At 72.5% G+C, this 57,671-nt stretch carries 37 protein-coding genes (2 of these 37 running past the window's edge); 19 read left to right on the top strand and 18 right to left on the bottom strand.

All coding sequences use genetic code 11. The features are described 5' to 3' along the window. A protein-coding gene (locus ABZ464_RS09400) for an SAV_2336 N-terminal domain-related protein (RefSeq protein WP_359273271.1) crosses the window boundary here: on the top strand, positions 1-2,020 show its 3' portion. The gene continues 950 nt to the left of window position 1, outside the view; the window shows 2,020 of its 2,970 coding nt (coding positions 951-2,970); its start codon lies beyond the left edge, outside the window; it ends in the stop codon at positions 2,018-2,020. Continuing rightward, the gene (locus ABZ464_RS09395; protein ID WP_359273268.1) at positions 2,017-6,612 is read left to right on the top strand and encodes an AAA family ATPase; all 4,596 of its coding nucleotides are present in this window, start codon (positions 2,017-2,019) and stop codon (positions 6,610-6,612) included. The genes ABZ464_RS09400 and ABZ464_RS09395 overlap by 4 nt, the downstream gene beginning before the upstream one ends. Before the next feature lie 6 nt (positions 6,613-6,618). On the opposite strand, the gene ABZ464_RS09390 is transcribed toward ABZ464_RS09395, so the two are convergent. From ABZ464_RS09390 to ABZ464_RS09380, 3 genes are all read right to left on the bottom strand, one after another. Then, positions 6,619-7,443, bottom strand: coding sequence for a hypothetical protein (locus tag ABZ464_RS09390; RefSeq protein ID WP_359273265.1), 825 nt, complete (start codon positions 7,441-7,443; stop codon positions 6,619-6,621). A 43-nt stretch (positions 7,444-7,486) separates the two neighbouring features. Next, entirely contained in the window at positions 7,487-8,011 is a 525-nt protein-coding gene (locus ABZ464_RS09385) for a MarR family winged helix-turn-helix transcriptional regulator (RefSeq protein ID WP_359273263.1), read from the bottom strand. Between the two features lie 149 nt (positions 8,012-8,160). Further along, positions 8,161-9,108, bottom strand: coding sequence for a methionyl-tRNA formyltransferase (locus ABZ464_RS09380; RefSeq protein WP_359273261.1), 948 nt, complete (start codon positions 9,106-9,108; stop codon positions 8,161-8,163). A 263-nt stretch (positions 9,109-9,371) separates the two neighbouring features. Here ABZ464_RS09380 and ABZ464_RS09375 point away from each other — a divergent pair, with 263 nt between their 5' ends. The 8 genes from ABZ464_RS09375 to ABZ464_RS09340 all read left to right on the top strand — a co-directional run bounded on the left by ABZ464_RS09375 (position 9,372) and on the right by ABZ464_RS09340 (position 29,405). Continuing rightward, positions 9,372-10,721, top strand: coding sequence for a lysine N(6)-hydroxylase/L-ornithine N(5)-oxygenase family protein (locus tag ABZ464_RS09375; RefSeq protein ID WP_359273258.1), 1,350 nt, complete (start codon positions 9,372-9,374; stop codon positions 10,719-10,721). A 37-nt stretch (positions 10,722-10,758) separates the two neighbouring features. Further along, complete coding sequence (locus ABZ464_RS09370; RefSeq protein ID WP_359273255.1) at positions 10,759-11,817, top strand: iron ABC transporter permease; 1,059 nt, start codon at positions 10,759-10,761, stop codon at positions 11,815-11,817. Continuing rightward, positions 11,814-12,875 carry an iron chelate uptake ABC transporter family permease subunit gene (locus tag ABZ464_RS09365; RefSeq protein ID WP_359273252.1) on the top strand — a complete coding sequence of 354 codons (1,062 nt, stop codon included), beginning with the start codon at positions 11,814-11,816 and terminating at the stop codon, positions 12,873-12,875. The genes ABZ464_RS09370 and ABZ464_RS09365 overlap by 4 nt, the downstream gene beginning before the upstream one ends. A 38-nt stretch (positions 12,876-12,913) precedes the next feature. Next, the gene (locus ABZ464_RS09360; protein WP_359273249.1) at positions 12,914-13,753 is read left to right on the top strand and encodes an ABC transporter ATP-binding protein; all 840 of its coding nucleotides are present in this window, start codon (positions 12,914-12,916) and stop codon (positions 13,751-13,753) included. A gap of 113 nt (positions 13,754-13,866) precedes the next feature. Next, positions 13,867-14,934, top strand: a complete 1,068-nt coding sequence (locus tag ABZ464_RS09355; RefSeq protein WP_359273246.1) for an iron-siderophore ABC transporter substrate-binding protein — start codon at positions 13,867-13,869, stop codon at positions 14,932-14,934. After that, the gene (locus tag ABZ464_RS09350; protein WP_359273243.1) at positions 14,935-16,719 is read left to right on the top strand and encodes an ABC transporter ATP-binding protein; all 1,785 of its coding nucleotides are present in this window, start codon (positions 14,935-14,937) and stop codon (positions 16,717-16,719) included. A gap of 70 nt (positions 16,720-16,789) precedes the next feature. Further along, positions 16,790-27,718 carry an amino acid adenylation domain-containing protein gene (locus ABZ464_RS09345; RefSeq protein ID WP_359273240.1) on the top strand — a complete coding sequence of 3,643 codons (10,929 nt, stop codon included), beginning with the start codon at positions 16,790-16,792 and terminating at the stop codon, positions 27,716-27,718. After that, a complete protein-coding gene (locus ABZ464_RS09340) occupies positions 27,705-29,405 on the top strand; it encodes an ABC transporter ATP-binding protein (protein WP_359273237.1) in 1,701 nt (566 codons plus the stop codon). Before ABZ464_RS09345 ends, ABZ464_RS09340 begins: the two co-directional genes overlap by 14 nt. Before the next feature lie 43 nt (positions 29,406-29,448). On the opposite strand, the gene ABZ464_RS09335 is transcribed toward ABZ464_RS09340, so the two are convergent. Continuing rightward, a complete protein-coding gene (locus ABZ464_RS09335) occupies positions 29,449-30,546 on the bottom strand; it encodes an alpha/beta hydrolase-fold protein (RefSeq protein WP_359273234.1) in 1,098 nt (365 codons plus the stop codon). A 94-nt stretch (positions 30,547-30,640) separates the two neighbouring features. Between ABZ464_RS09335 and ABZ464_RS09330 the strand changes: the two genes are divergently transcribed. Then, positions 30,641-30,853, top strand: coding sequence for an MbtH family protein (locus ABZ464_RS09330; protein ID WP_359273231.1), 213 nt, complete (start codon positions 30,641-30,643; stop codon positions 30,851-30,853). A gap of 55 nt (positions 30,854-30,908) precedes the next feature. After that, entirely contained in the window at positions 30,909-31,421 is a 513-nt protein-coding gene (locus tag ABZ464_RS09325; protein ID WP_359273660.1) for a GNAT family N-acetyltransferase, read from the top strand. A gap of 43 nt (positions 31,422-31,464) precedes the next feature. Here ABZ464_RS09325 and argB read toward each other — a convergent pair whose 3' ends face one another. From argB to ABZ464_RS09310, 3 genes are all read right to left on the bottom strand, one after another. Further along, positions 31,465-32,370: an acetylglutamate kinase gene (gene argB / locus ABZ464_RS09320; RefSeq protein WP_359273228.1), complete on the bottom strand. Its 906-nt coding sequence runs from the start codon at positions 32,368-32,370 to the stop codon at positions 31,465-31,467. Between the two features lie 52 nt (positions 32,371-32,422). Then, a complete protein-coding gene (locus tag ABZ464_RS09315; RefSeq protein WP_359273225.1) occupies positions 32,423-33,079 on the bottom strand; it encodes an isochorismatase family protein in 657 nt (218 codons plus the stop codon). 114 nt (positions 33,080-33,193) lie between these two features. After that, a complete protein-coding gene (locus tag ABZ464_RS09310) occupies positions 33,194-34,534 on the bottom strand; it encodes a jacalin-like lectin (protein ID WP_359273222.1) in 1,341 nt (446 codons plus the stop codon). 223 nt (positions 34,535-34,757) lie between these two features. On the opposite strand from ABZ464_RS09310, the gene ABZ464_RS09305 reads away from it, so the two are divergent. The 5 genes from ABZ464_RS09305 (at position 34,758) to ABZ464_RS09285 (ending at position 42,278) form a co-directional block, all read left to right on the top strand. Then, on the top strand, positions 34,758-36,458 hold the full coding sequence (locus ABZ464_RS09305; protein ID WP_359273219.1) for a serine protease: 1,701 nt from the start codon (positions 34,758-34,760) through the stop codon (positions 36,456-36,458). A 4-nt stretch (positions 36,459-36,462) separates the two neighbouring features. Then, a complete protein-coding gene (locus tag ABZ464_RS09300) occupies positions 36,463-38,598 on the top strand; it encodes a tetratricopeptide repeat protein (protein ID WP_359273216.1) in 2,136 nt (711 codons plus the stop codon). A 79-nt stretch (positions 38,599-38,677) separates the two neighbouring features. Next, positions 38,678-40,093, top strand: coding sequence for a vWA domain-containing protein (locus ABZ464_RS09295; protein WP_359273213.1), 1,416 nt, complete (start codon positions 38,678-38,680; stop codon positions 40,091-40,093). Next, complete coding sequence (locus ABZ464_RS09290) at positions 40,090-41,052, top strand: hypothetical protein (protein WP_359273210.1); 963 nt, start codon at positions 40,090-40,092, stop codon at positions 41,050-41,052. The genes ABZ464_RS09295 and ABZ464_RS09290 overlap by 4 nt, the downstream gene beginning before the upstream one ends. Next, entirely contained in the window at positions 41,049-42,278 is a 1,230-nt protein-coding gene (locus tag ABZ464_RS09285) for an extracellular solute-binding protein (RefSeq protein ID WP_359273207.1), read from the top strand. The genes ABZ464_RS09290 and ABZ464_RS09285 overlap by 4 nt, the downstream gene beginning before the upstream one ends. Before the next feature lie 209 nt (positions 42,279-42,487). Here ABZ464_RS09285 and ABZ464_RS09280 read toward each other — a convergent pair whose 3' ends face one another. From ABZ464_RS09280 to ABZ464_RS09230, 11 genes are all read right to left on the bottom strand, one after another. Then, complete coding sequence (locus tag ABZ464_RS09280) at positions 42,488-43,237, bottom strand: ferritin-like domain-containing protein (protein ID WP_359273204.1); 750 nt, start codon at positions 43,235-43,237, stop codon at positions 42,488-42,490. A gap of 261 nt (positions 43,238-43,498) precedes the next feature. Continuing rightward, positions 43,499-44,200, bottom strand: a complete 702-nt coding sequence (locus tag ABZ464_RS09275) for an SMI1/KNR4 family protein (RefSeq protein ID WP_359273201.1) — start codon at positions 44,198-44,200, stop codon at positions 43,499-43,501. 32 nt (positions 44,201-44,232) lie between these two features. After that, complete coding sequence (locus tag ABZ464_RS09270; protein WP_359273198.1) at positions 44,233-44,919, bottom strand: hypothetical protein; 687 nt, start codon at positions 44,917-44,919, stop codon at positions 44,233-44,235. Between the two features lie 74 nt (positions 44,920-44,993). Beyond that, a complete protein-coding gene (locus ABZ464_RS09265) occupies positions 44,994-45,263 on the bottom strand; it encodes a hypothetical protein (protein ID WP_359273195.1) in 270 nt (89 codons plus the stop codon). A 90-nt stretch (positions 45,264-45,353) separates the two neighbouring features. After that, positions 45,354-46,445, bottom strand: coding sequence for a GNAT family N-acetyltransferase (locus ABZ464_RS09260; RefSeq protein ID WP_359273191.1), 1,092 nt, complete (start codon positions 46,443-46,445; stop codon positions 45,354-45,356). Positions 46,446-46,566: 121 nt separating this feature from the next. Beyond that, on the bottom strand, positions 46,567-47,373 hold the full coding sequence (locus tag ABZ464_RS09255; protein ID WP_359273188.1) for an alpha/beta hydrolase: 807 nt from the start codon (positions 47,371-47,373) through the stop codon (positions 46,567-46,569). Next, the gene (locus ABZ464_RS09250; RefSeq protein ID WP_359273658.1) at positions 47,370-48,968 is read right to left on the bottom strand and encodes a glycoside hydrolase family 43 protein; all 1,599 of its coding nucleotides are present in this window, start codon (positions 48,966-48,968) and stop codon (positions 47,370-47,372) included. Before ABZ464_RS09250 ends, ABZ464_RS09255 begins: the two co-directional genes overlap by 4 nt. 97 nt (positions 48,969-49,065) lie before the next feature. Then, on the bottom strand, positions 49,066-52,497 hold the full coding sequence (locus ABZ464_RS09245) for a Tat pathway signal sequence domain protein (RefSeq protein ID WP_359273185.1): 3,432 nt from the start codon (positions 52,495-52,497) through the stop codon (positions 49,066-49,068). Between the two features lie 10 nt (positions 52,498-52,507). Beyond that, positions 52,508-53,374 (bottom strand): carbohydrate ABC transporter permease, encoded by an 867-nt coding sequence (locus ABZ464_RS09240; protein ID WP_359273182.1) that lies wholly within the window; start codon positions 53,372-53,374, stop codon positions 52,508-52,510. Continuing rightward, positions 53,371-54,324: a sugar ABC transporter permease gene (locus tag ABZ464_RS09235; RefSeq protein WP_359273179.1), complete on the bottom strand. Its 954-nt coding sequence runs from the start codon at positions 54,322-54,324 to the stop codon at positions 53,371-53,373. Before ABZ464_RS09235 ends, ABZ464_RS09240 begins: the two co-directional genes overlap by 4 nt. A 35-nt stretch (positions 54,325-54,359) precedes the next feature. Then, the gene (locus ABZ464_RS09230) at positions 54,360-55,691 is read right to left on the bottom strand and encodes an extracellular solute-binding protein (RefSeq protein WP_359273175.1); all 1,332 of its coding nucleotides are present in this window, start codon (positions 55,689-55,691) and stop codon (positions 54,360-54,362) included. A 343-nt stretch (positions 55,692-56,034) separates the two neighbouring features. On the opposite strand from ABZ464_RS09230, the gene ABZ464_RS09225 reads away from it, so the two are divergent. After that, positions 56,035-57,048 carry a hydroxyacid dehydrogenase gene (locus tag ABZ464_RS09225; RefSeq protein WP_359273171.1) on the top strand — a complete coding sequence of 338 codons (1,014 nt, stop codon included), beginning with the start codon at positions 56,035-56,037 and terminating at the stop codon, positions 57,046-57,048. A gap of 197 nt (positions 57,049-57,245) precedes the next feature. Then, positions 57,246-57,671, top strand: partial view of a LacI family DNA-binding transcriptional regulator gene (locus ABZ464_RS09220; RefSeq protein WP_359273655.1) — the 5' portion only. The gene runs 627 nt beyond the window's last position; only the first 426 of its 1,053 coding nucleotides appear in the window; the start codon lies at positions 57,246-57,248; the stop codon falls past the right edge of the window.

Here is a 57,671-nt window from a genome sequence, read left to right as displayed (position 1 = left end):
GACGACCTCCCGCCTCGGCCCCGATGCCCCCGTCACCGGGATGCCCGTCCCGCTGCTGATGCTGGATCCCCGTTCGCTCGGCCCGTGGGCCTCGTTGACGAGCGGGGAGTCGCCGGACTTCGACGCCCTGGTGACCATGGTCGGCGGGGCCGCGGCGACCGCGCTCGCGGAGGCCCCGCCGACGCGGGAGCTCTCCGCGACCGAACGGGTGCAGGAGTTCAAGGCCTCCGCCAGCGACGACGCCTACAAGCTGCTCGTGCACCTGTCCGCCGTGCCGCTGAGCCCCCCGGTCATGCGCATCGTGCAACGCGCGATCCTCAAGACCCCGCATCCGTCCCCGCTCGCCGAGATCCAGCTCAGCGGTCTTCTCGTGCGGACCGAGGACAACGTCGGGGCGCGGGGCGACGCCATCGTGTTCGACTTCCTTCCCGGGGTGCGCGAGGCACTCCTCGGCGGACTCGGCCGGACGCCCGCCCGGCACATCCTGAAGCTCGTCTCGCAGTACGTCAGCGACCACTACCACGCCCCGGTCCACTTCCCCGCGCTGCTGCGGGGCGACGACACGGCCGTGGCGAACCTGCGGGAGCAGCGGCCGTTCGCCGTGGTGTCCGCCCAGGTGCTGCGGCGGCTCAGCCCGAACTACGAGACGATCGCCCAGAACCTGGAACACGTTCCCACCGCGGCCACGCCGGCGGACCCGACCGTGGACGCCGGCATGCTCAGGGGCACCCTGCCCCCGCGGGCACCCGAACTCCTCGACCGGGAGCCGCTGCTGACGGAGCTGCACCGGGCCCTCACCAGCGGTGACGGAACGCCCCAGGTCCTGAGCGCGCCGGAGGGCGGCGGCGCCACGGCCGTCGCGGTGGAGTACGCGCACACCCACGGCTCGGACTTCGACCGGGTGCTGTGGCTCTCCGCGGGATCTCCCACCGTGGGCGGCGCGGACCTGGCCCGCCTGGCCGACGAACTCACCCGGCTGAGCGAGCGGGGCACGGAACCGTCCTGGCTTCTCGTCCTGGACGGCGCGACCCCCGGCGAGGAACTGCCGACACTGCCGGTCGGCCGCCGCGCCGCCCTCGTGACCTCGGCCGACCCGGACTGGCCCGAGGGCCGTACGGTCCACCGCGTGCCGGCCCTCAGACGCCGCAAGGCGATCCCGCTGGCGCGCCTGCACGCCCCGGCGCTGAGCGCCACGGAGGCCACGGACCTCGTGGCGCGGCTCGCCGGCTCCCCCCTCGCCCTCGAACTGGCCGCCACGTTCCTGACGGTCACCCACGAGTCCGCCGAGGCCTTTCTCGACCGGCTCGGACCGGGCGACGGTCCCTCCCCGGCGGGCACCCCGCCGCCCGATCCGCCCGATCCGGCCGTACAGGTGTGCGGGATCTCCCTCGACCACGTCCTGCGGGAGCACCCGTCCGCCCGAGGCGTCCTGCACTGCCTCGGCGTGCTCGCCCCCGGCCCCGTGGACTTGGCGCTCCTGACCGACCGGGACTCCTGGACGGTGGGCCCGGCCCTCGCCGGGCTGCGCGGCCTCGCCCTGCTGCGGGAGGGAGAACCCGGCAGCGACACGGTGTTCGTCCACCCCGTGGTGCAGCGCGCCTGCCGGGAACGGATGAGCGGGGACGAACCGGCCGTCGCCCGCAGGGCGGTACGGGCCCGCATGGTCGCCTCCTTCGGCTCCGACGTGCCGGACGCCCCCGTCCTGTGGCCGCGGTTCGCCGCGCTGACCCGGCAGCTGGATCCGGTGGGCGCCCTCGGCGACAAGGATCCGGACCTCCGCGAACTCGTGCTGCGGCAGCTGCGGTACCTGCGGGCCTGCGGTGACACCGCCGGCTGCCGGGCCCTCGGCACGCTGGCCCTGCGGCGGCTGGCGGCCACCGCGGGCGTCGCCCACCACGGAGTGCGGGTGCTGGTGGAGCTGCTCGCGGACGTGCTGGAGGAGTGCGGCGCCGGGGAGGAGGCGGCCGCACTGGGCACCGACCCCGAGGACTGGCTGCGGCAGGGAACGGGCGGCACGTGACCGCCACCGCCGGCCCCCACAGACCCGCCCGCCAGGACGACGCCCCCGTCCTCGCCCCGGGCGGTTCCGCCGTGCCCCCGGACGCCGACGGCGACACCGACGCCGTCCACCCGGCGGGCGGGGAGACGGCCGCTCCGCTCCGGCGCAGGGCCCTGAGCATCGGCGTCACCCGGTTCGCGCCCCACCCCGAGTACGCGTCGGAGGACGACGAGGGCCCCGACGACCTGCCCTTCGCCGAGGAGTACGTCACCGCGCTGAAGCAAGCCCTGGAACACGAGGCCTTCGGTTACGTCTGCACCACGCTCACCGGCACCGGCACCGGCACCGGCACGGAGGCGGACCCCGGGCCGACGGCGGCCGCGCTGGGCGCCGCCCTGCGCGAGACCCTGACGGCATCGCCGGGCGACGACATCCTGATCGTCCATGTCCTCAGCCACGGAGTGCCGCGCACCACCGGGCTGTACGCGCTGGGATCGGACAGCGCCCATCTGCCCGAGACCTCCGTCGAGGCCTGGCTCGCGGCGGTCGAGGACTTCCCCGGCCGGCCGGCCGTGCTCTTCCTGCTCGACCTGTGCCACGCCGGCCGGGCCGCGCGACAGGAGTGGCAGCTGCGCAAGCCGCACGGCACGAACCGGGCCTGGGTGCTGGCCGCCTCGGACGAGGGGGAACTCGCCCTCGCCGGACGATTCACCCGGGCGGTCACCGAGGTGCTGAACGATCTGGCGGAGAAACGGCTCCAGTACGACCGCGGCCACCCGTTCATCGACTACCTGTGGTTCGTCGACCAGGTGGAGAAGCGGCTGCTGCGTCTGGCCCGGGCCGTCGGCGGACTGACCCAGCGGGTCGCCGCCATCCCCCTGGACCGGCCCGCCCCCGAACTGCCCTTCCTGCCCAACCCGTACCACGACTCCAGTCCGCTCCACCGGGTCCGCAGCGAGGTGGCGGCCGAACTGGGCGGTGAGCTCGGCTCGTTCCTCGACGAGGTCGCCGACCTGGCGCACTTCCGGCGCCACGCCCAGGGCGGTTCCGGCTTCCCCGAGGCGGCGCTCGCCGAGGACGGCCGGGGACTGTTCACCGGCCGCGCGAGGGAGACCTCGCTGCTGACGCAGTGGCTGGCGGACGACTCCGCCTCCCGCGTCTGTGTGGTCACCGGCAGTCCGGGAGCGGGCAAGTCGGCGCTCGTCGGTGTCCTGCTGTGCGCCGCCCATCCGCAGCTGCGGGCACGGACGCGGGCTCTCTGGGCACCCCTGGGCGGGCCCGTCACGACGAGCGCGCCGCTCGCCGCCGTCCACGCCCGGCGGCGTACCGTCCAGGAGATCGTGGACTCCCTGGCGCTCCAGCTCGACCTGCGGACGGCCGGGCCGAACGGGCCGGCGCCGTCCGACCGGGGCGTGGAGCGCCTGATCGACGCGTTGCGCCGGTCGGCGGGGCCGCCTCCCGTGGTGGTCGTCGACGCCCTCGACGAGATGCGCGACGCCCGTGACGCCGTACGGACGCTGCTCCAGCCGCTCACCACCACGGTCAGACCCGACGGCAGACCCGTCTGCCGGCTGCTGCTCGGCGCCCGTGACGAGGAGCCGTTCGCCGCGCTCGTCGACGCGGCCCGGGCGTCCGGTGGCCTGGTCGATCTGGACGCCGCCCGGCCCGAGGACCTGGCGAAGGATCTCGCGGAGTACATCGTCAAGCTGCTCTCGGCCGCCCTGCCGGATCCGGCCGCGGACGGTGGACCCGGGGAGGCCGTGGCCGCGTTCGCCGCCGCCACGGCCGGCGTCCTGGCCGGCGGCGCCACCGGGCCGTACCTCATGGCGGCGCTGTTCACCTCGTACGTCCTGCAGGACGCCGTACGGTCCCGGCTCGCCGATCCCACGAGCGCCGCGGAGCTCGGTGCCCAGGTGCCGCTGACGCTTCCCGGTCTCCTCGACCTGAGCTTCGGCCGGGACCACGCCCACCAGCTGCTGCGTCCGGTCCTCACGGCACTCGCCTTCACCCAGGGCGACGGGATGCCGGTGTCGGCGGTCACCGCCGTGGCCGGGGCGTTCGCGCCCGCCGCCGTGCCGACCGACGCGTCGACGGTGGGCCCGCTCCTGGACGACGTACGGGCGTTCCTGCGCTCGGTGCCGGACCGGGACGGCACGATGCTGCACCGGCTGCTCCACCAGAGCGTCGCGGACGAACTGCGTCAGCGCCCGGTCCCCCAGGACGGGACGCCGTCCCCGGCACCCGAGGCGCTGGTGTACGAGGCACTGGTGGGGTCCCTGCGCGACGGCTCGCACGGCCGTGCGGCATGGGACGCGATGGACGGCTACACCCGTCGGCACCTGGCCCAGCACGCCGTGGACGCCGGGCGGTTCGACGAGTTGTGCACCGAACCCGAGTTCCTGGTGCACGCGGACCCCGACTGGCTCGTCCCCGAGCTGCGGCACACGGAGTCGGAGCCGGCGAGGAGCGCGGCGGGCGCCTACCGGACGAGCGCGCATCTGCATCGCGAGGTCGGCGCCGAGCAGCGGCGCCACATCCTGGCGCTCGACGCCGTACGGCACGAGGCGTACACCCTCGCCGACCGGCTCGCCGCGCTGCCCTCGGCCACCGGGTCCCCGATGCTCTGGCGTCCCTCCTGGGCCACCGGCAGCCGGATCAGCGCCGCGCACGCCTTCACCCTCCAGGTGCCGGACGACCGGGTGACCGCGCTGGCCGCGGTGACGGTCGACGGGACCCCGCTCGTCGTCACCGGCAGCAGGAGCGGATCGGTGCGGGTGTGGGACACGCGCACCGGACGGCAGCGCGCGTCGGCCGACCCGCACGCGGGAGAGATCCAGGACCTGGTCTGCTCGGAGGTCGACGAGGAACCCGTCCTGCTGGGCGCGGGCAGCGGGGGCTCCCTGGCGCTGTGGGATATGCCCGGGCTGACCGTCAGGAGCGTGCCGCTGGACGGGCACACCGCGACGGTACGCGGCCTCGCCTGCGGGGAGGTGGCCGGCGGCCGGACGGCGCTGAGCGCGGACGAGTCGGGCCGGCTGCTGCTGTGGGACCTCCGCGGCGACGAGCCGGTGAGTCCGCTGGGGCTGTCCCCGAGCCCCCACCAGATCACCGCGCTGGCGTATGTGCACGACGACACCGCCGACGACACCGCCGACGACACCGCCGACGACACCGACACCGACACCGCCGACGGCACGGCGGACGACTCCGCCTTCGCCGTGGCCGCCGACGACGAGGGCCATGTCCGTTTCTGGTCCCTCGTCACCGAGGAGGAGCGCGGCCCGGGGATTCACCTCCCGGGAAAGGTCAACGCCCTCCTCACCCTCACGGCCCGGGGCGAGCCGCAGGTGGTGACCGCGGGGGAGGACGGACACGTACGGGTGTGGAACGCCCGTACCCATGCGCTGACGGCGCGGTCGGCGGCCCCGCATGACGGACCGGTGTACGCGTTGACGTGCGTCACCGGAGCGGAGGGCGTCCGGATCCTCAGCGGCGGCAGCGACGGCACGATCCGCAGCTGGGACCCCGAGGAGGAACGCGACGAACTGTCGGAGGTCAACCGTCTGGTGGGGCACATGGGCGCGGTCACCGCCCTCGTGCATCCCCCGTCGGATCCTCCCGTGGTCGTCTCGGCCGGCGCGGACCCGGTGCTGCGGGTGTGGAACGTGCCCTGGGAGCGGCAACGCACGACCGCGCCGGTGGGGCACACCGGCTGGGTCAACGCCCTCACGATCACCGAACTCCCCGACGGCGTCGTGCTCGCCTCGGCGGGAGCGGACGGCCACCTCCGGCGTTGGCACCTCGCCGACGGAACGCCGTACGGCACACCCATCGACACCAGGGGCGGACCGGTGCACGCCCTCGCCGCCATCGACCTCGACGGCCGCCCGGGCCTGGCGTCGGGGGGCGCGGACGGCATCATCCGCTGCTGGCGTCTTGCCGACGGAACGCCGTACGACCAGCTGATCGACACCGGGAGCCCACCGGTGCAGGCCCTCGCCGCCACCGGCCTCGACGGCCGTCCCGTGCTGCTGTCGGGGGGCGCGGACGGGCGTCTGTCGTGCTGGGACGTGACGGACGGCGCACCGCGCGGTCTGCCCCTGGCCGGTCATCGGGGCGGAGTCAACGCCGTGGTCTGTGTGGACGTCGGCGGGAGGCCCACCGCCGTCTCCTGCGGCGACGACGGCACGCTGCGGACCTGGGACCTGCGGACGGGGCTGACCGCGCAGGCCCCGGTCGAGGCCCACCGGGGATGGGCCACGGCCCTGGCGTGCACGGTGCTGGACGACGGCACCGTGGTCGCGGTCACGGGCGGGGGACAGGACGGCACCGTGGGCGTCTGGGACCTGGCGGACGGACGACGCCTGACCGCTCCGCTGCGGGTGACCGGCGGTGTGAACGCGGTGGCGTGCGGTGTCGTGGAGGGGACGCCGGTGGTGGTCGCCGCCGACGACTGCGCGGTCCGTGTCTGGGATCTCGCGTCGGGCCGGCCGCGCGAGGACATCGGCGTCCCCGGGACGGTGCCCGCCCTGCTGCTGCGGGACCACCAGCTCGTCCTGGGATGCGAGTGGGAGGTCGTGGTCCTGCGCCGGACCCCGGCCGGGGCGAGCTGAGCGGGCTCAGGGGGCGGAGAGCATGGGGCCGAGGATGCCGGCCACTTCGGGCCGGGCCAGATAGCGGGTCGCCTTGTGCGAGGCCACCAGTCCGAGGGTGACCTCGTGGTGCTCGTCGATTCCCGGGAAGCGGCCGGGCAGGTCACGCGGGACGGCCACCATGTCGCCCACGTCCGCGATGTTGACCCAGCGGGCGACCTTCGGCGGCCGTAGCCCCTTGTGCGCCTCGTTGCCCTCGCCGAGGGCCAGACGGTCGAAGACGACATGCGGCATGCCGAGGGGCGAGCCCAGTGTCACGAGCAGGTCGAGTGCGAACGGCCGGTGCCACAAGGCCTCGTACGCCACGACGGATCCCAGCGAGTGCGCCACCACCACCCGGGGACGGCGTTCTGCCAGCACCCGGTGGACCTCGTCGCGCACCGCGGCCCGTCGCTGCGACGCCGGGTCGGAGACATAGGTGTCCACCTCCCGGCAGAACTGCGCCGCGAAGCGCTGCGCCGCCGTCCCGAACCGTTCGGCGAGCCAGCCGGCCGCCTGCCGCACGGGCAGCGTGCCCGGCCCCATCGTGACCTCGGCCGGCGCACCCAGCGCCGACACCCACTCCACCAGGAGTCGCTGGGCCCCCGGCGGCAGGTGCTCCGCCTCGTCGGTGCCCATGGTGGTGCCGAGGTGCAGCAACTGGGCGTAGTAGGCGGCATGGAACGCCCCGGGATCGAGCGGCAGCCCGAGCGCCGCGGCCCATTCGTCGGCGAGCGCCCGACCGGCCAGCTCCACCGTGCCCGCCCGGGCCAGATACCGGTAGCACCGGATGCCATGGATCCCGACGATCATCGCGCCTCCCCCGTACGGCCCGGACACCGCCCCTCGGGGAAGCCTAGGGCACGGTCGGTGCCGGGCGGGGCCGATCGCGTGCGGCCGGGGATTCGGTTCCGCCCGGTGGCCGGGCGGGGGCGAGGTGGGTGTGCACGCGGCGCAGCAGGGAGGCCAGTTGGTCGCGTTCCGGTTCGCTCAGGGGGGCCAGGAGGTCGTCGTCGGTGGCGGCGATGTCGGCGTTGAGGAGGTCGAGGGCCGTGCGGCCGTCCGGGGTGAGGCGTACGTGGACGAGACGGCGGTCCAGGGGACTGCGGACGCACTCGACATGTCCTGCCCTGTCGAGGTCCCGCACGATCTTGGCCAGGTCGCTGGCGTTCATGTCCAGCCGGGCGGCCAGCACCCCTTTGGGCTGGGGGCCGAGGTCGGCGACCATGGTCAGGACGGTGAGGTGCCACAGCCGCAGCCCTCGCGCGGCGAGTCTCTCCGACAGTGTGCGGCGCGCGGCCTTGCCCATCGCGTACATGAGATACGCGTTGAGACGCAGCACGCCGGTCGGCGCCGTTCCCGTGACAGCCGTCTGGTCCACGGCATCCCCCTTCTCTGGTTAGGTTACCCTAACTTGAGTGCTTCCGTGTGCGGGGACAGGGGGTGACGTACCGTCAAAAGGCCATCGCCGCACGGGGGATCGGCTGATCCTCGCGCGAGCGATGGCCGGGACGGTGCGGGAGGCGAGGGTCAGGGGCGGGTGGTCAGATAGCCGCCCATGGAGGTGAAGTACTCGGTCGCGGGCAGCTCGCGGCCGTCCTCGGTGCGGACGCGGGTGAGGGCCAGGCCGTGGTTGCGGCCGGTGCGGGCGTCGGCTCCGGCGACGATCACCACGCCGTCGCCCTCGCGGTAGAAGACGCGGCCGGGTGTGCCGCCGTAGAGCCCCTCGGAGACGAAGGCGGCCAGGACCTCCAGCCGCTTGCCCTTGTGGAAGGTGAACGCGCTGGGGTACGGCTCGGACTGGGCGCGGATCAGGCGCTCCAGGTCCTCCGCCGGCCAGGTCCAGTCGATACGGCTGTCCTCGATGGACCGCTTGTGGAAGAAGCTGGCCTGCGAGCGGTCCTGCCGGGTGAACTCCGTCTGCCCGGAGGCGATGAGGTCGAGCGCTCCGATGGTGACCGGGGCGATGAGGTCGACGGTCTTGTGGAAGAGGTCGGTGGCGGTGTCCGTCGGTCCGACCGGCACCGCCTCCTGGCGCACGATGTCGCCGGCGTCGAGCTCGTCGTTCATCATGTGCGCGGTGACGCCCACCTCGGACTCGCCGTTGATCAGCGCCCAGATCAGCGGGGAGAAGCCGGCGTACTTCGGCAGCAGTGAGTCGTGCACGTTCAGTGTGCCGTGCCGGGGCAGATCGAAGATGCGCGGCGGGATCCACGTACGCCAGTTGTTGGCGACGATGATGTCCGGGTCGGCCTCCTTCAGGCGCGCGAACAGCTCGTCGTCGTCGGGGCGGTTGCGGATGACGACCGGCACGCCGTTCTCCTCGGCGAGGTCGGCGACCGAGTCGCTCCAGATCTTCTCGTACGCGTGCTCGCTCTTGGGGTGGGTCACGACGAGGACCACGTCGTGCTCGGAGTCCAGGAGGGCTTGCAGGGTGCGGTGCCCCCAGGTCTGGTAACCGAACATGACGACCCGCATGGGGTTCCTCCTCAAGGCAGGGATTGGGCCTGGCCAGTAAAGCAAGGCTTACCTAAGTGGTCAACGGGGCCTGTCGAGAGGTGGGTTGACGGGCGGTCACTCGTGGGCTGTCCGGTTTGTTCTATGGACAGGCCCCACGGAATGAGCTTAGCCTTACCTAAGTTCGGGTCGCGGCTCTTCGGCGTGCCCGGCATTCGTACTTCCCGATGCTCGACCAACGGCCGCCTGCCCCGCAGGGCGGCCGCCCGCACGATGGGAGTGACATGGCACAGGCTCGTCCTGGCGACGCCCTTTTGATCCACGACCTCATAGGCATCGGCTTCGGGCCGTCCAACGTGGCCATGGCGATCGCGCTCAGCGAGCACAACGCAGGCGCCGACCCCGAGGAAGCGGTCACCGCCCACTTCTTCGAGCAGCAGCCGCGCTTCGGATGGCACCGCGGCATGCTCATCGACGACGCGACCATGCAGGTGTCCTTCCTCAAGGACCTGGTGACGCTCCGGAACCCGGCCAGCGAGTACAGCTTCCTGTGCTACCTCCAGAGCCAGGGACGGCTGATCGACTTCATCAACCACAAGAACCTCTTCCCGCTGCGGGTGGAGTTCCACGACTACTTCGAGTGGGCCGCCCGCAAGGTCGACGACATGGTCTCCTACGGCCACGAGGTCGTCGGCGTCATGCCCGTCGTCCGCGACGGCGTGGTGGAGTACCTGGACGTCACGGTCCGGTCGGGGGAGGGGCTCGCGGTCCACCGCGCCCGCAACCTCGTCATCGGCACCGGTCTGCGTCCCCTCATGCCGGAGGGCGTGGAGCGCTCCGAGCGTGTCTGGCACAACTCCGAACTCCTGGCGAAGGTCGACGGGTTGGACGGCAGCTCGCCCTCCCGCTTCGTCGTCGTGGGCGCCGGACAGAGCGCCGCGGAGAACGTCGCCTACCTCCACCGGCGCTTCCCCGAGGCCGAGGTCTGCGCCGTCTTCTCGCGTTACGGCTACAGCCCGGCCGACGACAGCAGCTTCGCCAACCGGATCTTCGATCCCGCGGCCGTCGACGAGTTCTTCACCGCGCCGGAGAACGTCAAGCGCCGGCTGATGGACTACCACGGGAACACCAACTACTCCGTGGTGGACATCGACCTGATCGACGACCTGTACCGGCAGATGTACCAGGAGAAGGTGCTCGGCAGCGAGCGCCTGCGCTTCCTCAACGTCTCCCGGCTCACCGACGTCAAGGACGCGCAGGGCCTGGTGCGGGCCACCGTCACCTCCCTCGTCACCGGCGAGGAGACCCTCCTGGACGCGGACGTGGTGGTCTTCGCCACCGGCTACAGCCCCGCCGACCCCGTCGCCCTGCTCGGCGAGGTCGCGGACCGCTGTCTGCGCGACGACGAGGGCCGGGTCCGCGTCGAGCGCGACTACCGCATCGCGACCGACCCCGACCTGCGCTGCGGCATCTATCTGCAGGGCGGCACCGAGCACACGCACGGCATCACCTCGGCGCTGCTGTCCAACACCGCCATCAGGGTCGGCGAGATCCTCGACTCGCTCGTCGGCCGGGGCCCGAAGCCCTCCGCGGCGCGGACGGTCACCGACGGCACCAGCAGCACCGCGCGCTAGTCCGGTCCATCCGATCAAAGGGATAACGTACGTCGACATGGGCACGACTGCAGTGGAGCGACCCGCCTCCGAGGCCCCGACGCAGGCCCGCCGCAGGCGAGTTGTGGGTCTCGGCGTGCTGGCGGCGGTTCTCGTCGCCGCCGGGGTGGTGTCGTTGGCGGTGGGTGCGCGCGCGTTGACTCCCGGCGAGGTGTGGCACGGGCTGTTCGCGGCGCCCGACGCCGATCGGCGGCTCACCGAGATCCGGCTCATCGTGCAGACGGTCCGGGTGCCCCGGACGGTGCTCGCCATCGTCGCGGGCCTCGCCCTGGGCGTCGGCGGTGCGCTGATCCAGGGCTACACCCGCAACCCGATCGCCGACACGGGCCTGCTGGGGGTGAACTCCGGCGCGTCCTTCGCCGTCGTGACGGCGATCTCTGTGTTCGGGTTCGCCCACCCCTTCCAGTACGTCTGGTTCGCCTTCCTCGGCGCGGCGGTCGCCGGCGTCGTCGTGTTCGGCCTGGCGAGCATCGGCCGGGGCGCCGGCAATCCGCTGACCCTCGCCCTCGCCGGGCAGGGCGTCACGGTGTTCCTCGCGGCGATGACCACGGCGGTCGCGCTGTCGGACCAGAAGTCGCTGAACGCCCTGCGGTTCTGGAACGCGGGCTCGGTGGCCGGGATCGGCTTCGACGTGATCTGGCCGGTGACCGCGTTCATCGTGGTCGGGCTCGTGCTGGCGCTCACCACGCTGCCCACCGTCAACCTGCTGAACCTCGGCGACGACGTGGCGCGCGGGCTGGGCGTGAACATCGCGCTGAGCCGGACGGTCGGCATCGCCGCCATCACCCTGCTGGCGGGCGCGGCGACGGCCGCCTGCGGCCCCATCGCCTTCCTCGGGCTCATGGTGGCCCATGTGGCCCGGTATCTCACCGGACCCGACTACCGCTGGCTGGTGCCGTACGCCGGTCTGCTCGGCGCCATCGTGCTGCTGGTCTGCGACATCGTGGGGCGGCTGGTGGTGCGTCCGGGGGAGCTGGACGCGGGTGTCCTCGTCGCCCTCCTCGGCGCGCCGTTCTTCGCGGGGCTGGTGTGGCTCGGAAAGTTCAAGAACGCATGAACGGGACGGACGTGAAGTCATCGGTGGCGCCGGGCCTCAGGCTCGGCCGGGTGTCGTTCGTGTGGCGGCCCTGGCTGGTCCTCGTCACCGCGCTGCTGGCGGCGGTCACCTTCCTGGTGTTCTGTCTGTCCGTCGGCGTCGGGGACTTCCCCATCGGCCTGTCCCGGGTGATCGCCACGATCCTCGGCCGGGGCGAGCAGGTCGACGAGTTCGTGATCATGGATCTGCGGATGCCGCGTGCCCTGGCCGGGGTCGTCGTGGGGATCGCGCTCGGCGTGTCCGGGGCGATCACCCAGTCCGTCGCGCGCAATCCGCTGGCCAGTCCGGACATCCTCGGGATCACCGGCGGCGCGGGGGCGACCGCGGTGTTCCTGGTCACGGCGACGGGCGGGACCGCCTCGGCGATCGTCGACTCCGTGGGGGTGTCCGCGGCCGCGCTCATGGGCGGTCTCGGCACCGGGCTCCTGGTGTACTTCCTGGCGTGGCGGCGCGGGATCGACGGCTTCCGGCTGATCCTCATCGGCATCTCGGTGAGTGCCGTGGCGGAGGCGATCACCACCTGGCTGCTGGCCACGGCCGACATCAGGGACGTGGCCCAGTCCCAGGCCTGGCTGGTCGGTTCGCTGGACAACCGGTCGTGGAACGAGGTCCATGTGGCGCTCTGGGGCACGCTCGTGCTCCTGGTCGTGGTGGCGTGCCTGTCGTTCCAGTTCAAGCCGATGCACCTGGGCGACGATGTCGCCGCGGGCCTGGGCGTCCGCCACTCGGCGGTGCGGGCGGCCCTTCTGCTGTGCGCGGTCCTGCTGGCCGGCGTGGCGGTGAGCGCGGCGGGCCCGGTGCCGTTCGTCGCTCTGGTGGCCCCGCAGGTGGCGATGCGGCTGACCCGGTCCCCGACCCCGCCGATGCCGGCCTCCGGTGTGGTGGGCGCCCTGCTGCTGACCGGCTCGGACCTGCTGGCGCGTACGGCCCTCCCCGTCAGCCTCCCGGTCGGTGTGGTCACCGCCGCGATCGGCGGCCCCTTCCTCGTCCATCTGCTGGTGCGGGCGAACCGCAGATAGCTGACACTACGTTAGGTAAGCCTGAACAAGGGGGCCTTGTGGTCGCTCAGTCCATCACCGGCGTCGAGACCGGGACCGATACGGCCGCGAGGCTGGCAGCCAGGGGCGTCACGGTCGGGTACGGCGCCCGGGCCGTGATCGAGGATCTCGACGTGGCGATACCGCCCGGCCTGATCACCACGATCATCGGCCCCAACGGCTGCGGGAAATCCACCCTGTTGCGGACCCTGGCGCGGCTGCTCAAGCCGGCCGGCGGGACCGTCGTGCTGGACGGCGAGGACATCGCCGGACTCAGGACGAGGGACGTGGCGAAGAAGCTCGGTCTGCTGCCGCAGGCCCCGGTCGCGCCGGAGGGGCTGACGGTGTCCGACCTGGTCGCCCGGGGCCGCCATCCGCACCAGAGCTGGCTGCGGCAGTGGTCCTCCGACGACGCCGCCGTGGTGGAGCGCGCGCTCGCCATGACCGGGGTGTCCGACCTGGCCGGCCGGGCGGTCGACACCCTGTCCGGCGGCCAGCGGCAGCGCGTCTGGATCTCGATGACCCTGGCCCAGGGCACCGACCTGCTGCTGCTCGACGAGCCGACCACCTATCTGGACCTGGCGCACGCGATCGACGTGCTCGACCTGGTGAGCGACCTCCAGGGCTCGGGGTGCACCGTGGCCATGGTGCTGCACGACCTCAACCTGGCCACCCGCTACAGCGACCACCTCGTCGTGATGCGGTCCGGGGCGGTCCTGGCGCAGGGACACCCGCGCGACGTGATCACGGCCGAGCTGCTCCACGAGGCGTTCGGACTGCGCGCCGTGGTGATCGACGACCCGGTGGGGGACCGGCCGCTCATCGTCCCGATCGGGCGTACGCACGTTCAACTCGACTAGACCCCAACAAAGTTGGGTAAGTTAGGCTAGGCTAACCTTACTTCAATGCGGTACGGTTTGCCTGCCCTTACCCGGGGCTAACTGGACAGCGCGAACAGCAAGGGGATTGACGGATGCTCCTCCACAGAACGACGCGCAGGACGCCGTGGCGCCGGCCCGCGGCGACCCTGTCCGCCGCGGCCCTCGGCGTCGGCCTCCTCGCGGGGTGCGGTTCCGGCTCGGACACGGACGCGGCCGACAAGGCGGGCGACGCCACCTCGACCACCGCGGCCGGCGCCTTCCCGGTCACCGTGGAGCACGCGTTCGGCAGCACGACGGTCAAGAAGGCTCCCGAGCGGGTCGTCACCGTCGGCTACACCGACGACCAGACCGTCCTGGCGTTCGGCATCAAGCCCGTCGGCATGGTCGACCAGTACCCGAACCCCACGGGCCAGAGCCCCGACATCAACACCCAGTGGCCGTGGGTGAAGGACAAGTGGGGCGACACCAAGCCCGAGGTCATCATGAAGAACGGCGACTCCGGCCCCAACTACGAGAAGATCGCCGCCCTGCGCCCGGACCTGATCATCGCGGTCTACTCCGAGGTCGACCAGGCCGCCTACGACAAGCTCTCCAAGATCGCTCCCACGGTGGGCCGTACCAAGACCGAGAAGGAGCTCTTCAGCGCGCCCTGGCAGGACAACGCCCTCCAGATCGCCAAGGCCCTCGGCAAGGCCGAGGAAGGCCAGAAGATGGTCGACGACATCGAGGCCAAGCTCGACGCGGCGAAGAAGGCGCACCCCGAGTTCGCCGGCCAGAAGGCCGTCGTGCTGTCCTGGTACGAGAACTCCGTGGCGCCCTTCACCTCCACCGACGTCCGCGGACGGCTCGTGTCCGGCATCGGCTTCTCGTACCAGACCGAGATCGACAAGATCGCGGACGGCAGCTTCTACACCAAGCTCTCGCCCGAGCGCGTCGACCTGGTCGACGTCGACCGCATCTTCGTCATCAACGACAAGGCCGACACGGACGCCCTGAAGAAGTTCAAGCTGTTCGCCAACCTGGACGCCGTGAAGAAGGGCAACGTGTCCTACCTGCTGGACAGCGAGGGCCCGGCGGTCGGCGCGGCCATCTCCCAGGGCACCCTGCTGTCGATGCCGTACGCCATCGACGAGCTCGTCGAGTCGGCGGCCGGCCAGTAGATGTCGACCGACACGCGTGTGGCCCCCGCGACCCTGCGTACCGCGTCCGGACGCGAGGCCACCCGATGGGTCACGGCGCACTGCCGCGAGGCGCCCTGGCTGACCACGGCCACCGTGCTCACCACGGTGGCCGGGGCGGCGCTCCAGGTGCTCCCCGTGCTCCTGCTCGGCCGGGTGGTCGACGGAGTGGTCGAGGGCGAGTCCCGCTCGATCCTCGTCACCGTCGGGGTGCTGATCGGGGCCGCCGCGCTGCTCGGCGCGGCGGCCACCGCGGTCTCCACCCGGCTGATCGGACGGCTCGGCGCCGACCTGCTCGCCCGGCTGCGGGAGGGCGCCGTCCGCGCGGTGCTCGGCATGCCGAGCGCACGTATCGAGGAGGTCGGCCGGGGAGACGTCCTCTCCCGGGTCGGCGACGACGTGGCCGTCATCTCCAAGGGCATCCGTACGGCCGTCCCCACGGTGTTCTCGGCGGGGGTGCTGGTCACCATCGCCACGGCCGGCATGTTCGGACTCGACTGGCGGCTGGGCCTGGCCGGCGCCGCGGCCCTGCCCGCGTACGCCCTGGCCCTGCGCTGGTACCTGCCCCGCTCCGCCCCCCTCTACCAGCGGCAGCGGATCGCCCAGGCCGACCGTGCCCAGGCGCTGATCAGCGGCCTGAACGGGATCGACACGGTCCGGGCCTACCGCCTCGAGGACGCCTTCCGCGAGAAGGTCACCGCCGAGTCGTGGCGGGTGCGCGACCTGGGCATCGACGTCTTCCGGTTCTTCGGCCGGTTCGTCGGCCGGGAGAACCGCGCCGAGTTCATCGGGCTGGTCCTGATCCTCCTCGTCGGATACGGCCTGCTGGAGGCGGACGCCGCCACCCTGGGCGAGGTGTCCGCGGCGCCGCTGCTGTTCCACCGGCTGTTCACCCCGCTGGGCCTCATCATGTTCACCTTCGACGAGGCGCAGAAGTCGGGCGCGAGCCTGACCCGGCTGGTCGGCGTGCTGGGGGAGGCGGCCGAGGGCCGGCTCGTGGGCGACCCCTCCGTCGCGCCGGCGGACCCCGCGCCCCTGCCGGTGACGGTCAAGGGACTGACGTTCCGCTATCCCGGCACCGACGAGCCGGTCCTCAGGGACGTCGACCTGACGATCCCGGCCGGCGGTTCGCTCGCCCTCGTGGGGGCGACGGGCGCGGGCAAGACCACCCTGGCCGCGCTGATCGCCGGCATCGGGACCCCGACGGCCGGGTCCGTGCGCATCGGATCGACCGACCTCGCGGGTCTCGACGAGGCCGGGGCGCGGGCCCTGGTGAGCATCCTGACCCAGGAGACCCATGTGTTCTCCGGTCCGCTCGCCGACGACCTGCGGCTGGCCGCTCCGCAAGCCACCGACGGCGAACTGGCGGGCGCCCTGCGCACGGTCGGCGCCGGCGCGTGGGCCGAGGCGCTGCCCGAGGGGCTCAACACCCCGGTCGGCGAGGGCGGCGAGCGGCTGGACGTCACCAAGGTCGCCCAACTCGCCCTCGCCCGACTGGTGCTGGCCCGCTCGCCGGTGGTCGTGCTCGACGAGTCGACCGCGGAGGCGGGCAGCGAGGGCGCCGCCGAACTGGAGCGGGCCGTCCTGGCCGCCTGCTCCGGCCGGACCACCCTGTTCGTGGCGCACCGGCTCACCCAGGCGATGGCGGCCGACCGGATCGCCGTACTGGACGCCGGACGCGTCGTCGAACAGGGCACGCACGACGAACTGGTGGCTGTGGGCGGCCGCTACGCACGACTGTGGCGGGCCTGGCGAGAAGGCAGTTGAGCGGCCCGAGCCAGGCAGCCCGACGTTATGTGAGGCAACTTTCATGCTCAGAAGGGGCGTTGAGTCGTCGATGGAATCGAGCGCTCGTCTCGTACTGCTGTCCACCGATCGTCTGACCGACGTACGCCGGCGCATCGGCGACCACTCCGACCGGACCGTCGCCGAAGCGTGCGCCATCGGGCTGTCGTACTGGGCGACGGGCCTGAGTCCCGACGGCATCGACCTCACCCCCGGCACCCTGTTCACCGACGTCCTCGGCTGGGTCGACAACGGCGGTGCGGCGCCCGACGGCTGGCAGGTCGGCGCGGACGGACGCGGCATCACCGTCCCGGACGGCGTCGACCCGGCCGACGCCCAGCTCGCCCTCGACGACCTGGCCGACTTCCCCGACCGGCCCCTCGGCACCATCGGCCCGTCCAGCGTGGCGGCGCGGCTCGCCACCCTGGCCGACTGGAACGACAACCGGGCCGACCGCCTCCGCCCGACCATCGTGGAGATGTTCCGCGAGCAGGCCCGCACCCGGCCGGACGCCGTGGCCGTCGTCGACGAACACCGTTCACTGACCTACCGTCAGGTGGCCGAGCTCTCCAGCCAGTTGGCCCACCATCTGATCGGGCGCGGCCTCACCGCCGAGCAGGTCGTCGGCATCTCCCTCGGCCGCTCCGCCGACATGGTCGTCGCTCTGCTCGCCGTGCTCCAGGCGGGCGGCGCGTTCGTACCGCTCGACCCGCAGTGGCCCGCCGCGCGCCGGGCCGTCGTCATCGAGGACGCCCGGGTCGTCCTGCAGCTCGACGCCTCGGGCGAGCCCGCACCGGGCGAACCGGAGGCCGTGGCCGTCGACCTCGGCGACTGGCGGTTCGGCGCCTACCCCACCGGGGGGACCGGCGTCACCGTCCTCGGCGACGCCCTGGCCTACGTCATCTTCACCTCCGGTTCCACGGGGCGGCCCAAGGGCGCGATGATCCGGCACGAGGCGATCAGCGAACGCCTGCTGTGGCAGGTGAACGAGATCCTGCGCTTCGGCCACGACGACGCCTCGCTGTTCAAGGCGCCGCTCTCCTTCGACATCTCCATCAACGAGATATTCCTGCCGCTGGTGTCCGGCGGCCGGCTGGTCGTGCTGCGGCCCGGCGGCGAACGCGACCCGCACCATCTGCTGAGCGTCATCGCCGAGCAGCGCGTCACCTTCACCTACCTCGTCTCGTCCATGCTGGACGTCCTGCTGGAGATCGCGGGCGAGTCGGGGCGCCTGGACAGCCTGCGGCACGTGTGGTGCGGCGGCGAGGTCCTCACCCCGGAACTGTACGAACGCTTCCGCACCAGGCTCGACATCCCGATGTACCACGGCTACGGCCCCGCCGAGACGACCATCGGCGTCTCGCACGTCATCTACCGGGGCGCCGCGGAACGCCTGTCGACGTCGATCGGCAAGGCCAACCCCAACACCCAGCTCTACGTCCTGGACGACGAACTGCGCCCCGTCCCGGTGGGCGCCGGCGGCGAACTGTACGTGGGCGGCTTCCTCCTGGGGCGCGGATACGTGGGCGCACCCGGCCTGACCGCCTCCCGGTTCGTCGCGAACCCCTTCGCCGCCGACGGCTCCCGGCTCTACCGGACCGGTGACCTCGCCCGCTTCAACCCCGACGGATCGCTGGACTTCCTCGGCCGCGCCGACAACCAGATCAAGATCCGTGGCATGCGGCTGGAGATCGAGGACGTCGAGGTCGGCCTCGCGGAGCACCCCGGCGTCCGGCACACCTGCGTCGTCGCGAAGAAGAACACGGCGGGCGGCACCTACCTCGTGGGGTACGTCATCCCGGCCGCCGGGAGCGAGGACCTGCGGGCGGACGACGTCACGGCGTGGGCCGCCGCGCACATGGTCGAGTACATGGTGCCCGCCCATGTCGTCGTCCTGACGGAGTTCCCGCTCACCGCCAACGGCAAGCTCGACCGGGCCGCGCTCCCCGAGCCCGTGATCGGGACGGGCCCGCTCGCGCGGCCCGCCACCGAGAACGAGCGCGCGGTGTGCACGGCGGTCGCCGCCGTCCTGCGGCTCGACGAGGTCGGCGTCGACCAGAACTTCTTCAAGCTCGGCGGGGACAGCATCCTCGCGATCTCCCTGCTGAGCGCGCTGCGCGAGGTCGGACTGCACGTCACGGCACGCCAGATCTTCACCCACGGCACGGTCGGCGCGCTGGCCGCCGTGGCGAGCCGGGAGGACGTCTCCACGGTCGACCACCGCGATGTCGCCACCGGTTCCGTCGTGGGATCGCCCATCGTGCAGTGGCTCGGCGAGACCACCGACGCCATCGACGGCTTCGTCCAGTCGGTCGTGCTGACCACCCCCGCGGACCTGACCGCGGACGCCCTCGACGAGATCCTCACCGCCGTGGTCCGCCGGCACGACATGCTCCGCGCCCGGCTGGTGCGCGGCGACCGGTGGAGCTTCGAGATCCCCGAGGCGGACCGGGCCGTGGCCGGATGGCAGGAGAGCGACCGGCCGCTCGACGCCTGCGTCGCCCTCGCCACCGAGGGGCTGAACCCGGCGGGCGGCACGATGCTGCGCGCCGTCTGGCGCCGCGAGGCACGCCAACTGGTCCTCGTCGCCCATCACGTGGTGATCGACGGCGTGTCCTGGCGGATCCTCATGGACGACCTGGCCACGGCCTGGCGGCAGCGCGCCGCGGGCACGCCGGTCGAACTGCCCACGGGGGGCACCTCCTTCCGGCGCTGGACGCAATTGCTGGAACGCGCCGCGTTCGACGCGGACAGCGCCTACTACCGGCAGCCCCTGCCGGGGGAGGACCGGCCGGTGGGCCGGCGCGCCCTGTCCGCGGCCGACACCGTCGCGCACGAGCGGCTGCGGACCGTCTCGGTCGGGCCCGAGGCCACGGCCGCGCTGCTGGGCGAGATCCCCGCGAAGTTCCACGCGGGCGTCAACGACGTCCTGCTGACCGCGCTCGCCGTGGCCCTCGCCCGGTGGCGCCGCGACCTCGGCCAGCGGCAGACCTTCGCGCACATCGAGCTCGAGGGACACGGCCGCGAGGCACGGTTCGTGGCGCCCTCCGCCGGCTTCGAGCCCGAACTGTCCAGGACCGTGGGCTGGTTCACCACCCTGTTCCCCGTGACCGTGGACCCCGGCGACACCGCCGACTTCACCGCACCCCCCTATCTGGCCGCCGCGCTCAAGGCGGTCAAGGAGGACCTCGCCCGGGTGCCGGACAACGGCGTGTCCTACGGCGCCCTGCGCCACCTGGCCCAGGCCGAGTTCGACGTACCGGCCCCCCAGGTGCTCTTCAACTACCTGGGCCGCTTCGACGCGGGAGCCCCCGGCGACTGGCAACTCGCGGGCACCACGGGCCAGTTGGGTGAGAAGCGCGACCCGGACATGCGTCTGCCGCGCCCCCTGGAGTTCAACGCCATCGCCGAACCCACCGCGAACGGCGCGTACGAACTGGTCACCACGGTCTCCTGGCCCGAGGGGATGTTCACCGACGACGACATCACGACCCTCACCGACTACTTCCGGGCGGCCCTGACCGGACTCGCCGGGCTCGACGAAGGCGGCCACTCGCCCAGCGACTTCGACCTGGTCCGGCTCACCCAGGCCGACGTCGACGCCCTCGACGGCCCCGGCCTCCTCGACATCCTGCCGCTGACCCCGCTGCAGGAAGGCCTCTACTTCCACTCCGTCTTCGACGACGACTCGGCCGGCTCGTACGTCGAGCAGCAACTGCTCACGCTCGACGGCGAGGTGGACGCCGACCGGCTGGAGGCGGCGGCCACCCGGCTGCTCACCCTCTACCCGAACCTGGCGGCCCGGTTCACGGCCCTCGCCGACGGCCGGGTGGTCTCCGTCCTGGAGAGCGGTGTGCGCGCGCCGTTCAGCATCCTCGACCGCCCCGGCATCACCGACGCCGAGCTGCGCGACCACGCCGAGCGGGACCGCCGCGCCGGGTTCGACCTGGCCACCGGCCCGCTGATGCGGTACACCCTCGTCCGCGCGGGCTCCGGCCGCACCGTCCTGGTGCAGACGGTGCACCACATCATCGCCGACGGCTGGTCCGTACCGCCGATGCTCCGCGCCCTGCTCGCCGAGTACCACGCCCCGGGAACCGTGTACCCGCTCGCCGGTTTCCCCGACTACGTGCGCCGGCTCGCCGGACACGACGAGGACGAGAGCGACCGCGTCTGGCGCGAGCAGCTCGCCGACCTGCCGGGCCCCTCCCTGGTCGCCGAGGACCACACCCCCTCCGACCGCTTCGCGGACACCGCCCTGGAGCCGCAGGACGACATCGACGCGGCCGCCCGGTCGGCCGGGGTTCCGCTGAGCGTGGCCGTGCACAGCGCCTGGGCGGTGACGCTGGGCTCCGTCCTGCACGGCGGGGACGTGGTGTTCGGCTCCACGGTGTCCGGACGCGACCTCGACCTGCCCGGCATCGAGGACATGGTCGGCCTGTTCATCAACACGATCCCCGTACGCGCACGGTGGGCCGCTGCGACCACGGCGGGCGACCTGCTCGCCTCGGTGCGGGAACACCAGAGCGCGGTGCTGCCGCACCAGCATGTCTCGCTGGCGAGGATCGGCCGTCTCGCCGGGGCCGGCTCCCTCTTCGACACCTTGGTGGTGTTCGACGTCGCCACCGACGTGGGCGCCCTGCGCCGGACCGGCGACACCCTCGTGGTCTCCGACATCGTCAACGAGGGGGCGCCACACTACCCGTTGACGCTGGTCGTGGAGCGCACACCCGGCGGCCGTGCCCGCTTCAACCTGATCTACGACGGTGAGCTGCTCCGGGAGACGAGCGCCCGGTCGATCCTGGACGCGTTCGCCCGGACTCTCACCGGCCTGCTCACCCGGCCGGACGCCCTGGTCGACGACCTCGCACCGGACACCGACCGGCAGCCCGAGGCCGTCACGCCGACCACCCTGGGCGGACTGTTCGACGCCGCCGCCCGCCGCGACCCGGCCGCCACCGCCGTCACCCAGTGCGCCCTCGACGGCGGCACCCGGTCTCTCACGTACGGCGAACTGGCCGAGGTGAAGAACGAGTTGGCCTCGGCGCTGCGCGCGGCCGGGGTCGGGCCGGGCAAGCGGGTCGCCGTCGCCGTCCCGCGCTCCGTCGAGCAGGTCGTCGCCCTGGTCGCGATCGTCGGCGCGGGCGGCGCGTACGTACCGCTGGACCTGGCGTACCCCGACGAACGGCTGGAGTACATCCTCAAGGACGCCGCTCCGCAGGTCGTCTTCGTGGACCGGGACCAGCGCGACCGCTTCACGGAGCTGCTCGCCCGGGCGGGCGTACCGGCCCGGGTGCTGGTGCAGGGGGACGAATTCCCGACGGCCACGACCGATGCGGGGCCGGAGGTGGACTGGCACGACCCCGCGTACGTGATCTACACCTCCGGCTCGACCGGCCGGCCCAAGGGGGTCGTCGTCCCGCACTCCAGCGTGGTGACCCTGCTCGCCAACACCGAGCCCGCCATGGACTTCGGCCCGCGGGACGTCTGGGTCCAGTTCCACTCCTTCTCCTTCGACTTCGCGGTCTGGGAGCTGTGGGGCGCGCTGGCGTACGGCGGTGAGCTGCTCGTGCCGGAGTACGGGCTGACCCGCTCCCCGGTCGACTTCCACCGGCTGGTCCGCGAGCGCGGGGTGACCGTGCTCAACCAGACGCCGTCGGCGTTTTACCAGTTCATCGAGGCCGACCGGCACACGGACGAACCGCTGCCCGCACTGCGCCGGATCATTTTCGGCGGCGAGGCGCTGGACCTCGGGCGGCTGCGCGGCTGGGTCGAACGGCACGGCACCGCCGCGCCCGAGCTGGTCAACATGTACGGCATCACCGAGACCACCGTCCACGTCACCCACCGCGTGCTGTCCGACGCGGACTTCGCCGACGGCGACGACGTCAGCCCCATCGGCGGCCCGATCCCCGGCCTGGCCACCTATCTCCTCGACGACCGGCTCCGACCGGTCCCGCCGGGGAAGGTGGGCGCCATCTATGTGGCCGGCGACCAGGTGTCGCTCGGCTATCTGGGCCGGACCGGGCTCACGGCGAGCCGGTTCGTGGCCGACCCGTTCGCGGCCGACGGCTCCCGCATGTACCACACGGGCGACCTCGCCCGCCGTACCCTCGACGGCGAGCTCGAATTCACCGGCCGCGCCGACGACCAGGTCCAACTCAAGGGATTCCGCATCGAGTTGGGCGAAGTGGAGAACGCGGTCAGGGAGCTCGACGGGGTGGTCGACGTGGCCGTCACCGTCGCGGCCGACGGCGACCACTTGGTGGCACACGTCGTGGGCCGGGTACCCGTCGACCTCACCGCCCAGCTGTCCGCGAAATTGCCCGTGCACATGGTGCCGAGCCGGGTCCTGACGCTGAACGCCCTCCCCTTGACGGTGAACGGCAAACTGGACCGCAAGACCCTGGCGGCCGGCGCGGCAGCGCCGCCGCCTAGGGGCGCGGGGAACTGCGCGACCAGCCACAACGCACCCGCAGACGAAAACGCAGCGCTCCCCGCATTCGTCCGCATCTTCGCCGAGGTGCTGCAAGACACCGAAGCGACCCCCGACACCGACTTCTTCCACGCCGGAGGCGACAGCATCGTCGCCATCACCCTGATCAACCGCGCCAGGGCGCTCGGCCTGCCGATCGCCCCCCGCGACGTCTTCCTGCTCCGCACCCCCCGCGCGCTCGCCGCGCACCTGGGGACACAGGCACCCCAGGCCGCGGCGGCCCCCGCACCCGTCCACCGCGAGGACGGCCCGCTGACGCCCACGCCGATCATCCTGCGCCAACGCGAACTGGGCGGCTCCCTCGCCCGGTTCGCCCAGGCCCGGACGCTGGTGGCCCCCGAGGGCACCGGATTCGCCGACGCCGAGCGCGCCGCGAACGCCGTCGTGGCCGCCCACGCGGCCCTCCGGCTCCGGCTGCGGGCCGAGCACGGCGTCTGGACCCTGCGGACCGAACCCGTCGGCGAGATCACCGTCGTACGGCCGGACACGACCGACGCCACGACGGCGGCGAACGAGGCCGCCGGGCGGCTCGATCCCGAGTCGGGGGACATCGTCGCGTTCTCGTGGCTGGAGCGGAGCCGGACCCTGGTGGTCACCGTGCACCACCTCGCCGTGGACTCGGTGTCCTGGCTGGTCCTGCTGGACGACCTCGCGACCGCCCTGCGCGGCGAGCCGCTCGCGCCCGCCACCACCTCGTACGCCGAGTACGCCGAAGCACTCACCCTCGACGCCGCCCACACGACCGACGACCTCGGGCACTGGATCACCACGCTTCAGGCGCCCCCGCTGCTCCCCACCGTCGACGGGCTGCGCGAGACCACGGTGGTCCTCGCGCCGGACGTGACCGACCGGCTGACGCGCACCGCGCCCACCGCGCTCGGCGTCGGCCTCACCGAGCTGCTGTGCGGCGCGCTGCGCACCGCGCTCACCCGGGTCCAGTCCGAGCCCACGGATCTCGCGATCGAGCTGGAGCGGCACGGCCGGGTCCCGGTCCTGGCACACCACGACTACACCCGCACGGTCGGCTGGTTCACCGCCATCGCACCCGTACGGCTCACCGCGCACACCGACCCGGTCGCCGCGGCGCGCGAGCTCGCCGCACGCCAGCCCGACGAGCGGGCCCACGTCGCCTACGGCCGGCTCCGGTACCTCAACCCGCAGACGGCCGCGCTGCTGACGGCCCGCCCGCAGGTGCTGTTCAACTACCTCGGCCGGGGCAGCGAGTCCCAGGCCGTGCACATCACCGGCGGCGACGACGGCAGCCCGTACGCCGTCGAGGTGAACGCCTGGCTCGACGCCGCCACCGGAAGCCTGCACGCGGCCTTCACGCTCGCCGAGGGCGTCCCCGACGAGCTCCTCGACCATTGGCGGGGCGCACTGGAGCAGCTCGCGGACGCCTCCGCGACGGCCGAGCGCACCGCGCCGGTCACCCCCCTCCAGCGGGGCCTGTTCTTCCAGGCGCAGATGGCGGGCTCGGCCGGACACTACGTCGCGCAGAGCTGGTTCACCTTCGACCGGCGCCTGGACACGGACGCGCTCGCCGAGGCGATGGCGTACGTGATCGCACGGCACCCGGTCGTCGGCGCCGGTTTCACCACCGACGACGACGGCAACCCGGTGCAGGTCCTCAAGGCGGGCCGGCGGGTGGGCGTCCGCACCGTCGACCTGACGACGGACGCCGAGGTCGAGGAGCTGCGCGCCCGGGACCGCGACACGGGCTTCGACCCGGACGAGCCGCCGCTGATCCGGCTCACCGTCGTGCGGCTGCCCGACGACCGCGACGGGCTGCTGTTCAGCTACCACCTGCTGCTGTGGGACGGCTGGTCCCGCGAGATCGTGCTGCGCGACCTGTTCGACGCCTACGAGGCCGTCCTCGCGGGCGAGTCACCGGCCCCGGTCCCGGCCGCGCCCGGCTTCGAGGACTACGCCCGGGCGCTCCACGCCAGGGACAGCGCCGTGTCGGAACGCTTCTGGGCGGAGCACCTGGCCGCACTGCCCGGCCCGACGCTGCTCGCCGGACCGGCGCCGGTGTTCTCGGACGACCTGCCGCGCGCGCTGGTGCGCACGCTGAGCGCCGAGCAGTCCGACCTGCTGGCGGCGGCGGCCAGGACGCACGGCGTCACCCTGAACTCCGTACTGACCGGCGCGTTCGGCCTCCTGCTGGGCGCCCGTACGGGCCGCGGCGACGCCGTGTTCGGCGTGACCGTCTCCGGTCGCGAGGGCGAGGGCCTGTCGGACATCGTCGGCGTGCTGCTCAACACCGTGCCGATGTGGACCCGGGCCCGGCCGGACGACACGGTCCGCGCGTATCTGTCGGCCGTCCAGGCGGCCAGGGTCGAGGCGATGGAACACGAGCACCTGGGGCTCGGCGAGATCCAGCGGGCCGGCGGGCACGACACCCTGTTCGACAACCTGTTCGTGCTGCAGAACTTCCTGGACCTGGACGCGTTCGCCGCGATGAACGCCCGGCACGGCATCACCTCGGTGCGGGCCGACGACTCCACCCACTACCCGTTCACCTGGGTGGTCACGCCCGGCGACCGGCTCACCGTGAAGCTGGAGTACCGCGACGGAGACACCGAGGGCGCCCGCCGGCTCCTCGACGACTATCTGCGCGTGCTCGACGACCTGGCCCGGGCCACGGGACCGGTCGGCGCGCTGCCCGGGCCGGGACCGGAGCCCGGGCGCGAGGAGCGCACGGACATCGGCACGGACACCGTCGTCGACCGGTTCGACCGGGCCGCCGACCGCGACCCGGAGCGGGTGGCGCTGGTCGCCGGCGGCGCGACCCTGACCTTCGCCGGGCTCCGGGACCGCAGCCGCGCGGTGGCCGGGGTGCTCGCGGGGCGCGGCATCGGCCCCGAGACGACCGTGGGGCTCGCGATCCCGCGCTCCCTGGACTCGATCGTGGCCCTGTTCGCCGTGCTGCGCGTGGGCGCCGCGTATGTCCCGCTGGAGCTGGACCACCCGGACGAGCGGATCGCCGCGATCGTCGCGGACGCCCGCCCGGACGTGATCCTCACCGTGAGCCCGGTGGCGCCCCGGCTGACCGGGATGACCGGCGACCTGATCGAGCTGGACCGTCCGCTGCCCGCGGCCGAGCCGTTCGTGACGTTCGCGCCCGACGACCCGGACCGGCTGCGGCACCCCGCGTACACGATCTACACCTCCGGCTCGACGGGGAAGCCCAAGGGCGTGGTGACGGAGTACGCCGGTCTCACCAACATGCTGATCAACCATCAGCGCCGGATCTTCGAGCCGGTGCTGGCCGACCACGGCCACCGGGTCTTCCGGATCGCGCACACCGTGTCCTTCGCGTTCGACATGTCGTGGGAGGAGCTGCTGTGGCTCGCCGACGGCCACGAGGTGCACATCTGCGACGAGGAACTGCGCCGCGACGCGCCCCGGCTGGTCGAGTACTGCCTGGAGCACGGCGTCGACGTCATCAACGTGACGCCGACCTACGCGCAGCAGCTGGTGGCCGAGGGCCTGCTCGACAACCCGGCACGGCGGCCGGCGCTGGTGCTGCTGGGCGGCGAGGCCGTCACCCCGACGCTGTGGCAGCGGCTCGCGGAGACCGAGGGGACGGTCGGCTACAACCTGTACGGACCCACCGAGTACACCATCAACACCCTCGGCGTCGGCACCTTCGAGTGCGCGGACCCGGTGGTGGGCGTGGCGATCGACAACACCGACGTGTACGTCCTCGACCCGTGGCTGCGGCCGCTGCCGGACGGGGTCCCCGGTGAGCTGTACGTGTCGGGCGTCGGCATCGCGCGCGGCTATCTCGGACAGCCCGCGCAGACCGCGCACCGGTTCGTCGCCTGCCCGTTCGGCGCGCCCGGCGAGCGCATGTACCGCACCGGGGACCTGGTGATCCGCCGGCCCGACGGCAACCTGATGTACCTGGGCCGCACCGACCAGCAGGTCAAGATCCGCGGCCACCGGGTCGAACTCGGCGAGGTCGAGGCGGTGTTCGCGGCCCACCCGGCGGTGCGGTTCGTCGCCGCGGTAGCCCAGCCGGACCCGCAGGTCGACGGCTCGTACCGGCTGGCCGCCTATCTCGTGCTGGACGGCGCCGACCTGGCGTCGGTCGCCGCCGAGGTGGGCGCAGGGCTGCCGGACTTCCTGCGCCCGACGCACTACGCCCAGGTCGACGGCATCCCGCTGACCGTGAACGGGAAGGCTGACACGAAGGCACTGCCCGAGGCCAAGCCGCTGGGCGCGCTGACCACGGTGGGGGAGCGGGGCCCCGCGACCGCGACCGAGACCGTGGTGTGCGAGTTCTTCGCCGAGGCACTGGACCTGGACGACGACGAGGTGAGCGCGGTGAGCGACTTCGTGTCCCTCGGGGGGCACTCCATGCTGGCGGTACGGCTGAACGGGCTGCTCCGCCGGGAGTACGGCCCCGTCATCACGATCCGAGACCTGTTCACCCTGCGCACCCCGGAAGCGATTGCCCGCCACCTCGATGACCACTCCTGACACGCAGCGGCCCCGCACGGGGTCCGACATCCTCCGCACCGCCCTGCGCCGCAACATCGGCGCCATGGCCGGCGGCACCCTCCTCATGGGCCTGTACCAGGCCGGTGAGACGGCGTTCCCGATCGCGCTCGGCCTGATCGTCGAGCACACCATGCGCCACCGGAGCCTCGGCTCGCTCGGCCTGTCGATCGCCGCGCTCGCCGTGATCATCACGACGGTGTCGCTGTCGTGGCGGTTCGGCATGCGCGTCCTGCAGAAGGCCAACACCACCGAGGCGCACCGCTGGCGGGTGCAGGTCGCCGCCTGCGGACTCCAGCCGGTGGCCCGGGACGTCGACCTCAAGTCCGGCGAGGTGCTGACCATCGCCACCGAGGACGCCGACCAGACCGCCGACATCATCGAGGTGGTGCCGCTGCTGATCAGCTCACTGGTGGCGGTGGTGGTCGCGGCGGTCGCGCTAGGCCTCGCCGACCTCCGGCTCGGTCTGCTGGTGATCGTGGGCACCGTCGCGATCATGTCGATCCTGAGTGTGCTGTCCCGGCGGATCGGCTCCAGCACCCAGGAACAGCAGGCCCGCGTGGCGCGGGCGGGCGCGAAGGTCGCCGACCTGATCACCGGCCTGCGGCCGCTGCACGGCTTCGGCGGCAACCACGCGGCGTTCCGCTCCTACCGCACGGTCAGCACCGAGGCGAAGCACCAGGCGATCACCGTCGCCAGGGTCAACGGCGCCTACGCCGGCACCGCGCTGGCCCTCAACGCGGTCCTCGCCGGCGCGGTGACCCTGACGGCCGGCTGGCTGGCCTTCGACGGCCGGATCACCATCGGGGAACTCGTCATGGCGGTGGGGCTGGCGCAGTTCATCATGGACCCGCTGAAGCTGTTCTCCGAGATGCCCAAGTACGTCATGATCGCGCGTGCCTCGGCCGCGCGGATGGCGCTGGTGCTGGCCGCGCCGCCGGTGACGGTGCCGGGGCCGGAGCGCCCGGCCGCGGGCGAGGGCCTGGAGATCGACTGCGTGCGCCACGGATCCCTGCGCAGGCTGAAGCTCCAGGTGTCCGCCGGTGAGTTCGTGGCGATCGCCGCCTACCAGCCGCGTACGGCCGCCGACCTCGTGTCGGTCCTGGCCGTCAACGTCCCGCCGGACGCGTACGAGGGCGTGGTGCGGGTCGGCGGGCGGGAGCTGGCGGAGCTGTCGATCGAGGCGCTCCGCGCGCACCTGCTGGTGAACCCCTACGACGGGGAGATCTTCGCGGGCACCCTTCGCACGAACATCGACCCGTCGGGCACCAGCCGGCTGGTCCCCGAGGCCGTCGAGGCGTCCATGCTCACCGACGTCGTCGCCCTCCACCGCGAGGGCCTCGAGTACGGCGTCCGCGACCGCGGCGCGAACCTCTCCGGGGGGCAGCGCCAACGGCTGTCCCTGGCCCGTGCCCTGGCCGCCGACACCGACGTCCTGGTCCTGCACGATCCGACGACGGCCGTGGACGCGGTCACCGAACAGCTCATCGCGCGCGGCGTCGCCGAACTGCGCCGGGGCCGCACCACCGTCGTCATCACCAGCAGCCCGGCCCTGCTGGACGCCGCCGACCGTGTCCTCGTCCTGGACGACGGCGTCATCACGGCCGAGGACACGCACCGGAACCTGCTGGCGACGGACGAGGAGTACTACGCGGCGGTGGCCAGATGAGCCGAACGGGGCGACCGGGCGAGCCAGGCCCCTTCCACACCCCCTAGCCGAGGGCCCAGGCGACATCCCTGAGCAGGGCGTGCCGCCACCCCGCGCGGTCGTGGTCGGACGGCGACCGGGAGACCCGTACGGTGGCGCCGGCCTGCCGGGTCAGGGTCTCGGTCAGCTCGCAGTGGGGCAGCATCCGCGTCTCGTGTTCCCCCACGTCGAACGCGACCCGCAGACCGGACAGATCGGGGCGCTCGCGCAGCCGGTCGGCGAGCGCGCCGCCGACCGGGCCGCCCAACGGGTCGGCGAGGTCCGGGGCGTCGGGCGTCCACCAGAACGACCCCGACTGGCAGGCGACGCGGGACACCAGCTCCGGGAACTCCAGGGCCGCGTACAGCGCGCTCAGCCCGCCGAGGCTCTGCCCGGCCACCACCAGCCGCTCCGGGTCGGCGGGCACCCCGGACTCCGCCACCAGCGGCAGCAGTTCGTCGCGGACCGCCTCCCACAGGTCGGGCCGGCACGTGAACTCGGCCGCCCGGTCCCTGGCCGGGAGGAAGACGAGGGTGACGGGGGGCAGCGCGCCGGCGGCGACGGCCGAGTCGAACGCGGTCATGGCCGGGTGCAGATACAGCCAGTCGTCCCCGTCGAGCAGCAGGACGACCGGCCCGCCGCCGCCCGCCGGGTGGATCCGGACGGTCCGCCGCCCCCCGAGCCGTGCGCCGGCCCAGCGGATCCGGGCGAGCGGCACGGGCAGGACGCCGTCGGCGCCCAGCTCGGGCCAGTGCGGCTGGGCCGGGGCGTCCGGCGTCGCGGCGATGGACCGGTCACCGCCCGCGCCGACCGGGTTGAACGGGTCGGCGTACGTCGCGTCACCCACGAGGAACTGGTAGGTCACCCGCAGTCGCGCGGGCATCCGCACCTCGGCGTACCAGCAGTCCGAGTCGCCCCACCGGCGCAGCGGCACCGGCTCCGACCAGCTCTCGAACCCGACGCTCGCCGCGGACCCGCGCCACAGGAACAGCGTGCGCCAGCCGCCGTCGTCGGGTATCGACGCCGGCGCTCCCGCCGCCGCCCAGAACGCGTCGGTGCCGGGGGTGCCGGGCAGCCCGAACTCGGCGAAGCCGTCTGTCATTTCGGCCGGGAGGCCCCGCATGAACGTCTCCTTGTGAGGGGGAAGGGGAAGAGGTTAGGCTCATTCCAATTAGGCGAGGCTAACCTAATCTTGACCTTTCCGGGAGGCACTCAGCATGAGCACCAACCCCTTCGACGACGCCGCCGGCCGTTTTCTGGTCCTGGTGAACGACGAGGGCCAGCACTCGCTCTGGCCGTCCTTCGCCGAGGTGCCCGGAGGGTGGACGGTCGCCCTCGACGAGAACACCCGGGACGCGTGCCTGGAGTACATCGAGGCGAACTGGACCGATCTGCGGCCCCGGTCCCTCGCCGCGTCCATGGACGCGTGACGGTCACCGAACTGGATCGGTCGGTTAGGTAAGGCTAGCCTTATCTCTCGTGACCATGACCACGGCTACGCCGCACCCCGTCCCGCCGTACGCGCACCCGTTAGTCGCCCCGCTCGTGCGGGCCGCGTGCCCCGAGGACGCCACGGCCCTCGCCGCTCTGTCCCGACCGTTCGTGCGCTCGGGGGCGTTGCGTGAGCGCCCTCGTTCGCTGTACGCGGCCCACGCGGCCGACTTCCTCGTGGTGGAGGCCCTCGACGGCTCGCTCGAGGGGTGTCTGGGGCTGCGGGTGCATCCGGACGGCGAGCACGGCCCGGCCGGCGTCCTCTACAACTTCTGCGTGGCCCGGCACCGCCAGGGCGGCGGAACCGGGGCGCACCTGCTGCAGGCGACCCTGGCCAGGGCCCGCGCCCTGTCGCTGGGTGCCCTGTTCACCGCGACGACCGGCGCCGGCGGCCTCTTCCTGCGGCACGGCTTCACGCCGACGGGTCCCCGTCCGGCGCCGGCCGACTGGGTGCGCTCCCTGGACCCGCGGCGCAACGCCCGGGTCCTGGGGCGGGTGTTGCCGTAGAGGCGCCCGCTGTCGGGTGGGCTCCCGCCGTCCGTGCGGCAGCTCACCCGCCCCGGTGCTCGGGGTGACGGTCGTCCGGAACCACGGTCGTCCCGGACCTCTCCTCGCCCAGCAGGCCCCGCAGCAGCGCGTGCGGCACCCTCCCGTCGAGCACCCGGGCCCGATGCACACCGCCGCGGACGGCCCGTAGACAGCCCTCCATCTTCGGCAGCATCCCGGTGGCCAACTCCGGCAGCAGGGCGTCGAGTTCGTCGGCCGTCAGGCGCTCGATCACCTCGGTGCTCCGCGGCCAGTCGGCGTACAGCCCCGCCACGTCCGTGAGCACCACCAGACGGGCGGCGCCGAGGGCCACGGCCAGCGCGGACGCCGCGAGGTCCGCGTTGATGTTGTAGACCTCGCCGTCCGCGCCGCGGGCCACGGGGGAGACCACGGGGATGTGCCCCTGCTCCAGGAGGGCCCGCACCGCGCCCGGGTTCACGTCGACGATGTCGCCGACCAGACCGATGTCCACCGGACGGCCGTCCACCCGGGCCGGCCGGCGCACGGCGGTCATGGTGTGCGCGTCCTCGCCCGTGATGCCCACCGCGAAGGGGCCGTGGGCGTTGATGTGACCGACCAGGTCCCGCTGGACCCTGCCCGTCAGCACCATGCGCACCACGTCCATGGTCTCGGGCGTGGTGACCCTGAGACCGGCCTCGAAGCGGCTCTCCAGTCCGAGGCGGTCGAGCATCGCGCTGATCTGCGGCCCCCCGCCGTGCACGACGACCGGGCGCAGGCCCGCGTGCCACAGCTCCACCACATCCTGGGCGAAGGCCTGCTGGAGGCCCCCGTCCACCATGGCGTTGCCGCCGTACTTGACGACGACCGTGCTGCCCCGGAGCTCCTCGGGCGGCCGGAGCGCCCCGGCCGCCGATTCCCCGTGCGTGCGCTCCGCGACGGCTGTGGTCATGTCTGCGGCCCCTGCGGTCATGGTCGCTCCCCTGTGCGGTGTCCCGGTGTGGTCACGCGTCGCGCCGTTCCCTGTGCAGCAGAAGGTCGCGCAGCAGGACGGCGGTGGTGCACACGACGCCGCTGCGCCTGACCCAGCGAAGGGCCATCGAGTGTTCCTCCGCGGAGAAGTCGGCCACCGCGTCGGCGACGATGAACGGCTGGATGTCGTTCATGAAGGCGTCCGCGGCGGTCAGCAGGACACCGAGGTGCGCGTACACGCCGCAGATGATCAGCTGGTCCCGGCGCTTCGCACGCAGCAGCCTGCTCAGATGGCTGCGCAGAAAGGCGTTGTGGCGCAGGTTGGCCACCAGGTGCTCGCCCGGGCGGGGGGTGAGGGGCGCGACGATCGCGGCGGCCTCCGGCTCGTCCCCGATGCCGGGTCCCCACATGTCGGCGACGAGCCCGCGCTGTCCCGGCGCCTGGACGGCCGGTTCCGCGCTGAAGACGACCGGCATGCCCAGGGCGTCCGCGAGTTCCCGTAACGCCACGATGTTGTCGACGAGTTCCACCACCGGGGAGCGTCCCGCCGGGAAGGCCTCGACGAAGTGGTTCTGCATGTCGTGGACCAGCAGCGCGGCGCGGGCGGGATCGATCCGCCACGGGACCTGCGGGCGGGGGAGGGCGGAGCGGTCGGGCATCGGGTAGGAGTCGATGGTCGGCGAACCCATGGGCGAATCCCTCCCCTGACGGCGTACCGCACGGAACTGAACCCAAGATTTTGTTAGCTTAGCCTAGCCTAATCTTGGGAGCTCGGGGGAGGGACTCGCGACCGCCGTGGCGGGTCAGCGCTGGGTGTAGATGAATCCGACCTTGTCGACCTCGTCGCCGGAACGCCCGTGGAACCCGGCGATCTGCCAGCCGCTGGGCGCGGTGCGGGTCACGCAGTCGGAGGTCGTGGTGCCGCCGGCCAGGGTGCGGCCGAGGTTCGTGGTGAACCTGGCGTAGAAGATCCGCGTGTGGCCGTCCTTCTCGGCCTGGCACAGATACGCCGTGGTCACGTACTCACCGCTGCCGAGCGTCAGCGAGGACGCCGTGCCGCCGGTCCCGCCGTGCGCGAGGGTGGTGCCGTTCGACAGGGTGACGCTCAGCTGGTCGACCCGGGAACCCGCGCGCAGGGCGATGGTGGAGGCACGGGCGCCGGCCGGCACACCGGCGATGTCGTTGTAGTAGTCGCCGTGCGGGCCGCCGAACTGGTCGCTCAGCTGGAAGGCGGAGTTGCGCGCCCAGCTGAAGCCGACGGTGATCGGGTCGTGGTCGGAGAGCATCAGCCCGTCGTCGGTGAGGAACTTGGCGTGCTCGTTGTTGTACGCGGTGGCGTTCAGCGAGACGAGCTTGCTGCCCCGGTACAGGACCTTGTCGACGACCTCGCAGGTGTTGGGGACGGTCGCCCCCGACTGGTCGCAGACCAGGGCGTCACTGCCCTTGGCGGGCGCGGAGCCGCCGCGGATCAGCTGGACCCAGGCGTCGGTCAGGCCGTTGGCGGCGGCGAACTCGGCGATGGTGTCGCCGGAGCGGGTGTAGCGCGTGTTGGTGTCCCCCATCACCACGACCGCGTTCCCGGCGGAGTGGGTCGAGATGAACGAGGTGAGCTGCGCCAGGTTGTCCGCGCGCGAGGCGAGGTCACCCTCATTGGTGCCGGCGTTGGTGTGCACGTTGTAGAAGTCGACGTACACCCCCTCGGCGAGGCGCTCCCGCATGAAGGTGAAGCCCTTCGGGGTGAGACAGTCGCCCGAGTCCAGCTGGCAGGAGTTCCAGCCCACCCGCTCGAAGTCGTCCGTGTCGTAGGAGATCTTCGACAGCGTGTTGAGCCCGCTGCCGATGCCGGCGCCGCCGCTGGTGGGGGTGCGGTAGGTGTGCGCGGTGTCGGCCGCGTACAGGTAGGCGTGGTAGTTGAAGTCCTCCTGCACATGCACGATGTCGTACGGCGCGATCCGCCCGCCGATGGTGGTCGTGCTGGACTGACGGGGTGTCGGCGCGCTGGAGAGGGCCTCGGGCAGTCCGGCCACGTTGTAGCTGAGGACGCTGAAGGTGCCCGAGTCGGCGGCCGCGGCCGGCGGCGCGGCCACGGCGAGCCCACCGAGAACGGCGGCGGTCGCCGCCAGGCAGGCGAGAAGTCTGCGCATGGGGTGTGTCTCCTGGGGGGAAAGCGGTTGCGGACTTGAATATGGCGGAAGTTACCGCTGGTTACCCCGGGCGTGTCCAGAGTTTGCACGCTCTTTCGGAGGAGTCGCCGCGCGTACACGGATCATTCGGGTTCCCGTCACGAAGCCCGCGGCCGACCGACTCCTGTGCGCGGAGCCGGTCCAACTCGGGCTCATGGGGCGGAAGTTGTCATACTGTGGAGGGATGGCGCTGCATCACCACAGCGATGACCCGTGGCGGGTCAGGGTGGACGACGAGCGGGGCAATCCGCGGGGCGCAGGGGTGCTGCTCGACGATCTGCACGTCCTGACCTGCGCGCATGTGGTCCAACTCGCCGGGGCCGAGCCACAGGGCCCCGCGGACGGCGTACGGATCAGGAGCATGGCGTGCGGTCCGGAGTGGACGCGCACCGCGCGGGTGGTCCCGGGGACATGGGTCTACGAGCCCGGAACCCTGCGCGGCGATGTGGCCCTGCTCGCCCTCGACGCCCCCGTCGACTGCGGGACCCGGACCGTCCTGTGGAAGGCCCCCATCTCCGGCGGCAGGGTGCGGACGTACGGCTTCCCGGTGGCCGAGCCCTACGGCATCTGGACGGAGGCGGAGCTGGCGGGATCCGGCGGACGGCGCGGCGAATGGGGGCAGTTGAGGCGGATCCGCACCGGCGACCCGTGGATCGAGCCGGGCTACTCCGGCGCCGGAGCCGTGGCCGCGGACGGCGAGCACCGGGGGAGGGTCATCGGCGTCGTGGTCGCCGACCACGTCAACGGCGACTCCAGGGCCGCCTGGATCCTGCCGACCGAGACCCTGCTGACCTACCTGCCGGGCATCGCCGAGTTCACCGAAGGCCACCGCGCCGACGAACTGGGGCCCGTCGGCGCCGAGTTGCCCACGGACGTCCTCGGCGACCCGCTGCGGCTCGCCCTCACCCAGGAACTCACCCGGCTGCTCGTCGGCGACTGGTCCGGCACCGTCGTCGTCGGCACGGACGCCTCGGTCGGCGCCGGCTCCTCCTGGCTGGTGCGCCTCGTCCGCACCGCCGACCCCGCGGCCCGGGCCACCGTGTCCGACGCCGAACTGACCGGCGCACCCCACGACACCGTCCTCGGCCTCGGCTCCATCGACGCGGCCTACGACGCCTGCGGCCGGTCCGTGGCCGAGGTCCGCGACTATCTGCTGGGCCGGTTCGGACTGCGCGCGGACAACGACCGCGAGGCGGTGCGGCAACTCGTGCGCCGCCGCCCGCCCGCCTGTCTGGTGGTCGGCCGCGTCGACCGGGCCGCGGACCCCGACGCACTCCTGCGGGACCTGCTCGGGCCGCTCGCCCGCCGGGCCCGCTCGCGAGGACTGCGGCTCGTCCTCGGCTTCGAGGACCGGCCGCCCGCCGCTCTCGTCCACGACGTCTCCCTCGACCCCGCGCCGATCGGCGGATCCGCCGTGCGACGCGTGACCTCGACGGAGGTCCAGACGGCCGTCGGGCAACTCGCCGCCGAGGAGGACGCGGCGGCCCTGCTGCGCACCCACTGGGGCGAGAAGTTCTTCGCCGCCCCCCGCCTGCCGCACGGCGTCGCCCCCCGGCTCCGGGTCCGGCTGGCCGTGGCCCGGACCACCGAACCCAACCCCGAACTCGCCGCGGTCCACGACCGCGCCCTGGAGGCCCGCGCCGAGGTCGCCCGGTACGACCGGGCCCTGCGGCGGCTCGTCGAGACCCATGAGGACCTGACCGCCGCCCTGGAACTGCACCGCATACGCGCCGCACGGTTCTTCGGCGACGAGGACCGCCGGCTCGCCGAGCTCCACGCCCCCGCCGCCCGTGCGCTGCAGACCGTCCCGATCGACCTCACGGCCGCCGCCGCGCTGGTCGAGCAGTACACCGACGAGGTCGACCGCAGGATCGAAGAAGGGTGACGCCGTGCCGCTGTGCAACCGCCCCGACTGCGGCCGGGGCGAGATCGACGAGGACGGATTCTGCCCGGAGTGCGACCGCCGGCCCCTCCGGCAGAGACGCTCCGTGCCCCGGGCACCCGCGGCCGGCCCCGCGCACGGGGTCAGCGTCGGCGTGGCCCAGGTGCGCCCCGACCCCTGGTACGGCCTCGGCCTGATCGATGCCGACCACGCCCCCGAACCCCCGGACGAACGGCCCGCTCCGACGGGCCCCGTCGCCGAGGAACACCGCTTCTGCCTGAACCCCGTGTGCGCCCGCCCCGTCGGCCGGGGCCACGACGGCGAGCCCGGCCGGACCGCCGGATTCTGCGCCCGCTGCGGCACCCGCTTCGACTTCGCCCAGCCCCAGGGCCTCACCATCGCCGGACGCTACGACGTCGAGCGCCTCCTCGACTCGGGGGCGTACGGGACGGCGTACCTCGTCCACGACCGCAACCTCGAGACCCGGGTCGTCCTCAAGGCCCTGCACCGGTCGGTGGCCAGGACGGCCCGGCACGAACGGGACATCCTCGTGGGGCTCCGGCACGACAGCATCGTCCGCATCCTCGGCTACGAACCGGAAGGCCCGCACCTCGTCCTCGAGTACGTCCCGGGCGCCCCCTTCTGCGCCCGCGAGGGCGACCGGCTCGAGATCCTCCTCGGACACGGCCTGCGCATCCTCCAGGCGCTCGACTACCTCCATGCCAGGGGCCTGCTGCACTGCGACGTCAAACCCCTGAACATCATCCGGTTCAGGGAGGAGGGATCCGCGGGCTCCGCCCGGCCCCTCGACCGGGTCCGCCTCATCGACTTCGGCGCGGTGCGCTCCCAGGAGGAGCCCGGGCCGGTCGTCGCCTACACCAAGGCGTACGCGCCCCCGGAGGGCGATCCGGAACACCTCGGGCCGAGCCCCGGCTTCGATCTGTACGGACTCGGCAGGACGCTGGAAGAGGTGTGCGGCCCCTACGGGTCCGAGCGGACGGCACCCGGGGTCGACTCGCTCATGCTGCTGATCGAGCGCGCCACCGACATCGCGGTCCCCCAGCGGCGATTCGTCTCGGCGCAGCAGTTCGGCGAACAGCTCAGCGGAGTGATCCGGCAGATCGTGGCGGCGCCCCCGACCGCCCGTCAGGTGGCCCGTCCGTCGGCGCTGTTCGGCCCGATGACCGAGCCCCTGCACGGCGGGCTGGGGGCGGCACGGCCGCTCGCCCACTGGGTCCGCGCGACGGCGGGCGACGCGTGGCCGGCGATGCCCGCCCCCTTCTCCTGCCCCGGCCCGCGGGACATCGCCGCCGCCCTGCCCACCCCGCTCTCCGATCCGGACGATCCCCGCATCGGCGACTCGGCCGGCACCGCTCTGGCCGAGAGCCGGCTCGCGCTGCGCCGCGGCGACCCGGCCCTCGCCGCCCGGGCCCTCGCCCGCTCCGGACTGCCCGACTGGCACTGGCTGCACGCCTGGTACTCCGGCCTCCTCGCGCTGGCCCGCGAGGACGTGCCCAGAGCCGTCCGCCACTTCACCGAGGTGCGCCGCGCCCTGCCCGGCGAACTGATCCCGCAGCTCGCGCTCGGACTGTGCGCCGAGATCCTCGACGACCGGGAGGTCGCCCGCTCCCACTACGGCACGGTCTTCGACACCACGCCCGCGCTCGGCGCGGCGGGCTTCGGACTGGCCCGCGTGCACCTGCTGGCCGGCCGGCGCGCGGAAGCGGTGGCCGCCGCCGAGCGGCTGACCCAGGAGTTCCGCTACGAACGCGAGGCGCGCGTCGCCGCCGTACGCCTGCTCATCACCGTCCCCGTCCCCGCCCCGCCACCGGCCGCCCGGCCGCAGGAGGGCGACCTCGCCAGGGCCCGTACGGCGCTGGACGGGCTCCACGCCGACGACGCCGTGGCCGCCGCACTGCGCGCCGAGATCGAGTACGCCGCGTTCCTCGGCACCCACGACGGGCTGAGGCTGTCCGAGGCGGTCCGCGAACTCGGCGCCCACGCCTCCGCCGAGCACGAGTACGTGGCCCTGGTGGACCTGGCGAACCGGCTGCGCCCGGTGCTGGAGTGGAGGTGGCCACGGCGTCGCGGCCGAACCGGTCATTCCCGTTTCCGCGCGAGGCCCGACACGCTACGCTCCTAGTCCGCTACACACGGGACACAGTCGGGTGGTGCCGGTGGGGGACAGGCCGCACTTAACAGGGCTCAGCTTCGAAGTCGACGTGGACGCTCCGTCCGATCTGGCCCACGACGCGACACGCGCGGACGCCCTCGTCACCGTCAGGGCCCACCCCGCCGCCCAGCCGCCGCCGCGGACGCGGCCGGCCGAGATCCTCATCATGGACAAGTCGCTGTCCATGGCGGGCCGCGGCAAGCTGGACGAGGCGAAACGCGCGATGTGCGCCGCCGTCGACACCCTGCGCGACGGGACCCTCCTCGGGATCGTCGCGGGCAACCACAGGGCCGACGTGGTCTACCCGGCCACCGGCGGCCTCGCCACCGTCGACGCCGTGGCCCGCCAGGAGGCCAAGAGCCGGATCGTCGGCCAACTCGCCGAGGGCGGCACGGCGATCGGGCAGTGGCTGACCTGCGCCGACCGGCTCTTCACCTCGGCGACCTCCCCCGGCACCGTGCGCCACGCGGTGCTCTACACGGACGGCAAGGACGAGCACGAGACGCCCGAGCAGCTCGACGCCGCGCTCCGGGCGTGCACCGACCGGTTCGTGTGCGACGCGCGGGGCCTCGGCGAGGACTGGAACTACGCCGAGCTGCTGCGCGTCACCCAGGCCCTGCACGGCAGCGCCGAAGCGGTCGTCACCGTCTCCGACCTCACCGAGGACTTCACCCGCATCATGCGCGAGGCCCAGCGCATCGTCGTGGCCCGCGTCTACCTCGGCCTGCGCCTCAACCAGCGGTTCCGGCTGGGCTTCGTACGCCAGACACGTCCCGTGGAGGCGGAACTGACGGCCCGCCCGCACCAGGACGGCACGCTCCACGTCCCGCTCGGCTCCTGGCCGCCCGAGACGCGCCAGTACCAGGTGTCGCTGCGCTTCGACCCCGAGACGCTGACCGTCGACGAGGACCTGCGTGCCGTCCGCGTCACGCTGTACGCCGAACAGCCCGACGGAACCCGCGTGCCCTGCTCGGAGCCCCGGGCCGTGGTCGTACGGCGGCGGTCGACGCCCGGGTTCGGGATCCCGCCGTCGGCCGACCTCACCCGGGTCGAGAACGAGCACGAGCTGGGCATGGCGATGCGGGCCTGCGCCGACGCCCAGCAGCGGGGCGACTTCGCGCGCGCGGACCGGGAGCTGCACATCGCCATGGGACTCGCCGAGGACCTCCGGGACACCGTGCGTCTGCGGTTGCTGCGCTCGGTCGCGGTCACCGGCCCGGACGGCAGGCCCCGGGTGCGCCACGACGCCTCGCGCGGGGAGATGCAGCGCCTCGGACTGCGGTCGACCCGGACCACGGTCCCGCCCGTCGACGCGGCCGACCTCCCGCCCGCCGAGGGCACCTCCCCGCGCACGTGCCCGCGGTGCGGTGCGACCACGGCGGCCCGGGCCGTGCGGTTCTGCGAGGAGTGCGGCGGCCTCTTCGACGAAGCGGCGACGGGCGGTACGTCCGTGGACGCCCCGTGAGCGCCCCGGCCGTCGTCCCCCGCGGATCCCTGCGGGGGACGACGACCCGCTGGAGAACCCGCGTCCGTGCCGTGCACCCGGTGAGATGGCTGCGCTGGTTCCGCGCCGGTGCGATCGCCATGGTGCTGACCACGGCCCTGATGTTCCTGCTGGTGTCGACACGGGCCGGCGACCAGCTGGCCGCCGCGCGGCACACCGCCGACGCCGCCGTGGAGATCGCCCAGGCCCGCCGGACCGTCGTCGCGGCCGACGAGGCCCTCGCGAAGGCCGCCGACACCGGCCAGGTCACCCTGATCGGCACCGGAACCGAGTTCGCCAACGACACCGCGCGGGTGAACTCCCTCGTCACCTCGGCGGCCGAGGGCAACGCCGCCGGCAGCCGGGGACGGGCCCAGTTCCAGTTCGTCCAGGGGCAGTTGACGACCTGTGTGCAGCTGGCCAACACGGCGGTGCGCGACTACGCCCGCAGCGGCCTGGCCGGACTGACCTCCGCCCGCCAGGCGCTGACCGCCCCCCGCGCGAAGGAGCCGGGGACGGGCGCGCCGATCCCGGGCACGGGCGGTCTCACGGCCTCGCTCACGGACCTCGAGGAGATGCAGCGCCAGGCACTCGACGTCCAGCGCCGGTCGTCCTGGCTCGACCCCGCCCACGTCTGGTCCCTGCTCGTCGGACCGGCCCTCGCCCTGCTGGTCTGCGTCCTCGCGACCGGCCGGGTGCTCGCCCGTCACTTCCGCCGCCACGTCGGCCCGTCGCTGCTCCTCGCGCTGCCGGCCACCGCGGGCGTCGGCATCACCACGAGCCTGCTGTGCCGGCACGACGCCCAGGCGCTCGGCCGGGACCCCCTGGTCGGACACTGGGCGACGACGGCCCTCGCCCTGGGCCTGCTCGCGGCCGCCGGGGTCCTCGCCCACCTGGGCTACCGTCCCCGCCTCGCCGAGTACAGGTTCCCGCGCTCATGAGCACGCCGACGGCCCGGATCGCACGCTGTGTCCTGGTCCTCGGTCTGCTGCTCGCCGCGGCGGGCTGCGGCGGCGGACCCGGCCACGGCAGGGTGACGATCATGATTCCCTGGTCCGGCAACGAGTTCACGGCGTTCTACTCGGTCGTCGAGTCGTTCGAGGACGAGACCGGCATCCAGGTGGACGTACAGGTCACCCGGGCCCTGACCCAGCAGCTGGACGCCGCGGTGGCGGCCGGGGCGCCGCCCGACCTCGCCATGCTCCCGAGCGTCGGAGCCATCTACAAGTACGCCGACGACGCGGAGGAGAAGGACCGGGAGCTGCAACCGCTCCACGTCCCCACCAGCACCTATCTGGAGCCGTTCCGGGGGCTGGCCGAGGTGCGGGGCGGGGTCTACGCGGTGCCCGCCAAGGTGGACGTCAAGAGCCTCGTCTGGTTCGACCCGACGGTGACCGAGCGGCCGTCGCCGGCCGCCCTGCGGACGTCCGGGAAGTGGTGCCTGGGCCTGGAGTCCGGCCCCACCTCCGGCTGGCCCGGCGCCGACTGGATCGCCGACCTCCTGCTCGCCCAGGGGAACGGCGACGCCTACACCCGGTGGCTCTCGGGCCGGCTGCGCTGGAACTCGGCCCCGCTGAAGGAGGCCTGGACCACCTGGCGGAACCTCGTCGGGACCGGCGCCGAGTCCGCGGCCGTCCGGAACTTCGGCGAGGCGGCGGCCGGAATGACCACGGAGCCCCGCACCTGCTCCTTCACCCATGGCGCGCTGTCCGCCATGGGCTTCGGGAAGGGGCAGCGCTACGACTACACGACCTACTCCACGACCCGTCGGCTGGAGGTCTCCGCGGACTTCGTCGGCATGTTCACCGACGACAATCCGAGCGCCGAGACGTTCATCGCCTACCTCGCGGGGACGAAGGCACAGCAGGCCTGGGTGAACCAGGGGGAAGGGGCCGCGTTCTCCGCCGACAGCCGGGTCACCTACGGCAACGCCGTGCAGCGGCGGATAGCCGCCCTCCTCCGGCCCGGCTCCGGCCACACGCTGTGCTTCGGCGCCGCCGACGCGATGACCCCGGACGTGTCGGCCGCCTTCTACCGGGCCGTCCTCGACTACGCGACCGACGCGTCGAAGGATCCCACCCGTCTCCTGGACGCCCTCGACGACGTCCAGAAGAAACTCGGCAGCTCCCCCGTCCCCGCCACCAAGCTCTGCGCCGACCCGACCTGACACCCGCCGAAGAGCCGGGCGGGTGTTCGAGGCCGGGTGCTGGTTCACTCCGCGCGTGAGATCGATCTTGGTTGCGTAGCAGGTCGGACGCCGGTCGTGGGACCTTTGCGGAGGAGCCGGGGGCGCGGCGATGAATCGGGCTTGCCGGCCTGGACGGCGGGGCGGCGCCCGCCCGCTGGCCGGCAGCGATCGGCCGGGTAGGAGTCCTGCTATCCATGTCGGCCGTATCCCGGCTGATCCTCTCGTTCGAAGCCGACGGTCCCGAGGATCGCCGCGACCACCGGACCGCCCGACCTCAGCACGTCCGCCACGAAACGTCCTCGCCCGACCCCGAGCCTGCGCAGTGCCCGCCCGTGGTCGGCGGCCACCACCAGAACCGCGCCGAGGAGCATCACCCGCCAGCCCGCCAGCAGTGGCCGCCGGGCTGCGCGCGGCAGCTCCGCGACCGACGCGCGCAGCCGCGCGCAGTGGAACGGGACGTGCCGCTCCTCATCTGCCAGGATGCGGTCGGCGACCTCCGACGTCAGCGGATCGTCGGTCCCGTCACGCAGCGCCCGGTAGTAGCGCAGGGCCACCACCTCCGCGACCATCAGGAGCAGCAGCTCCGTCTGTAACCCCGGCACGCGACGCAGTCGTGCGAATGCCGTGTCGCTCCAGTGCCCGGCCTGCGTCGTCGCCCCGCCCGCCTTGAGCAGCAGAGCGAGGAGCCTCGCGTGGTTCTTCTCCTCGGCGACGAACAGCCGCAGCGCTGCCGCGTACTCCGGATCGCCCGCCGCGTCCGCCTTGGCGAACAGGGCCGAGCTGTCGCCGTCCTCGCCGGCTTGGAATCGCTGGATGCTCGCCCGCACCGCCGGGGGCAGTGAGGCACCCGCCTCCCAGCGTGGGTCGGGCCGGGCTGCGCGGCGGTCCCGTTCGGTCTCGAAGTGACGGGCCCATTCGGCGAATCCCGATGCGCTCATGCCGCTCTCTTCCATCCCCCGCCCCGCCTGGACGGGGCGGGGTCTCCTCGGCCGTGGGGACGCGGCGGGGGAGTGGCACAGTTCCCGTCCCGAACCCGCCACCCGAAGCGGCGGGCGGAGATCCCGCTGATCGTCCTGCCTGCGGACCGGCAGCTTGGGGGCACCGGAGCCCCTGCCTTTCCCCGGTGTCCTCCGGCAGGTCTGGCCCGGCACCACGCGGCTCAGGCGGCGCGTTGAGCCGCGCTCCCCAGCACGCTTCGCCTATCGCGGACGACGGAGCGGACGACGCGCGGCGGCCTCGGCACCCTCAACCCAGTGGAGGTACCAGCGTGCGAATCCGACCGGCGTCCGGGGTTCGCCGAGGGGGCGGAACTCACCGCCCCCCGGGCGGTCGTCCGCCCACATACGGCCACTCTCCGGGCCTGTCAGGACGAGCCAGCCGCAGTAACCGCAGCCCTCATGACTGAGCTTCAACGCACCGCGCGTGACCTGGTCGAGGAGTTCGTCACCCGCGGTCATCCAGGCGCTGTATGCCGCGAAGTACGCCTCCTCGTCGTCGAAGCCGGACTGCAGTGGCTGCCTGTCGTCGTGCTCCGCCAGAACCTGCCACCGTTCCCCCTCCGTCAGAAACGGAAGCCGCAGGTAGTCGTGGCGCAGGCAGCGGTCCACGTTGCTCCACAGCCATCCCGCCTCCGTCCGGCGCAGGATGCTGAGCCCGTAGCCCGGCCCGGCACCGCCGGCACCGACCTCGAGCAGGAAGCTCCGGTATTCCGCCGGCAGCGAGACACCCCACCGGGCCTCCGCCTCGGCGACCTCCGGCTCCGACAGCGGATCCGCGAACCGGAAGTGATGACCCGATCCCCCCGCCAGGTCCCAGGCTCCGAAGACCTGCTGTGCCTCATCCACCTGGGCCAGCGCCTCTACCCGCTCGCGGACCCCACTCCAGATCGTCTTCTCCCCCATGAACCGAACTGTAGGCCAGGGCAACGGCGCTCTCACCCGATGAAGGTGTTCCAAGTGCGCTGCCGTTCCTCGGCGGCCTCGTACTGCCGACGTTCGCCGGTGCCTTCGTCGACCGCGGCGGAGAAACCTGGCGTGTGCGCGGCGAAGTGGTTGTACGCGTCCCGGCCGAAGACGGCGTAGGCAGCCGCCGCTTCCTCGGGAGCGTACGGCTCGGTCCGCTTCGCAGGGTCCAGATGCGCGTGACGCGCCCGCGCCTGACGGACCGCCTGCTCGCCGCGCTCCGTCAGCACGGGAAGCCGCAGCGCCTCGGGGTGGCCGTCGTCCGGCATGGTAAGTGCCCAGGCGACCACAACCATCGCGAGCGCCGTCCACCCCGCAACCAGTCCGTAGCGCCAGTGCAGGAACAGGAACACCACCAGCGCGGCGAGCGGCAGGCTCAGTGCGGCGACCGTCCAGGGCCACACGGGGCGAGGTGCCTTGAAGTCGACGAACACTTCTCTGCCGCGCAGGTAACCTTCCGCGAACAGGTTCTGGGCAATCGGGTGCGTGACGCTGTGCGGGGCCACGGCGGCGGGGTTCTTGTCGTACGCGAGGGACCAGATCTGCTGCTCCGTGTCCGACGCGTCGGGCGCAGGTCTTCTCCGAGAGCCTGCCGAGCGCTGCAGGGTCGGCTTCCCGTCGTACGTCGTGCCCGGCTTGAGGATCCCGCGTGCCACCATGTCGACGGGCGGTCGGGCGCGTCCGGATCACGCAACGGCGCTGTAGCGGCCCAGACTCCGTCGGCGGAACGCGTTCAGGGTGTGCCCCTCCCGTAGCGGGCGATGATCCGCTCGGCGCCGCGTTCGGCCAGGGCGCGGCGGCGGCCCCAGCGCGAGCGCCGTACGACGGTCCGCGCCCGCGGGTCCGACGGCGGAGCCGCGAGTTCGGCGAGACGGCCGGCGGCGCGGGACAGTTCCGCCTGGAGCCGTCGGCGCCGACCGGACGTACCCGCCCTCAGCACCGCGGCGTAGAGCCCTTCGACTTCGGCCACCGCGGCGCCCAGCCGGAGGTTGGCCTCCCGCACTCGCCCTATGTCCCCGCGCCGCATGAACGCCCCGTTCACCGAGATGTGCGCACCACTGCAAGCCTTCTACCCACCCAGGGCGTGCCCCGGTCATCGGTGACGCAGTGTGCCCACTGCCTTGAGGACACGGACCGCCCCGTTCTTGAGGGCGGGGTGGGTGCGCACCAGGTGATGGGCGGCGCGCCGGGGCTCGTGGCGCAGCCAGTGGAGGGCGGCGGCGGGGCCCCCTGTTCTGAGGGCTCCTTCGTGGACCAGGAGGTCGCCGGTCTTGAACGCGTTCTTGTACGGGGCCTCGCCCCGGCCGAAGTCCACCAGCCGGATGCCGGACTCGGCGGCGGCCTCGATCATGCGCAGATAGAGGATGCGGCCCGGTGAGTACGGGGCGAGGGCCCGGTCGTACGAGGGGAACCAGCAGGAGAGGACCGTACGGGAGCGCAGGCCGAAGTGGGCGGCGACGGGCCGGCCCGCCGCGTAGAGCACGGAGAGGGTGCCCGAGCAGTCCGCGGCGTCGGTCGCGAAGAGGCCGTCCACGAGCCGGGCGATCCAGGGCTGGGCGAAGGGGTCGCGCCGGCCGGTGCGGCGGTAGTGGGCGGACTTCCAGGCGACGAGGGTGCGCAGCGCCGCCGGGCTCCGGTCGTCGTGGACGAAGCGGACCGGCCCGATGTTCCGGGTCATCCGGCGTTCCTGGGCCCGTGCCGTCTTCAGGAAGCGGCGGGACTGGGCGCGCAGATGGTGCTCGTAGTGTGCGAACCCGTGGGTGAGGTCCACGACGGGGGACGCGAACTGGCCCGTCGCGTAGGGCAGGAAGAGGTCCTGGCCGCTCTCGAGGTGGTTGAACTCCCAGGTGTTCAGGGCGCAGGCGCGCATGAGGTGATGCGGATCCAGCCGCAGACCGGGGTCCAGGACGGCGCCCTGACAGTCGGAGACGCCCAGGCCGACAGCCCTGCCGCAGCCCCAACGCCCTCTCTGGTACGGGAAGTAGCCGACCGTACGGCCGTTGCGGCGCAGGACCGCCACCCGGGTGTCGTGGCGCACCCGGCCGACGGCCTGGCTGAACTGGGCACTCATGAACGGGTTGGCGGCGGGCGTGGTGGCAGCCCGCAGGTCGTTCCAGTGGTCGAGGTCCGCGGCGGTCAGATCACAGGGGTGCACGATGGCGATACGCGGGGCGATGGTGGTCATGGCCCGTCCATCGTCGATGAGACGCGCAGGTCAGGAGCCCGGAACGGGGAAACTGGCCCATGTGAACGTTCAGCCGAGGACTCACGGGGACGGGTGACGCACCCCCCGGCAACGGCAGGGCTCAGTCCGAACCCCGCCCGGGGCCGGTCGCCCAGGACTCGATCAGGGCGATCGTGCGTTCGGGGTGTTCCTCGTGGAGGTAGTGGCCGGTGCCGGGCCAGTGCTCGACCCGGGAGCCGGGGGTGCGCAGGGTGCCCCGCTCCCAGGCGGCCGCCTCCGCCGAGGTCCACACCGTCAGCGCGGGCCGGCCACGACGGCGCAGACAGGCCTCGCTGTGGGGGCGGACACCGACCGCGCCCGGGTCCGTGTACATGCCGGCGTACGCCTGGGCGACGACATGGTCCGGCGTGCCGAGCATGGTCCGCAGGTGCGCCGTCCGCAGGCCCGTCGGCGCGCCCGCCGAGAAGGCGCCGGCGACGAAGTCGGCCGCCGCGCGGGCCCCGTGCGCCCGGTACTCCGCCAGCCGGGCCGGGATCCCCGCCACCTCCTCGCCGTGCGCGCCGTGGGCCGGATCGAGGGCGACGACCGAGCGGACGAGGTCCGGATGCCGTACCGCCAGCAGGTTGACGACCTGGCCGCCCATGGAGTGGCCCACGGCGATCGCCGGAGGGGTGTCCGCGCGGCGCAGGAGCGCGGCGAGGTCGTCGGCCATCTCCGCCGGGGTGTTGCCCTCGGCGGGCACCTCGGAGCGGCCGTGGCCGCGCAGGTCGGGCACGATCACCCGGAACCGGCCGGCCAGGGTCTCGGCGTGCGCGGACCATTCGCGGCCGTCTCCGCCCCAGCCGTGCACCAGGAGCAGCGGGGTGGCCCGTTCGGGCCCGAGGGCGGTGCAGAACAGGCCGATGCGTCCGAGGTCGAGGTAGGTCATGCGATGCCGTCCGGGGTGGCGAGGTAGGTGGCGTGGCCGAAGTCGGCGTGGATGCCCGCGCCGTCGAGATCCTGCGCCCACAGCCCCAGCATGGCGCCGGTGAAGCCGAGGACGCGCAATTGGCCGTCGTGGAATTCGTCGGCGTGCTCGTCGGAGAGGACGGTCGCGTCGAGCTCGACCGGCAGGGTGCGCATGCCCTGCCCGGCGTCGTAGGAGAAGCGCAGGACGGGCACGTCGAGGTCGGCGTGCAGGACCACCGGGCGTCCGGGGTCGAGCGGGACCTCGGGCTCGTGTGCGATCAGCCGTCCCGCCTCGCAGCTCAGCGCCCGCAGGACGGGGGAGCCGTCGTCGGCCGCCGTGACGTACAGGTAGTGCCAGTTGCGGGTGTTGTAGTACGCGGTGAGTCCGGCCAGGTGGTCGGGGGTGCGGGGCGCGAAGGCCAGGCTGGTCCGCAAGGAGCAGCGACGGGCGGTCACCCGCCGGGCGACCAGGCTCGGAGCGCGTCGGCCCACCGGTGACTGGCCGCCGTGCAGGCGCAGCCTCCCGGGCGCCGGTTCGATCCAGTCCGGGCCGGCGGGGCGGCGCAGGGTCGACCAGTCGGGGCCGAGGACGGGAGTGTCGAAGAGATCGGTGGCGGGGGGTCGGGGAACCGGCGCGGGCTCGAGGCTCGGGGCCGCGACGGTGACGGCCGGGACGGCCCCGGCGATGCGGGGCCAGCCGTCCGCGGTCCAGGTCACCGGCTGCAGCGCGGTCTCCCGGCCGAGCACGCACCGCCCCCGGGGCGTAGGGGGGCGGGCGACGATATGGGCGGCGTACCACTCACCGGCCGGGGTCTCGACGAGCGAACAGTGCCCGGCCTTCTGCAGCTCCAGGCCCGGGTCGTGCCGGGAGGTCAGCAGCGTCCCGGCCGGATCGGGTTCGTACGGTCCGAGCAGCTCGCGGGAGCGGGCGACGGCGGCCCCGTGCTCGTAGCCGGTGCCTCCCTCGGCGTGCACCAGGTAGTACCAGCCGTCCCTGCGGTAGAGGTGCGGGCCCTCGGCGACCCCGGCGGCGGTGCCGACGGAGATCGTCCGCGGCCCGCCGCGCAGCGACCGGGTCGTGCGGTCGTACTCCTGGATCTCGATCCCGGCGAACGACTCCCGGCCGGGGCGCCAGTCGAGACGCATGTTGAGCAGCCAGCTCCGCCCGTCGCCCTCGGTGTCGTGGAACAACGACACGTCGAAGCCCCGGCCGTGCAGCGGGACCGGATCGGACCAGGGCCCCTCGATCGAGGGCGCGGTGGTGACGAAGCCGGGGAGGTCCTTCCAGCCCTCCGCATAGGTGTCCACGACGGTGAACACGAGGTGGAACAGACCGTCGGCGTACGACAGCCCGGGCGCCCAGACGCCTCCCGAGTCGGGGACGCCGGTCAGGTCGAGGAGCCGGGTGCTGTCCAGGACCCCGCCCAGCGCACGCCAGTTCACCAGGTCCCGGGAATGGTGGAGCCGTACCCCCGGGTACCACTCGAACGTGGACGTGGCGAGGTAGAAGTCGGCGCCGACCCGCAGGATCACCGGGTCGGGTTCGAAGCCGCGCAGGACGGGATTCCGGATCAACAGGATCAAGGGGTGTTTCCGATCGGAGAGTGAACAGGGTGCCGAAACCGACGTGATCACACGGGAAGGCCGCGGCGGCGGGGGGAGCGCGGTTCGGTCAGACGTCGTCCTCCGGTCGGCCGGCCGCCCGGCGGCCCCGGTACAGCACGAGCGTGCTGCGCGGGCCGACCGAGGGGCGCTGTCCGGCACCGATGGTCCTGCCGGTGGCCAGGTCGCGGGCGGGGCCGAAGTCCTGGCGGGCGGGCAGGGTGAAGGTCCGGTCGGTGCTGGTGTTCATGGCGATGAGATAGTCGCCGTACTCGCACAGGTAGAGGGGCGCGCGGCCGACGAGCATGGTCTCGACGCCCTCGAAGTGCACGCCGACGGCCGGATCGGGGACGTCCGAGGGCACCGGGGCGAGGGGGTACACGTCACCGGCCAGCGCCTGGTGCAGGGGGTCGCCGGGCGGCGGGAAGCCACCCGGGGGGATGTGCCCGGCCCCGGGGTCGTTGATCGCGTAGTCCCACAGGACCCAGTCGTGGACGGTGTAGGTGTCGTCCGTGGCGCCGGCGGAGCGCTGGCGGATCGTCGCGGAGCGCTGGTCGGTCGGGGTGAGGTGGTGGATGCGGGCGTAGTCGTTGACGCCCTGGCGGGCCCGCCAGTAGAGGGAGGCGAACAGCAGCTCCTCGCCGTTCTTCACGGCGAGCACGCCGTTCTCCTCGTCGGCGAAGACGAAGTCGGGCCGGTCCCAGGCGGTGGGAACGCGCCCCGGACGGGCCGCGAGCGCCTGGAAGGCGTCCCAGTCCCGGGAGACGAGCCGCAGCCCGGCGAGGCCGACACGGGTCCAGGTGTGATGGATCAACAGATCGAGCTGCTTGTAGAACTGGCCGTCGGCCACCATCTCCTGGGTCCAGCCGACGATGTCCGGGTCCTTGAAGACCGCGGCCGACATCACCGGGTGGGAGTCCCACGCCGTACGCGAGGCGTAGGCGATCTCGCCCGGGTAGACCTCGTTGCGCCAGCCGACCACCGTCTCGATGCGCGAGACCCGGGCGCCGGTCTCGTCGACGTCGACGACCCGGAACCGCCCCCGGGCCTTGACGATCCTCACCATCTGCTCGCGCAGTTCGGGCGCCTCCTGGCCCCGGTACCCGCGGGTGACCGACTCGTACATCATGACCAGCCAGTCGATGACCTCGCCGTAGCTGCCCACATAACCCAGCTCACGGGTCAGGCCGGCGCGGGTGACCTGGTAGTAGCCCTCGCCGAGCGGCCTGGTCGGGTTGCCGTCGGCGTCCTCACGGCCGAGGAAGGGCCTCATGCCGAGCGACTGGTACAGGTAGTCGCGGGCCCGGTCCTCCGGCAGGGCGAGCTCCGGGGCGAGCAGACCGAGGCCGCGGTTGGCCTGGTAGATGCCGATGGCGCAGATCTGCGACTGGTTGGTGTAGTGCGGGAAGTGCTGCCGCCAGTAGTCCCGGCTGGATCTCAGCATGTCGATGTACGCGGCGCGCCGCACCGGCTGTTCGGCCGTGCCGGAGCCCGCCGGGGCGGTGACCACGAGGTCGTCGAACCAGGCCGTGCCGGGCCCGGACAGCCGCAGATGGAACTCGACCTGGGTGGCGCCGTCGGGTGTCTCCAGTTCCAGGGAGACCTGTTCCCAGCCGTGGGTGCCGGTGGCGGCGAACCGGCGGTGGTCGCTGCCGACGAGCTTGCCGTCCTTGTCGAAGAACAGCGGGTCGATGTGGGCACCGGACCCGGTGACCCCGTCCGTCCTGATCCAGGCGCTGTACGTGCAGGTCCCCTTGCCGACCTGGACCTTCGCCGTGTTGTACGCCGTCACGAACCCGTTCGTCGCGGTGGCCGCCAGCTTCAGCGACGCGGCCCCGGACCGGTTGACGGTGGTGTCCCGCGCCCAGGAGGCGTCGGCAGTCCTCCCCCAGCCGGGTACCGCCCAGCCGGAGGGGGTGTCGGCACCCAGTTCGAAGCCGGGGTTGCGCAGTTCGGTGGGCCCGATCAGGTCGACGGAGTCGAACCAGGCCGTGCCGGGGCCGCTCAGCCGCAGATGGAACTCCATCTGGGTGGCGCCGTCGGGGGTGTCCAGGTCGAGGGAGACGTACTCCCAGCCGTGGGTGCCGGTGGCGGCGAACCGGCGGTGGTCGCTGCCGACGAGCTTGCCGTCCTTGTCGAAGAACAGCGGGTCGATGTGGGCACCGGACCCGGTGACCCCGTCCGTCCTGATCCAGGCGCCATAGGTGTACGTGCCCTTGCCGACCCGGGTCTTGGGGGAGGAGTAGACGGTGACGAAGCCGTTGGGGGCGCTCGCGGTGACCTTGAGCGAGGCGGAGCCGGTGCGCGAGACGGTGGTGTCCCGCGACCACGAGGCGTCGGCGGTCTTCCCCCAGCCCGGCACGTCCCAGCCCATGGGGGTGTCGCCGCCCTCCTCGAAACCCGGGTTGGTGATCTCGAACGGCGAACCGGTGACCCGCTGGTCCAGCCGGTCGCCCAGGTCCTCCCAGAGCAGCGCCAGCACCAGGCCGACCCGGCCGAAGCCCTGCCACTGCTGGTCGGAGCCGGTCAGGACGGTCGCGTCGTTCTTCCAGGCCATGTACCGGCCGTCGAGCGCGCGCAGCACCCGGTCCAGTGCCGCCGGATTGCGGTGGGCGGGGCTGCCGGACCAGAGGTAGCCCTCGGCGAGGGACTGGAAGGCCCAGGCGTCCATGCCGGCCGGGTTGGCGCTCGTGAGGTAGTACTTCTGGTCCCGGTCGACGCGCTTGCGGACGGCTTCGAGCGCCTCGGGGCCCTCGACCTCGCGCACCCGGGGCTCCGGAGCGGGACCCTGCACCTCCCCCTTGGGCGGGACGAAGTACGGCTCGGTGTGGGTGTACATCCGGTAGATGCCCCGCGAGGGCGTGGTCATCCTGTAGTACAACTGGTCGGCGTTCTGGCCGTAGGACCAGATGCGGCCCATGGAGCGGATCTCCAGCGTCACCTTCTTCCTGCCCCGGGTGAGCCGCTCCGGCAGCGGAAGGGTGTGGAAGAAGAACCGGCCCGGCGTGCGCGGCGAGGTGTCCAGGATGTCGAGGCTGTCGACGGCACCCTCGTCCTGGTGGCCGACCTGGAGGCCGTCGCAGAACAATTGCAGCCGCCACATGTTCGTGCCGGACGCCGCCTGCTGCGAGGTGGCGTCGTGGTCGTCGCCCCACAGCCGCACGGTGACATAGGTGGTCGTGGTCGGACTCACGGCGATGTCGAACTTCAACGTGCCGCCCCAGTAGCCGGCCGGCTCGGTGGGGTTGAGGACGCGGGCCTTCTGGCCGAGGCCGCCGGTGATCGTGTCGGAGAGTGTGGCGGTGAGCCCGTGCGCAGTCTCGGAGCTCTCGTCGCCGAAGACGACGGTGTCCAGGGGTTTGCAGACGGCCGGCTGGAAGGCGGCTTCCGTGGCCGGCGCCGCGGCGGCGGCCTGGGAGTTCAGCAGACCGAGGCCGGCCGCGGCGGCGCCGGTGGTCCCGGCGTACTTGAGGACGTCACGTCTTCTGGGTGCGTGGGGCACGGCTGATCCTTTACTTGAGGCTGCCCATGAGGATTCCGCTGCGCCAGTACTTCTGGAGCGCGAACATGAAGACCGCGAGCGGGACGATCGACAGCAGGGAACCGGTGAGGACGAGGGTGTTCATGTCGCGGGCCGTCTGCGCCTGCTGGAGCCAGGAGTACAGACCCAGGCTCACGGGGAAGGTCCGCTCGCCGGTGAGCATGAACAGGGGGAGGAAGAAGTTGTTCCAGATGTCGATGAAGACGAGCATGAAGATGGTGATGCCGCCGGTCCGCATCAGCCGCAGCGCGACCGACCAGAAGATCCGCAGCTCGCCCGCGCCGTCGAGGCGGGCGGCCTCCAGCAGCTCGGTGGGGACGGAGCTGTCGGCGTACACCTTGCCGAGATAGACCCCGAAGGGGTTGATGAAGTACGGGATCAGCACCGACCAGATGGTGTCGGTCAGCCCGATCTGCGCGAACACGAGGTAGAGCGGAAAGGCCAGCAGGGTGCTGGGCAGCAGGGAGGCGCCGACGATGACCGCGAACAGCGCGCCCCGGCCCCGGAAGGCGAACTTCGACAGCCCGTATCCGGCGGCGAGCGAGACCAGGGTGGAGCCGGCCGCGCCGAGCGTGGAGTAGAGGACCGAGTTGCCGATCCAGCGGGTGAAGACCCCGTCGTGGTAGGTCCAGATGTCCTGGAGGTTGTCGGCGAGGTGGTTTGCGGAGAACCACAGACCGAAGGTGGAGTAGAGGTCGGTCTGGTTCTTCGTCGCGGAGACGATCAGGAACCAGGTCGGGGCGAGCGAGTAGAGGAGGAAGAGGACCAGCAGGCCGGTGGTGAGCGCCACCGCGCGGCGGGTGGGGCGCGCGCCGCCCCCGGTAGCGACGTGGCTCATGACATCCTCCTGTTCGTGACCCGGTAGAAGACGAAGGCGAGGATCCCGGTGACCACGGCCAGGACCAGGGATTCGGCGGCGGCGTACTGGTAGTCGCCGGTCTTGAAGGCCTTGTCGTAGATCTCCATCATCGGAGTGAAGTCGGTGGTGATCGACTCCGGTGCGATCTGCCGCAGCAGCAGCGGTTCGGCGAACAGCTGGAGCCGGCCGATGAGCGAGAACATGCCGGTCAGCACCAGGATCCCGGTGATGTTGGGAACCTTGACCGACCAGGCGATCCGCCACTCCCTGGCCCCGTCGAGCCGGGCCGCCTCGTACAGCTCGCGCGGCAGCGCCTGCAGCGAGGCGGAGATCAGGATCATGTTGAAGCCGATGCCCTGCCAGGTCAGCAGATTGCCCAGCGAGAGATAGGTGGTGAGGCCGCCGAAGAACTCGATGTCCGTGCCAGCCCGGTGCGCCAGGTCGAGCAGCGGAGAGCCCGTCGGGCTGTAGAGAAACAGCCACATCACGGTGGACACCACGGCGGGCACCACGTACGGGATGAGCAGCGCCGCGCGGAAGAACCGCACCGCCCGGGCCGCGACCCCGTCCAGGAGCAGCGCGAGCAGCAGGGACAGGCCGAGCATCACCGTGATCTGCGCCGCGCCGAACAGCAGGGTGCGCAGCATGCTCGACCAGAAGGCGCCGTCCCCGAGGATCGAGGCGAAGTTGGTGAAGCCGGTGAAGACGATCCGGGTCGGACCGAAGCCGAGCCCGCTGCTCTTCTTCTCGTGCAGGCTCTGGCTGAAGGCGTAGCCGATCGGCACGACGTACGTGGCCAGGAAACCCAGCAGGAAGGGCAGCGCGAACAGCAGCCCCTTGTGGGCTCCCCGGCTCCCGGCCCGGCGGGGGGAGGACCGCCGGGCCGGCGAGTCGATGGCGACCTTCCGCGGTCGCGTGAGGATGGACAAGGATGTCTCCAGGGATGGTCCTGCCGGGTGCGGGGTCAGCCGGCCGCGACGGCCTTGATGCCCTTGGACTCGAGGTCGTCCAGGGTCCACTTCTGGAGTGAGGTCAGCATGTCCTTGACCGTCAGCTCCTTCTTCATGACCTTGCCCCACTGCTTCTGCATCTCGGAGTACATGGCCGCGTAGTCCGGGCCGTACTGCCACTGCTCACCGACCCTCGAGGCGGCCGTGGTGATCACCTGGGCGCTGTCGGACTTCCCGTTGAACATCCCGGTCGGGATGATCTTGTCGACGTACGGCGAGACGTCCTTGACCGCCGGGAACAGGCCCGACTTGGACGCCGGGTCGGTCAGCGCCGTCAGTGACCCCTTGTCGCTGGACAGCCAGGCGGCGAACTCGGCGGCCCGGTCCGGGTACTTGCAGCCCTTCAGTACGCCGGTGGTGTCGAAGTTGGAGGAGGTCCGCGGCTGGGCGGTGTCGAAGACCGGCGAGTCGGCGAGCTGCCACTTGCCCTGGGACTTCGGGAAGTTGGTGTCGTAGATCGGCAGCTGCCAGGTGGACGTGGTCATCGCGATCGTCCTGCCGAGGTCCCAGGTCTTGAAGACACCCGGGTCGGCGTACGAGGCGTTGGAGGCGAGATCGTCGTCGACGAGCTGCTGGACGATGTCACCGGCCTTGAGCGCCTCGGGCGAGGTGAAGTCCACGACCCAGTGGTCGCCGTCCACCTTGTACCACTGGGCGCCGGACTCCCAGGACAGGTCGACCAGGGTGCTCGGGTCCTCGCCCGCCATGTTGAAGATCTTGACGTTCTTGTCCTGCTGCCGGACCTTCCTGCCGGCGGCGATCAGGTCGTCCCAGGTCTTGGGCGCCTCGATGCCGTACTTCTGGAACAGGTCCGCGCGGTAGGCGGTGAACAGGGGCGAGGACCCCATCGGGATGCCGAAGGTGGTGCCGCCGGGGCTGACCGCGTTCCAGGCGGCGGTGGTGTACGCGTTCTCGTACCGGGCGGCGACCTTGGTGATGTCGGTGAGCAGACCGTCGGCGGCGAAGTTCGCCAGGTTCATCCCGTCCATCTTCGACAGACAGGGCGCGGTGCCCGCGTTCACCGCGGCCCGCAGCTTCTGGTAGGCGGTGTCACCGGCCGCGTTGACGAACTTGATCTGCGTCTCGGGGTGGGCCGCGTTCCACACCTTCGTCCGGGCCTCGATGCCCTCCGTCCAGCTCCAGAACTCCAGCGTGACCTTGCCCTTCGTGGTCTTCGCGGCGGAGTCGGCGTCGTCGCCGCCCCCGCAGGCGGTCAGGAGAAGGGAGAGGGACGCGGCGGCGGCCACCGGGACGAGGGCTCTGCTGCGGAAACGGGACTTGGACATCGGTCCTCCACGAGGGGAACGGGACGGCGCCTGCGACGTGGGGGAGACGGCGCGGTCGGGGCGGCGCAAAAGTGAGGGAAACCGGCACTGCCCCAGGAGTGGCAGTAATCGTTTGCCGTGGACCGTATGGCCGAAGCGGCCGGGTCCACAAGGGGGACCGCCCCGATTGTTTCGTCGCACTTTCAAAAATGTTACCCGCGAAACTTTCTGACCTGCGGATTCAGGAACCCCCTCAGGGCTCCCGGACGGTGCCCGTGCATAGACTTTGCATAGCTTGAGCATTGACGGGTGACCTGGAGCGCTTCTAGCGTGGAATACGTTTTCTAGGTCCCTGAGGAGCACCATGTCGACACCCCCGCCTCCGCACGCCCTCTTCGCCATGGACCCGGTCCATCTGCACGAGCTGTTCCCGCCGGCGCTGATGAGCCGTCTGCGCCGGCTCGTACGGATCGATCCCGCGCTCGTCGTCCGGGACTTCACCGATCCCGCGGCCGCCGCGGCCCTGAACCGGGCCGAGGTGCTCATCACGGGCTGGGGCTGCCCCCACCTCGGCGCGCCGGTGCTGGACGGGGCGCCCCGGCTGCGGACCGTCCTGCACGCGGCCGGCAGCGTCCGCCACCTGGTGGGCGAGCCGTTCTGGGCGCGCGGGCTCACCCTGTCCAGCGCGGTGCGGGCCAACGCGCTGCCGGTGGCCGAGTACACGCTCGCCGCGATCCTCCTCTCCGGCAAGGACGCCTTCGGGCTGCGCGAGCGCTTCCGTACCGAGCGGGCGTACCCCGCGCCGACGGAGTACGCGGCGGTGGGCAACCTCGGCCGCCGGGTCGGCCTGATCGGCGCCTCCCGGGTGGGCCGCCGCGTGCTGGAGCTGCTGCGCCCCTTCGACCTGGCGGTGAGTCTGTACGACCCCTACGTCGACGCCGTCGAGGCGGCGCGGCTCGGAGCCGTCCCGCTGCCGCTCGACGAACTGCTGCGCACCAGCACCGTCGTCAGTGTGCACGCCCCGGACATCCCGGAGACCCGGGGCATGCTCAGCCGTGAGCGGCTCGCGCTCATCCCCGACGGCGGAGTGCTGATCAACACCTCACGGGGCGCCCTCGTCGACCACACCGCCCTCACCGAGGAACTGGTCCGCGGCCGCCTCGGCGCCGTCCTGGACGTCACCGACCCCGAGCCGCTGCCCGCCGACTCCCCGCTCCACGGCCTGCCGAACGTCTTCCTCACCCCGCACATCGCGGGCTCCCTCGGCAACGAACTCGCGCGTCTCGGCGGCACGGTCGTGGCGGAGCTGGAGCGCATGGCCGCGGGGCTGCCGCCGGAGCATCCGGTGCGGCGGGCCGAGCTCGCCATCAGTGCCTGAGGGCGCGCCTCCGCCCGCTGCCCTGGCCGCCCCTGCTCTGCCTTGCCCGGTAACCGTTTGCTGACATTGATGCGTCAGCGAGGACTTCCGAGGGTTCATGTGAGTGACCGATGCAGTAACGTCGCGGTGTGACGGTGAGGGAGAATGACTCCGGCGCGGGTCCCGAGCCCAGGGATGCCAAGCGTCGACGGAAGAACATCGCAGGCGGCGAGCGCCCGAGCACGATCCGCGATGTGGCCCAGCGGGCCGGGGTCTCGGTAGCAACCGTTTCCAGGACGCTGGCCGGCAACTACCCGGTCTCCGCCGCCACCCGGAAACGGGTCATGGCCGCGGTGGAATCGCTGCACTATGTCGTGAACGTGCACGCCAAGGCCCTGTCAGGGCAGGTCGCCGGCCCGATCGCGCTGGTCCTGCGGGACATCACCGGGCCCTCGCTCGCCCATGTCGCCGCCGGGGTGGAGCAGGAGGCGGCACGGCGGGGCCGGCTGAGCCTGGTCTGCGCGACCCACGGGGACCCGGCGCGCGAGAACGACCTGGTGCAGCTGATGCGCGAGCAGCACGCGGCGGCGGTCGTGCTCGTCGGCGGGGCCGTGCAGGACGAGGCCTACTTCCAGCGCATGGCC

It is taken from the genome of Streptomyces sp. NPDC005820, from assembly GCF_040630255.1.
In the GTDB taxonomy this organism is placed as follows: domain Bacteria; phylum Actinomycetota; class Actinomycetes; order Streptomycetales; family Streptomycetaceae; genus Streptomyces.
This window is presented reverse-complemented; position numbering and strand designations above follow the sequence as displayed.

Excerpts from the sequence above, each read along its gene's own strand:
- ABZ464_RS09390 (WP_359273265.1), bottom strand. The coding sequence starts at position 7,443 with ATGATCGTCGGGATCCATGGCATCCGGTGCTACCGGTATCTGGCCCGG.
- ABZ464_RS09380 (WP_359273261.1), bottom strand. The coding sequence starts at position 9,108 with ATGCGGGTCGTCATGTTCGGTTACCAGACCTGGGGGCACCGCACCCTG.
- ABZ464_RS09375 (WP_359273258.1), top strand. The coding sequence starts at position 9,372 with ATGGCACAGGCTCGTCCTGGCGACGCCCTTTTGATCCACGACCTCATA.
- ABZ464_RS09370 (WP_359273255.1), top strand. The coding sequence starts at position 10,759 with ATGGGCACGACTGCAGTGGAGCGACCCGCCTCCGAGGCCCCGACGCAG.
- ABZ464_RS09365 (WP_359273252.1), top strand. The coding sequence starts at position 11,814 with ATGAACGGGACGGACGTGAAGTCATCGGTGGCGCCGGGCCTCAGGCTC.
- ABZ464_RS09355 (WP_359273246.1), top strand. The coding sequence starts at position 13,867 with ATGCTCCTCCACAGAACGACGCGCAGGACGCCGTGGCGCCGGCCCGCG.
- ABZ464_RS09350 (WP_359273243.1), top strand. The coding sequence starts at position 14,935 with ATGTCGACCGACACGCGTGTGGCCCCCGCGACCCTGCGTACCGCGTCC.
- ABZ464_RS09345 (WP_359273240.1), top strand. The coding sequence starts at position 16,790 with ATGGAATCGAGCGCTCGTCTCGTACTGCTGTCCACCGATCGTCTGACC.
- ABZ464_RS09340 (WP_359273237.1), top strand. The coding sequence starts at position 27,705 with ATGACCACTCCTGACACGCAGCGGCCCCGCACGGGGTCCGACATCCTC.
- ABZ464_RS09335 (WP_359273234.1), bottom strand. The coding sequence starts at position 30,546 with ATGCGGGGCCTCCCGGCCGAAATGACAGACGGCTTCGCCGAGTTCGGG.
- ABZ464_RS09330 (WP_359273231.1), top strand. The coding sequence starts at position 30,641 with ATGAGCACCAACCCCTTCGACGACGCCGCCGGCCGTTTTCTGGTCCTG.
- ABZ464_RS09325 (WP_359273660.1), top strand. The coding sequence starts at position 30,909 with ATGACCACGGCTACGCCGCACCCCGTCCCGCCGTACGCGCACCCGTTA.
- argB (WP_359273228.1), bottom strand. The coding sequence starts at position 32,370 with ATGACCACAGCCGTCGCGGAGCGCACGCACGGGGAATCGGCGGCCGGG.
- ABZ464_RS09315 (WP_359273225.1), bottom strand. The coding sequence starts at position 33,079 with ATGGGTTCGCCGACCATCGACTCCTACCCGATGCCCGACCGCTCCGCC.
- ABZ464_RS09310 (WP_359273222.1), bottom strand. The coding sequence starts at position 34,534 with ATGCGCAGACTTCTCGCCTGCCTGGCGGCGACCGCCGCCGTTCTCGGT.
- ABZ464_RS09305 (WP_359273219.1), top strand. The coding sequence starts at position 34,758 with ATGGCGCTGCATCACCACAGCGATGACCCGTGGCGGGTCAGGGTGGAC.
- ABZ464_RS09285 (WP_359273207.1), top strand. The coding sequence starts at position 41,049 with ATGAGCACGCCGACGGCCCGGATCGCACGCTGTGTCCTGGTCCTCGGT.
- ABZ464_RS09280 (WP_359273204.1), bottom strand. The coding sequence starts at position 43,237 with ATGAGCGCATCGGGATTCGCCGAATGGGCCCGTCACTTCGAGACCGAA.
- ABZ464_RS09275 (WP_359273201.1), bottom strand. The coding sequence starts at position 44,200 with ATGGGGGAGAAGACGATCTGGAGTGGGGTCCGCGAGCGGGTAGAGGCG.
- ABZ464_RS09270 (WP_359273198.1), bottom strand. The coding sequence starts at position 44,919 with ATGGTGGCACGCGGGATCCTCAAGCCGGGCACGACGTACGACGGGAAG.
- ABZ464_RS09260 (WP_359273191.1), bottom strand. The coding sequence starts at position 46,445 with ATGACCACCATCGCCCCGCGTATCGCCATCGTGCACCCCTGTGATCTG.
- ABZ464_RS09255 (WP_359273188.1), bottom strand. The coding sequence starts at position 47,373 with ATGACCTACCTCGACCTCGGACGCATCGGCCTGTTCTGCACCGCCCTC.
- ABZ464_RS09240 (WP_359273182.1), bottom strand. The coding sequence starts at position 53,374 with ATGAGCCACGTCGCTACCGGGGGCGGCGCGCGCCCCACCCGCCGCGCG.
- ABZ464_RS09230 (WP_359273175.1), bottom strand. The coding sequence starts at position 55,691 with ATGTCCAAGTCCCGTTTCCGCAGCAGAGCCCTCGTCCCGGTGGCCGCC.
- ABZ464_RS09225 (WP_359273171.1), top strand. The coding sequence starts at position 56,035 with ATGTCGACACCCCCGCCTCCGCACGCCCTCTTCGCCATGGACCCGGTC.